Below are 42,219 nucleotides of genomic sequence, written 5' to 3' on the forward strand. Positions count from 1 at the left end.
CGCGCCGCGCTGGACGCCGGCAAGCCGCTGCCGCTGGCGCTGCGCGAGGCGCGCGTCTGGGGCGCCAAGGAGCGCCTCATCGAGCGCATCGCGCCGCGGCTGGATGCCGCACAGGCCGGCGCCCTCGTGCAGGCCGCGCAAATCTGCGACGGCCTCGTCAAAGGGCTGCGCCACCCGGACTGGCCTGCCGCCCCATGGGCCGGACTGCGGCGCCTGGCCCTCATGCTCAGCGAGGCGGCAAGCGGCAAAACCGGGGCAGTTCTCACGGTTCGCTGAGCGCGCTTCGGCTATCGTCGGGGCGGAAAAACCTGCCGCCATGCCGACGCCCCTTCACGCCCTCATTCCCACCGCTCTCGCGCTCGGCTCGCTTGCCGCGCAGGCGGTGCCGGTCACCGTGCAGCTGCGCGGCCCAAACGGCCAGCCGCTGGCGGGCGCTGCGGTCGCCATCGAAATCAAGGGTCGGGTCGGCAAGACCGGCACGGCCAAGGCCGAGGTCGGCCAGCGCGACCGCCAGTTCACGCCGCAGCTGCTCATCGTGCAGACCGGCACCGCCGTGAACTTTCCCAACTTCGACACCGTGCGGCATCACGTCTATTCGTTCTCGCCAATCAAGGTCATCGACATCAAGCTCTACACCGGCACGCCGACCGAGCCTGTCGTCTTCGACAAACCCGGCGTCGCGGCGCTCGGCTGCAATATCCACGACCGCATGACCGCGCACGTCGTCGTCGTCGACACGCCGGTCTTCGCGCGCACCGACGACAAGGGGCAGGCGACGTTTGACTTGCCGGCGGGCGAGCATGCCGTCAAGGCATGGCGCCCGGGCCAGAAGTCGCCCATGCTGCAAAGCCTCACGCTCGACGTCCCGGCGGCCGGCGGCACCCGCGTGCTGACGCTCGCGGACTGACCCGCCCATGCGCTGGCCAGCCTGGCTGAATCTGCGCCGCCTGGAGGGGCGCATCGTCGCGCTGTTCCTGGCGCTGCTGCTGGCCGTGCAGCTGATGAGCTTCTTTGCCATCCGCGCCAGCATCACGCACAACGCCGAGGCATCGCTGGCCGCCGAGCTGCAGACGGGCGAGCGCGTGCTGGGCCGGCTGCTGGCGCAGCGTGCCGGCAAGTTGCACGACGCGGCCGAGCTGCTGGCCAAGGACTACGGGTTCCGCAGCACCGTGGGCCTGTCATTGGCCGAGGCCGGCACGGTCGAGACCATCAAGGACGCCCTCGTCAACCAGGGCGAACGCGTCGGCGCCTCCGTCGTCGCCTACTTCGACGACCAGCAGCAGCTCATCGCCGCAACGCGTGATGGCGCGGCGGCCTTCGGCACGGCGCTGCGCGCTCTGATCCAGAGCAATGACGGCGCGGCGCTGGCCGTGCAGGGCGACCGGGTCTACCAGGTCGTCGCCGTGGAAGTGCGCATCCCCGCACCGGTGGGCTGGGTGCTGATGGGCTTTGCGCTGGACCGCGAAGTGCTGGACGACCTCAAGGCGCTGTCGGAGCTGCAGAGCGTCGTGCTGCTGCAGACGCCGGCCAGGCAGTGGCTCGGCGTCGTCGACAACCTCGACGACAACGCCGCCACGGCGCTGCGCGCCAGCCTGGGCCAGGCAGCGCCGGCGGACGGCAGCGTCGAGCTGGCCGGCGAACGCATGCGCGCCCGCTTCGTGCCGCTGATCGGTGGCGAACAGCCGCTGGGCGTGCTGCTGCTGCGCTCGCTGGATGCGGCGCTGGCGCCCTACCGGCAACTGCAGCTCATGCTGCTTGGCCTGACCCTGCTCGGCGTGGCGGTCTTCGCCCTTGTCAGCGTGCTGCTGGCGCGTGGCATCAGCGGGCCCATCACTGCGCTGTCGGCCTCGGCGCGGCGGCTGGAGCGCGGCGACTACGACACGCCGGTGCCGTCGACCTCGCGCCTGGACGAGGTGCACAAGCTGGCGCTCGCGCTGGAGAGCATGCGCGAGGGCATCCGCCGCCGCGACGCCCTGGTCAACAACCTGGCCTATGTCGACCCGCTGACCCTGCTGCCCAACCGGGCGCGCTTTGCCGAGTTCATGCAGCACCACCTGCTGCACAGTGACACACCGGGCGCCGTGTTGATGCTGGACCTGGACCGCTTCAAGCATGTCAACGACGTGCTGGGCCACGACGTGGGTGACCGCCTGCTGCAAAGCGTGGCCGAGCGCCTGCAGGCCTTGTGCGCACCGGCGCATTCGGTGCTTGCGCGGCTGTCGGGTGATGAGTTCGCCGTGCTGCTGGCCCACACGGAGGCCCATGCCGCCAGCGAGGCGGCGCTGGCCATCCTGAAGGATTTCGAACGCCCGCTGCAGCTCGACAACGAGACCGTCGACTTGAGCGCGGGCATCGGCATCGCCCTGTTCCCCGAGCATGGGGCGGATGTCAACCTGCTGCTGGGCCGCGCCGAGCTGGCCATGTACGCGGCCAAGGCCAAGCAGTGCGGCAGCCTGATCTACCACGCCCAGTTGGACGCCGGCAGCCAGGAGTCGCTGTCGCTGCTGTCCGAGCTGCGCCGCGCCGTCGAGAGCGACGAGCTGCGACTCTTCCTGCAGCCCAAGATCGACCTGCTGAGCGGTCGCGTCATCGGCGCCGAGGCGCTGGTGCGCTGGCAGCACCCGACACGGGGCCTGGTGCCGCCCATGCAGTTCATCCCATTCGCGGAGCAGACCGGCTTCATCCGCATGCTCAGCGCCTGGGTGCTGTCCGGCGCGGCCAAGTTCGCACGCGAAGCGCTGGACGCTGGGCTGTCGCTCCGGCTGTCGGTCAACCTGTCCACGCGCGACCTGATGGACCAGGACCTGCCCGCCAAGATCGAGGCGCTGATCACGCCGCGCAATGTGCCGCCCGCCTCGCTGTGCCTGGAGATCACCGAAAGCGCCATCATGGACGACCCCGAGCGGGCGCTGTCGACGCTGGAGCACCTGCACGCGATGGGCTTCAAGCTGTCCATCGACGACTTCGGGACCGGCTACTCGTCGCTGGCCTACCTGAAGCGCCTGCCGGTGGACGAACTCAAGATCGACAAGAGCTTCGTCATGGCGATGGAGCGTGACCTGGACGATGCGCGCATCGTGCGCTCGACCATCGAGCTGGCCCACAACCTGGGCCTGACCGTCGTCGCCGAAGGCGTGGAAACCCTCAAGGCCTGGGCCATGCTGTCGCGCCTGGGCTGTGACGAGGGCCAGGGCTACTACATCTGCAAGCCCATGCCGCAGGAGCAGTTCGTCGCCTGGGCCAAGAGCTGGCAGCCGCCCGAGACATCGGCGCTGAATGCGGAAAGCGTGCTGGCCAAGCTCGGCTAGCTGTCGCGATCTTCCAGCGCCTCGCACAGCGCCCTCAGCCCCGCTGTCACCGTCTGCGCGCGCACGGCCTGGCGGTCGCCGCTGAAGTGCTCGCGCCAGACCTGGGCCGGCCGGCCCGCGTGCACCAGGGCCAGCCAGACCGTGCCGACCGGCTTGGCCTCGCTGCCCCCCGTGGGGCCGGCGATGCCGGTGACGGACAACGCCCAGTCGATGGGTGCATGGGCCAGCATCCCGCGCGCCATGTGCTCGGCCACTTCGGCGCTGACGGCGCCGTGCAGCGCCACCAAGCCCTTCGGAACACCCAGCAACTCGGCTTTGGCCTCGTTGCTGTAGCTGACGACGCCGCGCTCGAACCATTGGCTGGAGCCGGCCAGGCTGGTGCAGGCCGCAGCGATGAGGCCGCCGGTGCAGCTCTCCGCCGTGCCGATGCGCTCGCGGCGCTGCATCAACGCCACGGCGATGCGGTCGATCAGCTCAATGTCGTGGGTCATGCCATCACCCCATGATGAAACGGTATAGCGCGATGACGGCGAGGGTACAGCCGGCAGCGACGAAATCGTCGAACAGGATGCCCCAGCCCTGGGCCCAACCGACGCGGCCGCCGCGCTCGCCCTTGAACAGCCGGTCGGCCCACCCCACCGGCCCCGGCTTGGCGGCGTCGAAGAAGCGGAACAGACCGAAAGCCATGAGCTGAGCCGTCATGCCCGCCGGGGCGATCAGCCACAGGATGAGCCAGAAGGCCAGCACCTCGTCCCAGACGATGGATGCCGGGTCGGGCGTGTTCATGTGCTGGGCGCAGCGTGTGCAGGCCCACCAGCCGACCAAGGTGCCACCACCGATCAGCAGCGCCCAGCGCAGGTCGTCCATCCAGGGCGCGATGACGGCGAAAGCCGCCCAGGCCCACAGCGTGCCGACGGTGCCGGGCGCCCTGGGCGCGAGGCCGCTGCCGAAGCCCAGAGCAATCCAGCGCGCCGGGTGGCGTGCCATGAAGGCCAGCGTCGGGCGGACAGGCGCGCCGCTGGTCATGACTTGAAGTGGTCGAAGCTGCGCAGGCCATGGTCGACGGCGGCGCCGTGCGCATCGACGACGCGCAGGCCGGGGTGGGCCTCGATGACGCCGATGCGCGTCAGCGCCACGCCGGTATCGGGCAGGCGCGCGCCGACGGGCGCGGTGAAGATGATCTCGTAGTCGTCGCCACCGGCGAGCAGGCATTCGCGCTGCACGACCGCCGGCTGCGCGGCCAGCACGGCACTGCGCGGCAGTGCGTCCACGTCCAGCCGCGCACCGACTCTCGACGCTTCGAGGATGTGGCCGAGGTCGCCCAGCACCCCGTCGGACACGTCGACGGCCGCCGTCGCGATGCCGCGCAGGGCCTGCCCCAGGGCCAGCCGTGGCATCGGGCATTCCATCGCGACGCGGGCACCGTCGAAAGCGGCGCCATCCAGCGCCACCGTGCCTCGGAACACCTCCAGCGCGAGCCGCGCATCGCCCAGTCGCCCCGACACCCAGATCTCGTCGCCCACGCGCGCGCCGCTGCGTAGCAAGGCCTGCCCGGGCGGTGCCTCACCAAAGACGGTGATGCAGATGTTGAGCGGCCCCTGCGTCGTGTCGCCACCGATCAGGGGGCAGGCACTGGCGTCGGCCAGGGCCCACAGGCCACGCGCAAAGCTGGCTAGCCAGGCTTCGTCAACCCGCGGCAGGGCCAGGGCCAATGTGAAGCCTCGCGGTGTGGCGCCACAGGCCGCCAGGTCACTGAGGTTGACCGCCAGCGCCTTGTGGCCCAGCCGCGCGGGATCGACCGTCGATAGAAAGTGCCGGCCCTCGACCAGCATGTCGCTGGAGACCAGCCAGCGTGCGCCCGGCGTGGGCACGAGCACGGCACAGTCGTCGCCGACGCCAACGTCCACGCCCGCAGTTGCCGGGCGCTGGAAGTAGCGCCGGATCAGATCAAATTCGCCCATGCCGGCGATTGTCTCCGTGTGGATAGCCGCAGCGCTGCAAGGCGGACTGAGATGGCATGATTCCAACCCCGCCGCCGGCCCTTGCTCGTCCTCGCCATGCCCAGCTCAGAAGAAAAACGCGCCCAGCTCCGCCAGGCCGCCCTCGAATATCACGAGTTCCCGACGCCGGGCAAGATCGCCATCGCAGCGACCAAATCGCTGGTCAACCAGCGCGACCTGGCGCTGGCCTATTCGCCCGGCGTGGCCGCTGCCTGCGAGGAGATCGTCGCCGACCCGGCCAATGCCTTCCGCTACACCTCGCGCGGCAACCTCGTCGCCGTGGTCTCCAACGGTACGGCGGTGCTGGGTTTGGGCAACATCGGGCCGCTGGCGTCCAAGCCGGTCATGGAGGGCAAGGCGGTTCTGTTCAAGAAATTCGCCGGCATCGACGTCTTCGACCTCGAAGTGGCCGAGAACGACCTCGACAAGCTGGTCGACTGCATCGCCGCGCTGGAGCCGACTTTTGGCGGCATCAACCTCGAGGACATCAAGGCGCCGGACTGCTTCTACGTCGAGCGCAAGTTGCGCGAGCGCATGAAGATTCCCGTCTTCCATGATGACCAGCACGGCACGGCCATCGTTGTCGGCGCTGCCTTCCTCAACGGGCTCAAGGTCGTCGGCAAGGACATCAAGCAGGTCAAGCTGGTCACTTCGGGGGCGGGTGCGGCCGCGCTCGCCTGCCTGGGCCTGCTCGTCAAGCTGGGCTTGCCGCGCGAGAACATCTGGGTGACCGACCTGGCCGGCGTCGTCTTTGAGGGCCGCACCGAACTGATGGACCCGGACAAGGCCGCGTTCGCGCAGCCAACGTCCCAGCGCAGCCTGCGCGAGGCAATTGCCGGCGCCGACGTCTTCCTGGGCCTGTCCGCCGGCGGCGTGCTGAAGGCCGACATGGTGGCCACCATGGCCGCGCAGCCACTGATCTTTGCCCTGGCCAACCCGACACCCGAGATCCTGCCGGAGGAAGTGCTGGCCGTGCGCAGCGACGCCATCATGGCCACCGGCCGCACGGACTACCCCAACCAGGTCAACAACGTCCTGTGCTTCCCCTACATCTTCCGCGGTGCGCTGGACTCCGGCGCGACGACGATCAATGTCGAGATGGAGATCGCCGCCGTCCACGCGATTGCCGACCTGGCGCAGGCCGAGCAGAGCGAGGTCGTCGCAGCCGCCTACGTGGGCGCGACGCTGAGCTTCGGCCCCGAGTACCTGATCCCCAAGCCTTTCGACCCGCGGCTGATGATGCGCATCGCGCCGGCCGTTGCCAAGGCCGCAGCGGAATCCGGCGTGGCCGCCCGCCCGATCACGGACTGGGACGCCTACCGCGAAAAGCTGCAGAGCTTCGTCTACGCCTCGGGCAACACGATGAAGCCCATCTTCAGCGCGGCCAAGCGCGCGCCCAACAAGCGCGTCGCCTATGCCGAGGGTGAGGAGGAGCGCGTGCTGCGCGCGGCCCAGGTCGTCGTCGACGAGAACCTGGCCCGCCCGACTCTGATCGGCCGGCCCGAAGTCATCGCCGAGCGCTGCGAACGCTTCGGCCTGCGCCTGCAGCAGGGGCGCGACTACGACATCGTCAACGTCGAGCACGACGACCGCTACCGTGACTACTGGCAGACCTATCTGCGCATGACGGAACGCAAGGGCGTGACCCAGCAACTCGCCAAGATCGAGATGCGCCGCCGCCTGACGCTGATCAGCGCCATGCTGCTGCACAAGGGCGAGGTCGACGGCATGCTCTGCGGCACCTGGGGCACGACGGCCACCCACCTGGCCTACATCGACCAGGTCATCGGCAAGCGCGCCGGCGTGAAGACGTACGCCTGCATGAACGGGCTGATCCTGCCGGGCCGCCAGGTCATGCTGGTCGACACCCACGTCAACTACGACCCCAACGCCGAGCAACTGGCGGAGATCACCATCCTGGCCGCACAGGAGATGTGCCGCTTCGGCCTGAGCCCGAAGGCCGCGCTGCTGTCGCACAGCAATTTCGGCACCAGCGACAAGCCCTCGGCGGTGAAGATGCGCGACACGCTGGCGCTGATCCAGCAACTGGCACCCTGGTTGGAGGTCGACGGCGAGATGCATGGCGACACGGCGCTGGACGCCGGCTACCGCAAGCAGCTGATGCCGCACAGCCCGCTGACCGGCGAGGCCAACCTGCTGGTCCTGCCCAATATCGACGCCGCCAACATCTCCTACAACCTCCTCAAGACGGCGGCCGGCGGCGGCATTGCCATCGGCCCGGTGCTGCTGGGTGCGGCCAAGCCCGTGCATATCCTGACGCCGTCCGCCACCGTGCGGCGCATCGTCAACATGACGGCCTTGACCGTCGCCGACGCCAACGCCGCCCGGGCATGAGTGCCGTCGCAGTACGGTGGGAAGACTGGTCGAACGAGCCGGACTCCCCCAATTGACATAAGTTTTTACGTCAGATTTGGCGTCATGAATTCGTCACAAGCCGAGAAGAAACACCAAGTAATCGATATGTAAGCGCAGGCTCACATACCCCCATTCAAGGCTTCACCACCATGAGCTGGCTTGAGCTTTTAGGGGCGCTTCGGTACCATGTTGGTTTTCAGAACAGGGTAAACCCGTGTTTTCGCTCTCTTGGCTGGCGCGCTCCGGCGCCTCGGCGGTCGCCACCGCCCTGCTGCTGACCGGCCTCGCCGGCGGCGCGCAAGCCAAGGAAGCCCCCAGCAATGGGATCTCCACCGCAATGCCTGCGCTGGCTGAAATTCAGCTGCGCGAGCTGCCCGTCCAGGCTCAGGAAACACACCGGCTCGTCCACGCTGGCGGCCCGTTTCCCTATAGCAAAGACGGCGCGGTGTTCGGCAATCGCGAGCGTCTGCTGCCCCGCAAGGCCCGCGGCTTCTATCGCGAATACACGGTCAAGACTCCTGGTGCGCGCAACCGGGGCGCTCGTCGCCTCGTTTGCGGCGGCATACCCCCGACCGCGCCAGAGGTTTGTTTTTACACCGACGATCACTATGCCAGCTTCAAGCGCATCCGCGCCCAAGCGGCCCGGTGAAGGTTGGTGGTCGGCAGTTTTGTGATTTGAAAGGAGGAACGCGACCATGCTTTTGCAGACCGTCCGTCCCAATATCGTGCAGGCCATCCGGGCCTACCGAGTCGAGGACTTGATGCAGGCCGCTCAAGAGGCGGGCCAGCATTTCTTGTATGCCAATCTGTCGGAGGCACAGTCCAAGCAGGATGTGCTCGATGGCATCGCGCAGGCGTTCCTGTTCCCAGCGCATTTCGGCAAGAACCTGGACGCCCTGCATGACTGCATGACCGACCTCGTTCACAAGGCAGGCAGCCAGCCGGGCTTTGTCGTGGTGCTGGAGCAGTTGCCTGACAACGTCCGCTTTGACCGCGAGGCGCGCGAGCAGTTGCTCGATGTCTTCCGAGACACGGCCGACTACTGGGCCGACCGAAAGATAGCCTTCCGATGCTTCTATTCTTTTCAGTAGCCCGCTCCCAAGAAAATGGGTCATGGGAGCGGGCTACTGAGGTGGCCCCGGTTATTGAGAAGCCCGCACCGAAAAGTGCGAAGGCGGCGATTGGCAACCCCAACTTCGGCATGAACATGCCGATGATGTGTAGCGCCTTCGACACGTCCATGTGGCTGAACGCAGCCTGAATCGGCTGTTCTCGATCGAGACGGGACCCTCGGGTCCCGTTTCTATTTTTAGGCCTTCACTTCGAGGGCCAGTGCGATGAACTCGGCGACCGGCACTTCCTCGGCGCGGCGCTGCAGGTCGAAGTGCCCCTGATAGCAGCGCTCGGCCAGCCAGCGACCCAGGCTGTGACGCAACAGCTTGCGGCGCTGCGAGAAAGCGCTGGTGACGAGGGCGCCGAGCAGCGCCGGGTCCAGCCCTGGAGGCGCCTGCAGCGGCAGCATGCGCACAATGGCGGAGTCGACGCGCGGCGGCGGGTCGAAGGACTCGGGCGGCACGTCCAGCACCGACTCGATGTCGTAGCGCCACTGCAGCATCACGCTCAGCCGCCCGTAGTCCTTGCCGCCCGGCGCGGCGGCCATGCGGTCAACGACCTCCTTCTGCAGCATGAAATGCTGGTCGACGACATCGTCCACCGCGTCGAGCAGATGAAAGAGGATGGGGGTCGAGATGTTGTAGGGCAGGTTGCCAACCACGCGCAGCTTGGCGCCCTTGGCGGCGGCCAGCGCGCGGAAGTCCACCTTCAGCACATCGCCTTCGATGACCTCGACGTCGTCGCGCGCGCGCAGCTTGGCGGCCAGGTCACGGTCGAGCTCGATGACCGTCAGCGGCTGGTGCCTGGCCAGCAGCGGCAGGGTCAATGCGCCCAGGCCGGGCCCGATCTCCACCAGCGTCTCGCCGGCCTGCGGGGCGATCAGGTCGACGATGGTCTCGACCAGCATGCGGTCGGTCAGAAAGTGCTGACCGAAGCGCTTGCGCGGGATGTGCTGGCCGCTCAGTCGAGCCATTCCCGCACTTCGACGAACGCCTTGGTGCGCAGATCCTTGACCCAGTCCTGATAGGCCGCGTCGTATTTCTGCTCGCGCAGCGCGGCACGCGCCTGGTCGCGCAGCGTCTTCATTTCGACCTCGACGCTGCGGCGCTCCAGCACCTGGATCAGGTGCACGCCGAAACGCGACACGACCGGGCCGGAGATGCCGCCTAGCGGCAACGCGTTCATCGCTTCCTCGAACTCCGGCACGAAGCCGCCGGCACCCATCCAGCCCAGTTCACCGCCAGCTTCGGCACTGCCGTCCTCGGAGTTGGCCCTGGCGACATCCTCGAACTTGGCCTGGCCGCTTTCGATCTGGCGCTTGAATTCGGCCAGGCGGCGGGCGGCAACCTCGGCGCTCAGCTGGGCCGAGGGTCGCAGCAGTACGTGGCGGGCGCGGGTCTGCCCGCTTTGAGTCAGCGAGGCATCGCCCTGGCGCTCGATGACCTTCAGGATATGGAAGCCGGCGCCGCTGCGCAGCAGCTCCGGCGCGACGGCGCCGCTCTTCAGGTCACGAACGGCGGCGACGAAGATGTCGGGCAGGCGGTCCGCCGCGCGCATGCCGATCTCACCCCCCTTGGCCTTGTTGCTGTCTTCGGAAACCTCGCGGGCGACCTTGGCAAAGTCCTCGCCGCCCTTGATGCGCGCCAACGCGCTTTCAGCGCGGGCGCGTCGTTCGGCAACCACGCTTTCGGGGGCGCCCTCGGGCACGGTCACCAGCACTTGAGCCAAGTTGATCTGGCCGCCGCGCGCCAGCTCGGCCCGCTTCTTTTCCAGATAGGCGTCGATCTCGGCGTCGGTGACGCGGATGCGGCCCTGCACCTCGCGCTCACGCACGCGCTCGGTCATCATCTGGTCGCGCAGGTTCTCGCGGAAGCTCTTGTAGTCGGTGCCATCGAGCCGCAGGCGCTCGCGCAGCTGCGCCATGGTGAGCTTGTTCTGCGCGGCGACATTGGCGACGACCCGGTCCAGCTCGGCCTCGTCGATACGCTGGCCGTTCTCACGCGCATAGGTGACGAGGACGCGGTCCTCGATCAGCGCCTCCAGCGCCTGCTTGCGCAGGCCGGCCGTCTCGGGCATGACCTCGCCGCGCTGGCGCGCCTCCTGGCGCAGCCGCTCGGTGCGCTGGACGACCTCGCTGGCTGCCACGACGTCCTGATTGACGACGGCGGCGATGTAGTCCCCGGGCTGCAGCGCGGGTGTCTGGGCCGAGGCATGGAGAGCGGCCAGGGCCAGAACAAGAGGAGCGAGGCGTTGCATCATGGTTGGGAATCTGAACTCGGTGAGCGATCGGAGCTCAGCCTTCGGTAACCGGGCACATTGTCCTTCAAGACATTGAGGGCGTTCGAACCGAGCTGTGACAGGCCGACAAGTTCGAGTTGCAGCATCAGCCGCGTGTTGGTCTCGGCACGGCCGGTGGACAGGCGCTCCACACCGACTCGCCATACCCAGCAGCCGGCGTCGTACTCGAAGCCGACCACCGAATCCGTCAGCCGCCGGTCGCGCAGCGAATACTGCACGCGCCCGGCGCTGTACCAGGCACCACCGCAGGCCTTGCTGTCGGCGCCGCGCGAGGTGACGGGCTGGCCGTAGATGGGCCATTGCCAGGCCAGCTCGACCTGCTCGCTCTGAGCCCGCGCCAGGCGGTAGGCGACGCTGACGGTCTTGAAGGGCCCGGGTGAGTAGCGCAGGCGCAGCACCGAACGCACCGAACGGCTGACATCCGAATTGAACTGCAACGTGCCGTCGGCCCACCAGCGCTCCTCCAACTGGGCCGCAGCCGCGAGCAGCAGGTCCGAGAAGCGCTGCGTGACCGGCTCGAGGTCAGGCGTGATGCGCTGGTCGCGGAACAGGAAGCGCTGCACCGCACCCAGGCGCAGGATCTCCTCGCCCTTGGACGCGCTGACCCAGCGGCTGGTGGCCCCGACGCTGACCGCATGCAGGTCGGACACCCGGTCGACGCCCGAGAACGGGTTCTCGGCGTAGATGGAATCGAAGTTGAAGTCCTTGGCCGCCGCGTCGAAGTTGGGCAGGTGGCTCTGGTCGCGGAAAGGCGTGTTCACGTAGAGCAGGCGCGGCTCCAGGCTCTGGCGCATCGGGCGGCCGAACAGTTTGGTGTCGCGCTCAAAAACCCAGCCGTGGTCGACGCTCAGCGTCGGGATGATGCGGCCCATGCGGCGGCGACCATCGGGACCGGGACGCTCGAGGTCGTAGGCCGCGGCGTTGAAAGCGGCGCGCGGAATCAACCACCATGCCTCACCGCCCATCGGCGCGCTCACGTGGCCCAGCGCGTGGACGCGCTGGCCACCGCGCGCCTGCCCGGGCAGCGCCGAGCTGGGCAGGTCGAAGCGGTTGTATTCCAGTTCCAGGCCACCTTCCAGCCGCGCCTTGCGGCCCCAGGGGCGAAAGCTGTCGAGCACCGCCTCGTCCGCCGCCGTCGTCACGCGAATGCCGAACTGGGGACTGCGCTGGTAGGGCGAGTCGAACTGTGTGAGCGCATCGCTGCCTTGCAGCGTCTGCCAGCGCTGGATGCGGGCATAGGTGTCGATGACGCCCCAGCTCAGCTCGCGCTGGCGGTTCAGCCTGAAGTCGCCGGCCAGTAGGCGCGGGGTCTGGCTCTCGACGCGGCGCGACATGTCCTTCCAGTAGTCGTCGTCGGACACGCGCTCGCTCTTGAGCCGGTAGTGCCAGCCGCCGAGGACGCCGTCGTTGTTGAACTTCAAACCCCAGCGCGAGCGGCCGAAGACCCGGTCGCCGGGCAACAGGTCGACGTTGATGCGACCCGCATGGCCGGGTTCCAGGTAGCGGAATTCACTGTCCAGGCCGACGCCACGCTTGGTCATGACGAAGGGCGAGAAAGTCGCATCGCGTTGCGGTGCGATGTTCCAGTAGTAGGGCACGCCGAGCTCAAGGCCGCCGCGGTTGTCCAGGAAGATGCTGGGCGGCAGCCAGCCCGACTTGCGCGCCGACGTGAGCGGGAAGCTCAGGGACGGCGCAGCCAGGATGGGCACGCCCAGGAAGCGCAGCACCGCGCCGTCGGCCTGGCCCTCGTTGGCAGCCAGGTCCATGCGCAGCTCCCTGGCCGTGATCTGCCAGTCCGGCTCCTGGTTCTCCACCGCCGGGCAGCTGCTGTAGCTGCCTTCAAGCGCGCTCATGTGCTCGCTGTCCTGGAACTTCAACACCTTGGCCTTGCCGCGACCGCCCGTGGCGGCGAGGAAGAAGCTCGGCGTCAGGAACTCACCCTGGAAGCGGTTGACGTAGAGCTGCAACAGCGGCCCGGTGAAGACATTGCCGTTGTGATCGATGCGCACATGGCCCTCGGCCCGGGCAAAGTCGTCGACGACGCGGTAGTTCAGCGTGTCGGTGTTCAGCACCAGTTCGCCATAACGCAGCTCGACGCCGTCCGTGCCCTCGGCCCGCTGGTCCGTCTGGGCTGTGAGCTTGGTGGCGGAGATGACCAACGCGGGCTTGGTGCCCGTCGCCTTGGACGGTGCGCCCAGCACGCGGCTGCCACGCAGCTGCAGGTTGTTGTCCGCTTCGGCCTGCTGTGCCGACGCCTCACCCCAGGCGCACAGGGCCAGGGCGATCAGGGTGGGCAGCAGGGCGGGGTGGGGTAGGCTGAGCGGGCGCGGCACGGACGGCACGGACGACAAGGAGGCTCGGAGTCGGTGAGGATGCCGGGGCCGGCGGTTCTTAGAATTTCATTATCCACGAGGGCTTTCCGATGACGCTGCCGACCTCCGCCCTGATGCAGACCCTGCAAGCCCACCCCGAAGACGCTGACCGTCTGATGCGCGCCGCCTGCGCGGAGTTACGCGCTCAACCGGTGTCGCCCGCGCCGCCGGACGCAACTGCACTGCGTGGCGGGCTGGCCTGTATCGCGGAGGCGGGCCTCGACGCTGTGCTGCAGCGCTTGCTCGACGACGCCCCCCGGGGCGCCGTGACCGACGGCATCGCCGCCTTGCTGCGCCCGGCGGAGCTGGCCTGGGACGAGGCCCAGGAAATTGACTGGGCGGCGCGCCATTGGGAGTCCTGCCGCGCCGACGGCCTGCTCGACGAGGAACTGGCGGCCGACTTCGGCGAATACTGGCGTCAGTTCGAGTGGAGCGCACTGCGCCAGCACCTCGTGCTGCTGGGCCAGGGGCACCCCGAGCAGCGTCGGCTGCTGGCCCAGATCGTCAAGACGGCGAGCCGCTATGTCGCCTTCGGCGCGCTGAAGCGCGCGCTGGAGGCACGCTTTCCGGAGTTTTTCGAACTCGGATTCAGCCTGCGCTGAGCCCAAGAAAAACGACCCCGGGGCCGAGGCCGCGGAGTCGCCGTGCTGAGCGGAGCCGGATCAGACCTTGCGGCGGCGCTTGGCCAGGCCAACGCCCGCCAGGGCTACTGCCACCAGGGCGTAGCTGGCCGGCTCCGGCAAGGCGCCAGCGTTGACGTTGAGCACGACCCGGGTGTTGCCGTTGAAGTTGAGGCCCGCCCAGTTGACGGCGATGGAATCGGCGTCGAACGTGATGCGGCTGGCATCGAAGCCGGCCATGTTGCTGCCCGCGTCCAGCGTGACGCTGGTGATGCTGGGCGCGCCCAGGAAGTTCAGCAGATTGCCGTTCTCGATGTAGAGGCTGCCGCTCGACCAGCCGGCTCCGGTGCTCCAGGTGGCGCTGCTGATGTAGTCGTAGATGACTTGGGTGTCCGTGACCTGGATGTCGAAGTAGCCGATCGAGCTGCCGCGGACGGTGCCGTCCACCGTGAAGGTCTGAACCCCGCTGTAGGCGGTGCCGTTGAAGTAGTACTGCGAGCCGGCGGTGGCGCCGATCAGGCCTGCGTAAGCGGGCAGACTGGCGGCGAGCAGGCTGGCCGTGGTGAGCGCGGCGGCCAGGAGCTTGGTGGCGAAGGTCATGGAGTTATGAATTAGGGGTTGACGACGAACGCATGTTGCATTGATCACCCCCGTCTGCCTCCCCCGCGCCTCCAGGGGGTCAGACCTTGCCGTGTGAACAATTGCGCAGGCTTGAGGCCCCGTCTCCCCCGCGGCTGCGGGAGTCAGGCTCAGGGGCAGGTCGCGCAGCCCGCCGCAACCAGCCAGGGGTCCTTGTCCTCGCCGCCGAAGATGTCGACCAGGAAGTCCAGGAAGGCGCGCGTGCGCGCCGGCACGTATTTGCGCGTCGGCATGCCGGCCCACAGCGTCGTGCTGAACAGCCGCCACTGCGGCATGACGCGCTCCAGCGCCTGCTCCAGCAGCGCGTCTTCGACCATGAAGCTGGGCAGACCGGCCACGCCCAGTCCGTGCAGGGCGGCGGCGTAGTTGGTGTCCATGTGCGTCGTCGACAGGGCCGCGCGCGAGGGCACGATGGGCAGGGTGATCTCCTCGCCGCCGTCGCCGCGCTGCAGCGTCAGGCCGCGCAGCAGCATGGCGGTGGGCGGCAATAGCGCGTCGTGTTCCTTGAGATCGCTCGGATGTTGCGGCCGGCCGCGCTGGTCCAGATAGTCCGGCGAGGCACACATGATGAATTCGCTGCGGGCCAGGCGCCGCGCGACGAACTCCCCGTCGAGCGCGTCCCGCGCCAGCAGGATGGTCAGGTCGTAGCTGTCGTCCACCGTGTCGACCGCGCCGGGCGACGTGATCTCCAGCGTCACGAGCGGATAGTCGCGGTGGAACTTGGGCAGGTGCTTGGCGAGCTGGTGCACCGCGATGGCGGGCGGGCACAGCACACGCAGCAGGCCGCGCACCTCTTGCGTTGCCGATGCGGCCAGCGCCGCCGCCTCATCGACATCGGCCAGGATGCGCCGCGCCCGTTCCAGGTAGGCCTCGCCGATCTCGGTCAGCGCCAGGCGCCGCGTCGTGCGGTTCAGCAGCCGCGTGCCGAGGTGGTCTTCCAGCTCGGCGATCAGGCGGGTGACGACGGCCGGGGCCAGGTCAAGCGCCCGCGCCGCGCCTGCAAAGCTCCCCTCGTCGATGACTCGGACGAAGACCTTGATGGCGCGGAGTTGATCCATCCGGCGGGATTCAAGGGTGAGCGGCCATGACCTGGGCCACCGCCGCCGTCAGCCGCTTGCCATAGGGCACATGCAGGAACTCGTTCGGCCCATGCGCATTGCTCTTGGGCCCGAGAACGCCGCAGACCATCATCTGCGCCTGCGGGAAGCCCTTCTGCAACATGCTCATCAGCGGGATGGTGCCGCCCTGGCCGATGTAGCCGACCGGCGCCTTGAAATGAGCCTGGCTGGCGTCGTTGAGCGCCTGGCTCAGCCACGGCGACAGCTCGGGCGTGTTCCAACCGGTGGCGCCGAGCGCGCCGGCACGGCCGTCGGGCGTGAAGGTGACCTTGGCGTTGTAGGGTGCGTTGTCCTGCAGCAAAGCCTGCAGACGCAGCGCGGCGGCATTGGCATCCACCAGGGGCGGCAGGCGCAGACTCAGCTTGAAGGCCGTGTAGGGCCGCAGCACATTGCCGGCGTTCTTCAGCTCCGGAAAGCCATCGGCACCAACCACCGACAGCGTCGGCCGCCAGGTGCGATTCAGCAGCACCTCGACCGGGTCGCTCGTCACCGGCAGCACGGGGCCGCCGTCCGCGCCGCAGGCCCAGGGCATGCGCTTGTAGACCTCGTCCTTCAGGATGGCCGCGGTGGCCTGCGCCTGCGCCAGGCGGGCGCCGGGGATCTCGCAGTGGAAGCTTTCGGGCAGCAGGCGCCCGGTCTTGCTGTCCTCCAGGCGGTCCAGCACCTGGCGCAGGATGCGAAAGGATGACGGCACGCAGCCCGAGGCGTCACCGCTGTGGATGCCCTCGGTCAGCACCTCCACCTTCAGCACACCGGAGACCATGCCGCGCAGCGAGGTCGTCAGCCACAGCTGGTCGTAGTTGCCGGCGCCCGAGTCCAGGCAGACGACCAGCGACACATTGCCCAGGCGCGGCTTGAGGATGTCGATGTAGGCCGGCAGGTCGAAGCTGCCGCTCTCCTCGCAGGTCTCGATGACGCCGACGCAGCGCGGGCGCGGGATGCCTTGGCTGTCCAGGGCCATGATGGCCGTCAGCGAGGCATAGACCGCATAACCGTCGTCGGCGCCGCCGCGGCCGTAGAGCAGGCCGTTCTCGTACTTGGGCGTCCAGGGCCCGAGGTCGCTGCGCCAGCCGTTGAACTCGGGCTGCTTGTCGAGGTGGCCGTAGAGCAGGATGGTGTCGGTCGAGGCGGCCTTGGTCGCAGGCACCTCGAAGAAGATCACCGGCGTGCGACCGGGGATGCGCACGATCTCGAGCTTCAGGCCGGCCACCTTCTTGCCCTCGACCCAGGCGGCCGCCTGCGTCAACACCCTCTCGATGTGGCCATTGGCCGCCCAGTCGGCGTCGAACATCGGGCTCTTGGCGGGAACAGCGATGTAGTCGGCCAGCGCTGGGACGATTTCCTCGTCCCAGACGCGTTCGGCAAAGGCGCCCAGCGCGGTCGCCTCTTCGGCTTGCAGGGGCAGGTGGGGATCTCGTGCGTTCATGGCAGGCTCCTTGCTCGCGCTTGTGGCGCGGCCTGCCAGTTTAGGCTTGCCGACGCCCGCGCTTCCTGCCCGCGCGCTGACGACCCGGCAGCCCGAAGTGCCTATTCGCGCTCGAACTTGAACACCGCCACGCTGGCCATCAGGTTGGGCCGCCTGCGCACCACGCGGCCATCCTGCAAACCGAAGCTGTCGAGGATCTTGAGCCGGTTCTTGCGCGCCAGCACGCCGAAGTCGGCAAAGGTGCCGACACGGATATTGGGCGTGTCGTACCACTCGAAGGGCAGCGCCTTGGTCACCGGCATGCGGCCGAACAGCACCTGCAGCCGGTTCGGCCAATGGGCGAAGTTGGGGAAGCTGACGATACCCATCTTGCCGACGCGGGCCGTCTCCTTGAGCATGGCCTCGGCATTGCGCAGGTTCTGCAGCGTCTCCAGCTGCAGCACGACGTCGAAGCTCTGCTCCTCGAAGATGGCCAGGCCTTCCTCCAGGTTGCGCTGGATGACGTTGACGCCGCGCTTCATGCAGGCCAGCAGGTTGGCGTCGTCCAGCTCCACGCCGTAGCCGCTGCAGCCCTTGTGCTTGATGAGGTGCTCCAGCAGCTCGCCGGTGCCGCAGCCGAGGTCGAGCACGCGTGAGCCGGGCGGCACGAGTGCCGCGATGGCAGGGTCGAAGCTCATGCAGTCACCCCCTTCCGCACGGGCCGGGCCGCCGGACAGAGCCCGCCGGCGATGCGCTCGAAATAGGCACCCAGCACGCCGTGGTAGCGCGGGTCGTCGAGCAGGAAGGCGTCGTGACCATGGGGCGCGTCAATCTCGGCGTAGCTGACCTCCAGCCGGTTGTCGAGCAGGGCCTTGACTATTTCTCGAGAGCGCGCCGGCGAAAAACGCCAGTCGGTCGTAAAGCTGGCAATCAGGAACTTGGCGCGCGCGCTGGCAAAGGCCCGTGTCAAGTCTCCACCATGCTCGGCGGCGGGGTCGAAGTAGTCCAGCGCGCGCGTGATCAGCAAATAGGTGTTGGCGTCGAAGTAGTCGCTGAACTTGTCACCCTGATAGCGGAGATAGCTCTCGATCTGGAACTCGATCTCCTGCGTCGAATAGCCGAGCACGCCGTTCTTCAGCTGCCGGCCGAACTTCTCGGCCATCACGTCGTCGCTGAGATAGGTGATGTGGCCGATCATGCGGGCCACGCGCAGGCCGCGCTGGGGCACCACGCCATGCTCGTAGAAGTGGCCGCCGTGGAAGTCGGGGTCGGTCACGATGGCGCGGCGCGCCACCTCGTTGAAGGCGATGTTCTGCGCCGACAGATTGGGCGCCGTCGCGATGGCGATGCAGTGCGCCACGCGCTCGGGATAGCGCAGCGCCCAGTCCAGCGCCTGCATGCCGCCCAGTGAACCGCCCAGCACCGCCGCCAGCTTGAGGATGCCAAAACGCTCGACGAGGCGGGCCTGCGCATCCACCCAGTCCTGCACCGTCACGACAGGGAAGTCCGCACCCCAGGCGCGCCCGGTGGCCGGGTTGACATGCATCGGCCCCGTCGAGCCGAAGCAGGAGCCTATGTTGTTGACGCCGATGACGAAGAACTTGTCGGTGTCCAGCGCCTTGCCCGGGCCGATCAGGTTGTCCCACCAGCCCTCGCTCTTGGGCTGGCCGGCATAGCTGCCGGCGACATGGTGGCTGGCGTTGAGGGCATGGCAGACCAGCACCGCATTGCTGCGCTCGGCATTGAGCCGGCCATAGGTCTCGACCATCAGGTCGTAGGCCGGCAGGCTGGCGCCGCTGCGCAGCGGCAGCGGCTCGTCGAAATGGAAACTCTGCGGCGACACGTCGCCAACGCTCAGGCCCGTCATGGCCTCACTCCAAAGATCAGACTTTTCGCGCCGTTCAGGCGCGATGAGTCAATAAAAAACCGGCGCCACTGTTGCGGACGCCGGTTTGATGTCGGAGTCCTGTTTAGCGGCATTTATTGAGCGCCCGCAATCCGGAACAAATCGGCGCTATGGAGCGGGATTCTAGTCACCCCTGGCCGTCGAGCCGGAACTGCGCCACCGCGCCCGTCAGCAGCTGCAGCTGCTGACGCAGGCTGTCCGCCGCGGCCGCCGACTCCTCCACCAACGCCGCGTTCTGCTGCGTCATGTGGTCAAGCTGGTTGACGGCGCCGTTGATCTGGCCGATCCGCGCGCTCTGGTCGGCAGCGCCTTCGGCCACCTCGCCGATCATGTCGCTGACCTTCTGCACATTGCTGACGATCTCCCGCATCGTCGTGCCAGCGTGCTGCACGAGGCGCGAACCGGCCTCGGTGCGCTCCAGGCTGGCGGCGATCAGCGACTTGATCTCGCGCGCGGCTTCGGCCGAGCGCTGGGCCAGCAGCCTCACCTCGCTGGCGACGACCGCAAAGCCGCGGCCCTGCTCGCCCGCGCGCGCCGCCTCGACGGCCGCGTTCAGCGCCAGGATGTTGGTCTGGAAGGCGATGCTGTCGATCAGCCCGAGGATGTCGCCGATGCGGCGCGAGCTGGTGTTGATCTGGTCCATCGTGGCGACCACCTCGGCCACCTCCTGGCCGCCGCGGCGCGCCACCTCGGCTGCACCTTCGGCGAGCTGGCGGGCCTTGCCGGCGGCGTCGGCGCCATGCCGCACGCCGCTGGTGAGGTCCTCCATCGAGCTGGTCGTCTGCTGCAGGCTGGACGCCGCCTGCTCGGTGCGCTGGCTCAGGTCCTGGTTGCCCGAAGCGACCTCGCTGCTGGCCGTCTCGATGCTCTGCGCCGAGGTTTTCACCTGTCGCACCAGGTCGCGCAGGCTGCTCTGCATCGCGTCCAGCGCGCGCAACAGGTCTGACGCCTCGTCGCGGCCGACGATGCGGATGTCGTTGTTCAGGTCGCCGCTGGCGATGGACTGGGCCACCGTGCCGGCATAGCGCATCGGGCTGGTGATGGTGGCCGAGTTGATCAGCGTCAACGGCACGACCAGCACCATGATGGCGATGAGCACGGCCGCCGAGCGCCAGCCGATGCCGCGCAGCTCGGCGCCGAACGCGGTCTCGCTGGCCTTGGCCTGCTGGTCGATGAGGCCGGCGATGCGCTCGACGCGCTGTTCGATCTCGCGCATCGCCGCCTTGGGCCGGTTCAGCATGCGGTCCGCCACCTTGGCGGTGTCGAAGCCCCCGGCCTCGATCTGGCTGAGCACCGGCTGGGCACCGGTGCGGTAGTCCTGCAGAAACTTCAACGCCTCCAGGCCGACGGCCTTGTTCTCCTCCTGCTTGCCCTGCTGCAGCCCCTGCAACGCCACCGTCAGCCGCTGCGCGGCGGCGTCCCAGCGCTGGCGGTACTGCTTGACCTGGTCCGGGTCTTCATAGGCGATGACCATCTGCTTCTCCTCCAGCCGCACATCGGCCAGCGCCTGGCGGATGGTGCTGACCTGCTGAAGATCATGCATCGCATGGGTGGTCACGTCGGCATTGAGCGCCATCAGCTGGCGGCCGCCGAGCAGGCCGGTCAGGCCCAGGGCGGCAAACATCAGCAGCACCATCGCGATGGCGCCCTGCATGCGGGTGCGGATGGTGAAGCTGCGCATCCAGGTGGCGAGGTCCATGGCGGTGTCTCCTTTTCTGGGTCCGCTCGGGGCGGATGGGGGGTCTGGCGATGCTAGTCAAGCCTCGGCTGCTGGCAAGCGACGTTTTGCCCGAACTTGCGGTTACTGAACACTTGACCAATAATTCGGCGCATGCCCCGCCCCAGCCAGGATCAGGATCAAGCCTTGCTCGCCGCCGGCGCCGTTCTCTACCCGCAGCTGGGCTGCGCCGGCCTGTCGGTGCGCCGTGTGGCCGAGGCGGCCGGCGTGAACCCGGCCATGGTGCACTACCACTTCGGCAGCAAGGACGGCTTCCTGCGCGCGCTGCTGCAGCGCCACTACGAGGAGATGTTCACGGCGCTGTCGCTGAACAGCCAGGGCGATGCGGACGTGATGGAACGGCTCGCTGCGGCGCTGCTGGGCGTGGCGCGCTTCGTGCGCGAGCACCGGCCGCTGATTGCGCGCGTCTGGGCCGACGCACAAGGCGGCCAGGCCGTTGCGCAGGACTTCCTGCGCGCCAACGCGCCGCGCCACCTGGGCGTGCTGCTGGCCATGCTGCAGGAGGCCGAAGCGCTGCAGCGGTTGCCGGTCCAGCCGCTGCTGACGCGCTTTTCATTTCTGATGGGTGCCGTCGTCGCGCCTCTCATCCTCGTCGGCGGCATGAAGTCCATCGAGGCGGTGCCAGCGGCCCTGCAGGCCATGGTGGACGACGACGTGATGTCCGACGCGGCCCTGCAGCGGCGCATCGAATGGGCGCTGCTCGGCCTGGCCAGTGGCGTCTGAGGAGTCACCATGAAGCGCATTCTCATGCTGCTGTTGCCGGCCCTGCTGGCCGCTTGCACCAACACGCCACCCGCCGGATGGACGGGTTATGCCGAGGCCGAGCTGGTCTACATCGCGTCACCGGTCGCGGGGCGGCTGACGGCACTGGCCGTGCGCTCCGGCGAGGCCGTCACTGCGGGCCAGGCGCTGTTCGAGCTGGATGCAACGCCCGAACTGGCCGCCGATGCCGAAGCGCAGGCGCGCGCGCAAAGCGCCCAGGCCCAAGCGGCCAACGCCGACAAGGGCCGGCGCGCGCCCGAGGTGGCCGTCACGCGGGCGCAGCTCGACCAGGCGCGCGCGGCCGAGCGCCTCGCCGACCTCGACCTGACGCGCCAGCGGCAATTGCTGGCGCAGGGCTTCGTCGCCATGTCGCGGGTGGACGGTGCAACGGCGGCACTGGCCCAGGCACAGGCCCGCGTCGCCGAACTGGAAGCCGCACTCGCCGTGTCCCGACTGCCTGCCCGCGCGGACGAACGCGCCGCTGCCCGCGCGCTGGCACACGCAGCCCAGAGCGGCCGCGCGCAGACGGCATGGCGCGTTGAGCAAAAGCGCCAGAGTGCGCCCATGCCAGCACGCGTGCAGGACGTCTTCATGCGCCCGGGCGAATGGGTGGCGGCAGGCCAGCCGGTGCTGGCGCTGCTGCCACCAGCCAACCGCAAGGCGCGCTTCTATGTGCCGCAGTCGGCGGTGGGGGCACTGAAGCTGGACGCGCCGGTGAATCTGCACTGCGACGGCTGCGGCGCCGCCATCCCCGCGCGCATCAGCTTCATCGCGGCCGGCCCCGAGTACACGCCGCCGGTCATCTATTCCAACCAGCAACGCGACAAGCTGGTCTTCCTCGTCGAGGCGCGGCCGGTCAAGGCCGGGGATGCCGAGCGGCTGCACCCGGGACAACCGCTGGATGTCACGCAATGAGCGATCTCGCCATCGACGTGAAGGGGCTGTCCAAGGCCTACGGCGGCCGCAAGGTCGTCGACGCCGTCGACATGCAGGTCGACGCCGGCCGCATCGTCGGTTTCCTCGGGCCCAACGGCAGCGGCAAGACGACATCGCTGCGCATGCTCTGCGGCCTGCTGACGCCCGACGCCGGCGAGGGCCGCGTGCTGGGGCTGGACTTCCGCCGCCAGGCCGCCGAGGTGAAGCGCCAGGTCGGCTACATGACGCAAAGGTTCGGCCTCTACGAAGACCTGTCGATCCGCGAGAACCTGGACTTCGTCGCGCGCCTGTTCTCGATGCCGAACCGGCGCACAGCCGTCGACGGTGCGCTGGAGCGGCTCGGGCTGGCGACACGCCAGAAGCAGCTCGCCGGCGCGCTGTCGGGCGGCTGGAAGCAGCGCCTTGCGCTGGCCGCCTGCTTGTTGCATCAGCCCCGCCTGCTGCTGCTGGACGAGCCGACGGCCGGCGTCGATCCCAGGGCAAGGCGCGAGTTCTGGGACCAGATCCACCAACTCGCCAGCGAAGGCATCACGGTGTTCGTGTCCACGCACTACATGGACGAGGCCGAGCGCTGCGACGAGCTGGTCTACATCGCCTATGGCCGCGTGCTGGCGCGCGGCGCGGCCGCTGCCATCGTGCAGGACGCCGGCGCGACCGACCTGGAGGATGCCTTCGTCAAGCTCGTCGCCCAGGCCACCGACAACTTCAGCGCAGCCGCCTGAAATGAAACTCAAAGGCAACCACAGAGGCACAGAGATACAGAGGAAATACAGAGGCTGCTTCTCCGTGCCTCTGTGCCTCTGTGGTTGCATTTCCGTACCCGTTTCATCCGTTACGGGCGGCACGCAGCACCATGGAAAACGGATATGAAAGCCCTGGCCCGCATGTTCGCCATCGCGCTCAAGGAAGTGCAGCAGATGCTGCGCGACAAACTCACCTTCGCGATGGCGGTGGGCGTGCCCATCCTGCAGCTGGTGCTGTTCGGCTATGCGATCAACACCGACCCCAAGGGCCTGCCAACGGCCATCGTGTCGCAGGACACCAGCCCGATGGCGCACAGCATCGTCGCGGCGTTGCAGACGAGTGGCTATTTCCGCGTTGTCGAAAGCGGCATTGCCGAGTCTCGCGGCGACGCTTTGCTGCAAAGCGGCGACATCCAGTTCCTCGTCATCGTGCCGGACGACTTCGGCGCCCGCGTCGTGCGCGGCGAGAGGCCAGCCCTGCTGGTCGCCGCAGACGCGACCGACCCGTCGGCCGGTGGCAATGCCATCGCCGCATTGAGCCAGCTCGGCGCCACCGCGCTGAATCGCGACCTGCGCGGCGCACTGGCCTCGCGGGCACAGCAGGCTCCGCCGTTCGAAGTGCGCGTCCAGCGCCGCTACAACCCCGAGGGCCTGTCGCGCTACAACATCGTGCCCGGCCTGGTGGGCACCATCCTGACGATGACGATGGTCATGCTGACGGCGCTGGCGATGACGCGCGAACGCGAGCGCGGCACGATGGAGAACCTGCTGGCAACGCCGGTGCGGCCCATCGAGGTCATGGCCGGCAAGATCCTGCCCTACGTCGTGCTCGGCTACGTTCAGCTCGGCGTCATCCTCGGCGCGGCCTTCCTGCTCTTTGACGTCCCGATGGTCGGCAGTGCCACGCTGCTGCTGGCCATGATCGGTGTCTTCATGCTGGCCAACCTCGGCGTCGGATTCACCTTCTCGACGTTGGCCAGGAACCAGCTGCAGGCCCTGCAGCTGACCTTCTTCTTTTTCCTGCCGTCCATGCTGCTGTCGGGCTTCATGTGCCCGTTTCGCGGCATGCCGCAGTGGGCGCAAACCCTGGGCGAGGTGCTGCCGCTGACGCACTTCCTGCGCATCGTGCGCGGCGTCATGCTCAAGGGCTCGGGCGCGGCGGAGTTGCTGCCCGAGGTCTGGCCGATGCTGGCATTCCTCGCCGCAGCGGGCGGCATCGCGTTGTTGCGCTACCGGCAGACGCTCGACTAGGGAGCGCTGCAGAGGCAGTGCGCGATGGCCGCCTTGTCCCACTGGCCGCGCGCCGCCACCTGGCTCAGTGCCTTCAACGCCGACAGCTCTTCCACGACCGGCGCCGGCAGCCCATCCAGGCCCAGGGCCTGCACAAGCGAGGGCGCCATCACATCGGCCAGTGAGGCCAGCAGCCGCTCGCTGCGGCTCAGGTCACGCTCGACATAGACGACGCGCGGCTTGCCGCCAGCCTTGACCTCCAGCTTGGCCAGCTGCACCGCCGTCTGCAGCGCATCGTCGAAGCTGCCGAGCCGGTCCACCAGGCCGCGCGCCTTGGCCTGGGCGCCGGTCCAGATGCGGCCCTGCGCCACGGCGTCGATCTTCTCCGGCGTGCTCTTGCGGGCGTCGGCGGCCAGGCCGGTGAAGCGCGCATAGGTGTGATCGATGCTGGCCTGCAAGGCCGCCTGCAGCCGAGGGTCCAGCGGCCGGCGGGCGTCATAGCCACCCGCCAGCCAGGTCGTCGTGATGCCGCCAGTGTGCAACGACAGCTTGTCCATCAGGCCTTCGGCCGTGGGCAGCATGCCGTAGACGCCGATGCTGCCGGTGATGGTGCCGGCATCGGCGATGACGGCATCGCTGGCCATGGCAATCCAGTAGCCGCCCGAGGCCGCCACATCGCCCATCGACACGACGACGGGCTTGCCGGCGGCACGCGTCAGCTCCAGCTCGCGGCGCACGATCTCGGAGGCGAAGGCGCTGCCGCCGGGCGAGTTCACGCGCAGCACGATGGCCTTGATGGCGTCGTCCTCGCGCGCCTTGCGGATCAGGCGGGCGGTCGAGTCGCCGCCGATACGGCCCGCACCGGCCTCGCCGTCACTGATCTCGCCCTCGGCGACGACGACGCCGATGCCCGGCTGCAGCTTTGTCGGCGTGCCGGCATCCTTCACATAGGCCATGTACTGGCCCATCGACACCTGGCGGAAGCTCTTGCCCTCTTCGTCCTTGGCACCCTTGGCGACCAGCAGGTCGCGCATCTGGTCGCGCGTCTTCAGGCCGTCGACGAGCTTGTCCTGCAGCGCCAGCCTGGCGGTGTCGCCCTGGACGGCGACCAGGCGCTGCGGGAGTTCCTCGATACCCTTGACGAGGCTGCCGGCCGGCAGCTTGCGCGCCGCCTCGATGGTGGCGGTGAAGCCGCTCCACAGCTCGCCATAGACCAGGCCGACGGACTCCCGCGTGGCCGGGCTGGGACCGTTCTCGGTATAGGTCTCGGCCGCGCCCTTGTAGGTGCCGGCCTTGACGACATGCGCCGTCACGCCGAGGCGGTCCAGCGCGTCCTTGTAATAGGTGCGGTAGCGGCCGAAGCCTTCCAGTCCCACCATGCCCATGGGGTGCAGATAGACCTCGCCGGCCTGGGCGGCCAGGAAATAGCCGCGCTGGCTGTAGCTGTCGGCGTAGGCCATGACGGGCTTGCCGCTCTTCTTGAAGCGCTGCAGCGCGCCGGCGACTTCGTGCAGACCGGCGAAACCGGCGCCCTGCAGCGCCTCGACATCCAGCAACAACGCGCCGATCTTGTCGTCGGTGGCGGCATGGTCCAGCACGGCCAGCACATCGCGCAGCCGCGTCTGGCGCGGCGTGCTGCGGCCCTGCGCCTGGGCCATCACCTGCTCGCGCGGGCTGCCAGAGAACTGCTCGACGAGGTTGCCGTCGAGCTTGAGAACGAGCGTGGTCTTGTCGGCCAGCGGCTTGGGGCCGCGCGTCAACAGCGCCGTGACGATGACGACGATGAGCAGCAGCACGAAGAGATTCATCAGCGCCCGGCGCGTGCCGTCGAGCAGCCACCAGGCCTTGGAAAAAAACCAGCCGATCGCGGAGAACACGGACTTCATCGACAAAGCCTTGAGGGTTGATGCGGTCCATTGTGGCGGCCGGCGGCCCTTAAGCTCCGTTCGTCACGTTTTGTGAGGAAACCACATGCTTGCCTGGCCCGGCTGGACGAGACGCATCAACGATCACTTCCCGCTGCGCTACCTGACCTGGATGCTGTGCGGGCTGCTCGCGCTGTTCTTCGCCGTCAGCTGGACGGCCGGCCTGACCGGCGGGGTGCTCGTCGTCATCTTCCTGGCACTGGCCTTGCTGGGCCTGCGCGACGCGCGGCAGCAGCGCCACTCCATCCTGCGCAACTATCCCGTGATCGGCCATCTGCGCTTCCTGCTGGAGTTCATCCGACCCGAGATCCGCCAGTACTTCCTGGAGGGCGACAACGACGCCGCGCCCTTCTCGCGCGCGCAGCGTTCCATCGTCTACCAGCGCGCCAAGGGCGCGGCCGACCAGCGCCCCTTCGGCACCCAGCTCGACACCAGCGCGCGCGGCTACGAGTGGATCAACCATTCGCTGGCGCCGACTCATCTCACCAGCCACGACTTCCGCATCACCATCGGCGCCGAGCGTGCCCAGCCCTATTCGTGCAGCGTCTTCAACATCTCGGCGATGAGCTTCGGCGCGCTCAGCGCCAACGCCATCCTGGCGCTGAACAAGGGCGCCAAGATCGGCGGCTTTGCCCATGACACCGGCGAGGGCTCGATCAGCGTGCATCACCGGCAGCATGGTGGCGACCTGATCTGGGAGATCGGCTCGGGTTATTTCGGCTGCCGCAACGACGATGGCAGCTTCAGCGCCGAGCGCTTCGCGGCCAATGCGCGCGACCCGCAGGTCAAGATGATCGAGCTCAAGCTCAGCCAGGGCGCCAAGCCAGGCCACGGCGGCGTGCTGCCTGGCCCCAAGGTCAGCGAGGAGATCGCCGCCGCGCGCGGCGTGCCGGTGGGCGTCGACTGCATCTCGCCCGCCCGCCACAGCGCCTTCTCCACGCCGGTCGAAATGATGCGGTTCATCGAGCAGCTGCGCGAGCTGTCGGGCGGCAAGCCCACCGGCTTCAAGCTCTGCATCGGCCACCCCTGGGAATGGTTCGCCCTCTGCAAGGCCATGCTGGAGACCGGCATCACGCCCGACTTCATCGTCGTCGACGGCGCCGAGGGCGGCACGGGCGCGGCGCCGCTGGAGTTCACCAACCACGTCGGTGCCCCGGTGCAGGAAGGGCTGCTGCTGGTGCACAACGCCCTGGTCGGCCTGAACCTGCGCGACAAGATCAAGCTCGGCTGCGCCGGCAAGGTGACTTCGGCCTTCGACATCGTGCGCCTGATGGCCCTCGGCGCCGACTGGTGCAACGCGGGGCGCGGCTTCATGTTCGCCCTGGGCTGCATCCAGGCCCAGGCTTGCCACACCGGCCATTGCCCGACCGGCGTGACCACGCAGGACGCCCTGCGCCAGCGCGCCATCAACGTGCCCGACAAGGCGCAGCGCGTCGCCAACTTCCACCAGAACACCCTCAAGGCGCTGAAGGAACTCGTCGAAGCCGCCGGCCTGTGCCATCCGCAGGAGATCACGGCCCAGCACATCGTGCACCGCCTGGACAAGCACGAGGTGAGGCTGCTGGCCAACCTGCTGCCTTTCGTCGAGCCCGGCTGCGTGCTGCGTGGCGAGATGCCGCACAACACCTTCAAGATCTACTGGCCGCTGGCCAGCGCCCACAGTTTTGCGCCTCAAGGCGCCATTGCGCGTATGCAGTGATCTGCATCAACCCCTGAACCGGGGGCATGAATCAGGCTCGCGCCTACCGCCTGGACGCGGGGGAGGACGGTTCCAAGTTAGGGGGAGGACGCCTGAAACGCGCACAATGCGGAACGTTGTCACACCACCCCATGCCTACCGTTTTTCTCCTCCGTCTCAGCGACACCACGTTGCAACGCACCCGGTCGCTGCTGCTGCAGGCGCGGGGCGTGGAACTGGCGGGCAGCGCGAGTCATCTGAACGATGCGCTGCAGGAGATCGCGGCGCTGGCGCCCGACATCGTCGCCAGCGACCTGCGGCTGATGGACAGTCATGCGATGCGCGTGGCCCACGAACTCGGCCGCCTGCCCGTGCGACCGCAGCTCCTGCTGCTGACGCCGACGGCCGACGACCTGCAGCTGTTCGCCGCCCTGAGTGCGGGCGCCAACGCCTATCACGTGGACGATGGCAGCGGGACCGGCCTGGTCGCCGCGTTGACGCGCCTGCATGAGCGCCGCGCCATGCTGAATCCGCAGCTTGCCCGCCAGGCGCTGGCGGCCTTCGGCATCGAGCGCAGTCCCATCGTCACGGCCCGCCAGCCTTCAGCCCCGCTGGATGCGACACCGGCGGGGCGCCAGATCGAACAGGCCAGCCGCCACCTGCTGACGCTGCTGGCGCAAGGCCTGCTGCTGGCCGAGATTGCGACGCTGTGGAAGCTGGAAGTCGCCGAGATCGAACGCCGCATCTGGCGCCTGGTGCGCCTGCTGCACGTCCGCTCGCGCGAGCTGCTGATTGCCTAGACCGGCACGGTGTCCGCAAAGCTCTGGCGCTGCGAGAGCTTGTCCATGTGGCGCGCCAGATTGGGATAGTCCTCACGCCAGTTGATTTCCGGGAAGCGGAACTCCAGCCAGCCCAGCGCGCAGCCGAGCGAGATGTCGGCCAGCGAGAAATGGCTGCCCGAGCACCAGGGCTTCTCGCCCAGGCCCTGGCTCATGGCTGCCAGTGCGGCATTGACCTTGCCCAGATGGCGTGCGATCCAGGCGGGGCTGCGCTGTTCCGGCGTGCGCTGCGCCCAGGTGCGCTCCAGGCGCACGAGGATGGCGGCGTCGACGATGCCGTCGGCGAGTGCCTCCCACGTGCGTACCTCGCAGCGCTCGCGGCCGCGCTCGGGGATGAGCTTGCCGACGGGCGACAACGTGTCCACGTACTCGACGATGACGCGCGAGTCGAAGACGGCGCCGGTGATGGAGTCTTGCCCTTCCATCACCAGGCAGGGCACCTTGCCCAGCGGATTCATCTTCAGGATGGCGTCGCTGCCCCAGACATCTTCCAGCACCAGCTGGTAATCGAGCTTCTTCTCGGCCATCACGATGCGCACCTTGCGCACATAAGGGCTGGTGAGAGATCCGATCAGCTTCATGGTCATAGGACAACAAGGGGGTCACAGGTCGAAACGATTCTAGCGAGCGCCCCTTGCGCCTCCGGCGGTGAAAAAGTCCTGTCGGATGGGGCCGACAGCCACCTCAGGCGGGGGTTGCCAGCAGCGCAGGGCGCGTCCAAAGTGTCCGCCGGCCCTCGACGGCGCGGGCTCGGCCGATGCCAGCCACTTCGCGCCATGCGGCCGGCCGGGACCGCCGAGCTGTAGCGGCGCGCGCCGCGCTGTCCTCCAAATCCGCTTCACGGTCCGCAGCGGCAGCAACGCGCAGCCGCGAAGGCCATGCGCCGCGGGCACTTCTAGAATTGCGGGTTTTCCACGACCTGCCGGCCCGCCATGACGCCCTCCGACTACTCCGCCATCAGCGCCCTGTCGCCGCTGGACGGCCGCTATGCCGCCAAGGTCGCCGCGCTGCGCCCGCTGCTGTCCGAGTACGGGCTGATGCATCGCCGAGTGCAGGTCGAGGTGGAGTGGTTCATCGCGCTGTCGGACGCCGGCTTCAAGGAGTTCAAGCCGCTCTCAAGCGCCGCGCGCTCGCGCCTGCGCCGCTTGGTGAAGAAGTTCAGCGAGGCCGATGCCGAGGAGATCAAGTCCATCGAGCGCACGACCAACCACGACGTCAAGGCGGTCGAGTACTGGATCAAGCGCAGCTTCGAGGGCGATACATCCGTGCACAGCGAGTTGCTGGCGGCAGCCGAGTTCGTGCACTTCGCCTGCACCAGCGAGGACATCAACAACACCAGCCATGCGCTGATGCTGAAGGCCGCGCGCGACGAGGTCATGCTGCCGGCGCTCGACGGCATCGTCGCCACGCTGCGCAAGATGGCCCACCAGTTCGCGGCCGTGCCGATGCTCTCGCGCACACACGGCCAGACGGCCAGCCCGACGACGGTGGGCAAGGAGATCGCCAACGTCGTGGCGCGCCTGGTGACGGCGCGGGCACGCATCGCAGCGGTCAAGCCGCTGGCCAAGATGAACGGCGCGGTGGGCAACTTCAACGCCCACCTGTCGGCCTGGCCCAGGCACGACTGGGAAGCGTTCAGCAAGACGGTCATCGAGAAGCAGCTCAAGCTCACGTTCAACCCGTACACCATCCAGATCGAGCCGCACGATTACATGGCCGAGCTGTTTGACGCCTTCACCCGCGCCAACACCATCCTGATCGACTGGTCGCGCGACGTCTGGGGCTACATCTCCTTGGGCTACTTCAAGCAGCGCACCAAGGCGGGCGAGATCGGCAGCTCGACGATGCCGCACAAGGTCAACCCGATCGACTTCGAGAACGCGGAAGGCAATTTCGGCCTGGCCAGCGCGGTGTTGACGCACCTGTCGCAGAAGCTGCCGGTGAGCCGTTGGCAGCGCGACCTGACCGACTCCACCGTGCTGCGCAACATGGGCGTGGGCCTGGGCTATGCGCTGTTGGGCTATGACTCGCTCGCCAAGGGCCTGGGCAAGCTAGAGGTCAACGAAGCCGCGCTGGCCGACGACCTCGACGCCGCCTGGGAAGTACTGGCCGAGCCCATCCAGACGGTCATGCGCCGCTACGGCCTGCCCAACCCCTATGAGCAGCTCAAGGAGCTGACCCGCGGCAAGGCCATCACGCGCGAGTCGATCCAGGCCTTCATCGAAGGGCTGGACCTGCCCAAGGCCGAGAAGGCACGCCTGCTGAAGATGAGCCCGGGCAGCTACACCGGGCTGGCGCAAGACCTGGCACGGCGCGTCTGACGCATCAGAGCTGCAGCTTGAACACTCTCGAGGGCTCGCTGTAGCCCTCGATCTGTTGCTGCGGCTGCTCGACAAATCCCAGCCTGGCGAGCAGGGACACGCTCGACGCGTTGTCCAGTGCCGTGATGGCCATCAGCACCGGCCAGCCCATCACGTCTCGCGCATGCGCGACACAGGCCCGCGCCGCTTCCAGCGCATAGCCGCGGCCCTCGTGCTCCGCCAGCAGCGCATAGCCCAGGTCGGGCTCGGGCAGGGTCGGGCGCTTGAACAGGCCGCACATGCCGACAAGTTCGCCATCCTCGCGCCGCTCGACGCCCCAGAAGCCATGGCCGAGCTCGCGATAGGCCTTGAAGAGCCTCCCCTCGGCCCAGCTCAGCGCCGCTTCGACGCTGCGCACGCCCGGGTCGTTGATGTTGCGGATCCAGCCCGGCTCGTTGACGAGGCGAAGCAGGAAGGGCGCGTCTTGCGGTGTGAATTCACGCAGCGCCAGGCGTTCGGTGTCGAGGATGTGCATGCAGCCAGACAATAACCGGTCATGCTCCGGTCCCTTGCCCGCCTAACCGATCACAGACGCCGCACAGACGCTTCATGAGCCTCGCGCCCGACTCCAGCGACAACCCCGCGCTCAGCCAGGCTTTGCGTGAACTGGACGTCATCCTGGCCAATGCCGGCGTCGGCATCGTCTTCGTGAAAGCGCGCACCCTCGTGCGCTGCAACCAGCGCTATGCCGAGATCTACGGCTTCGACGGCGTGGAAGGCGCCATCGGCCGCAGCAGCGTCGAACTCTACGAGACCGAACAGGATGCCCGCGGCCTCGGCGCCCGCGCCTACCCGGTGCTTTCGGCCGGCGAGACCTTCCGCAGCGAGCAGCTGATGCGGCGCCAGAACGGCGAGCTGTTCTGGGCCCACCTGACCGGCCGCCTCATCAACGCCGAGCAGCCGGCCGATGGCTCGATCTGGATCGTCGACGACATCCACGAGCGCAAGCTGGCCGACGCCGCGCTGGCCGACCTGCATGCCGAGCAACAGCTCATCCTCGACCACGCCATGGTCGGCATCGTCTTCCTGCGCGGCCGCCGCGTGACCCGCTGCAACCGCGCCTTCGAGCAATTGTTCGGCTACGGGCCCGGCGAGCTCGACGGCCAGCTGTCGCGCGCCTGGTACCTCAGCGACGAGGACTGGAAGACCGCCGGCGACCTCTGCTACGAGCCCTTGTCGCGCGGCGACTCCTTCCACGCCGAGATGCTGCTGGCCCGCAAGGACGGCAGCGCCCTCTACTGCGAGGTGCGCAGCAAGGCCATCGACCCCAGCGATCTGTCGCGTGGCTCCATCTGGATCACGCAGGACATCACCGCCCGCAAGCAGGCCGAGCTGGAACTGGTGCAGGCCAAGTCCCAGCTCGAGGCCCTGGTGCAGCAGCGCACCGAGCAGCTCAGCCAGACGGTGGCGGCACTGGAGCTCAAGGTCGCCGAGCAGCAGGCTGCCGAAGCGCGCGCCGAGCGCCTGGCGCTGTTCGACGGCCTGACTGGCCTGCCCAATCGCCATCTGCTCGCCGACCGCGCGAGCCAGGCCATCGACATCGCGCGCCGCGGCGACGAGCCGCTGGCCGTGCTCTTCCTGGACCTGGACCACTTCAAGAACGTCAACGACTCCCTTGGCCACCGTGTCGGCGACAGCCTGCTGGCCCAGCTCGCGGCCCGCCTGCGCGGCGCGGTGCGCGAGCAGGACACCGTGGCCCGCATGGGCGGCGACGAGTTCGTGCTGGTGCTGCCGCTGACGGACGTCGCCGGCGCGGCCCACCTGGCTACCAAGCTGATGGCGCTGGCGAGCGCGCCCTTCCAGGTCGAGCAGCAGGAGCTGACCGTCACGCCGTCGATGGGCATCGCGATGTTCCCGACCGACGGCGACGACTTCGACACACTGTGCAAATGCGCCGACGCGGCGATGTACCGCGCCAAGCGCGATGGCCGCAATGCCTACCGCTTTTTCACCAGCGAGATGCAGGCGCAGTCGGCCCGCGCACTGCAGCTGGAAAACGCGCTGCGCCGCGCGCTGGAGCGCAAGCAGCTCAGCCTGCACTACCAGCCGCAGTTCGCGCTGGATGACGGTGACGAAACCCGCATCGTCGGTGCCGAGGCCCTGCTGCGCTGGCACCACCCCGAGCTGGGCAGCGTGTCACCCGCGGAGTTCATCCCGGTGGCCGAGGCATCCGGCCTGATCCTGCCCATTGGCGAGTGGGTGCTGCGCGAGGCCTTGAGCCAGCTCGGCCGCTGGGACGCCGCTGGCCTGACCGAGCTGACGATGGCGGTCAACCTGTCGGCCGTGCAATTCCGCCATGACGACCTGCCTGAACTGGTCGGGCGCGTGCTCGAGGACGTCGGCATGGCGGCCGAGCGCCTGGAGCTGGAGCTGACCGAGGGCGCCGCCATGGACAACCCGGCCGTGGCCATCACCGTCATGAACGAGCTGCACGCGCGCGGCGTTCGCCTGTCCATCGACGACTTCGGCACCGGCTATTCGTCGCTGAGCTATCTGAAGAAGTTCCGCGTCAGCAAGCTCAAGATCGACCAGTCCTTCATTCGTGACCTGACCGACGACGCCGAGGACCGCGCCATTGTCGACGCCGTCATCCGCATGGCGGGTGCGTTAGGCCTGCAGACCCTGGCCGAGGGCGTCGAGACCGAAGGCCAGCTGGCCTTCCTGCGCCGCCAGGGCTGCCAGGCCGTGCAGGGCTATCTGTTCAGCCGGCCGCTGCCGGCCCAGGCCTTCGAGGCCTTCGTCCAAAGCCGCGTGCTGGCCAGCGTGCTCTGAGCGGGTGCGAGCCAATCTGCACGCCACCCTGGACAATCCCGCGCATGAACTTCCTTGCCCAACTTCAAGCCCTGACCCCGCATTCGCGCCTGTGCGTCGGCCTCGACCCCGAGCCGGGCAGGCTGCCGGGCGCCTGGGCGGGCGATGCCTCCAGGATCTACGACTTCTGCAGATCAATAGTCGATGCGACGCATGACCTCGTCTGCGCGTTCAAGCCGCAGATCGCCTACTTCGCGGCCCACGGCGCAGAGGCCCAGCTCGAACGGCTCATCGCGCACATCCACGACGTCGCCCCGGGCGTGCCCGTCATCCTCGACGCCAAGCGCGGCGACATCGGCTCGACCGCCGAGCAGTACGCCCGCGAGGCCTTTCAGCGCTACCGGGCCGACGCGGTGACCCTGTCGCCCTTCATGGGCTTCGACAGCATCGAGCCCTACCTGGCCTACGAGGGCAAGGGCGCCATCGTGCTGTGCCGCACCTCCAACAAGGGCGGCGACGACTGGCAGATGCAGCGGCTGGCCGACGTGCCCGGCCAGCCGCGCCTGTTCGAACACCTCGCGCACCTGGCCGAGTCGCAGTGGAACCGCAACGACCAGCTCGGCCTCGTCGTCGGCGCCACCTACCCGGCCGAGATCGCCCGCGTGCGCGAGCTGGCGCCGACGCTGCCGCTGCTGGTGCCCGGCGTGGGGGCGCAAGGCGGTGATGCCGCCGCCGTCGTGCAGGCCGCGGGCCGCCAGGCGCCGCTGGTTGTCAACTCCTCGCGCGCCATCCTCTATGCCGGCAGCGGCGCCGACTTTGCCGAGCGCGCTCGCGCCGTGGCCGAGGCCACCCGCACCAGCCTGCGCTGAACATGGGCCGCGCCGACGAAGACCTCAGCAGCCTCGTCGGGCACGCCGCCCCGCCGGAGGAGCAACGCGAGCGCCTGCACCGCAGCATGCGCTGGCAGGCCAGCCGGGTCTTCCTGATCAGCAGCGGGCCGATCTTCCTGACCGCGGCCGTGCTGCTGTGGGCAACGCGCCAGGCGGGCGAGTGGCTGGACGGCTGGGCGCCGCCGGCACTGTCGCTGGTGATCGCCGTACTGGCAATCACGCGCCTGGCGATGTTGCAGCGCGCGCCGCGCAAGGAGGAGCACCCGGCGGTGACCTGTGTGCTGCTGGCGCTGGTGTTGCTGCTCCCGGTGGCGGCGGCCATTTCGCGCGATCTGGGCCTGTGGTCCGTCAGCCTGCCACTGATGAGCCTGATCATCGCCTTCGCCACCGGCCTGCTGGGCTTGCGTGCGGGGCTGCTGCTGACGGCCCTGGGCTTGGCGTCGCTGTGCGGGCTGGGCGTGGCCGAGCACCTGGGCTGGGCCACCCGTCCGTCCGCGCCTTCGGATCTGGGCCTGCGCGTCGGCGTGCAGGCCGGGCTGCTGCTCTCGGGGCTGGTTGCGGGCCTGGGGTTGCTGAAGATGGTCGAGCGCTCGCTGGCCGAGGCGGAGGAGCGCACCGCACGCTTTCGCGGCCTGCTCGGCATGGCGGTCGACTGGTACTGGGAGATGGACCGCGAGTTCCGCTTCACCCACGTCGCCGAGGAGCGGTCCGGCAGCTCCGGCCTCGACCTTCAATGCCGGCTGGGCAAGACGCCGTGGGATGTCGACGGCCTGGGCCTGTCCGACGACGAACTCGACGCCCACCGCGCCGATCTTGAATCCCACCGCCCCTTCCACGGCATGGTGGCGCGCCGCACCGGCCTGGACGGCAGTACGCGCTGGGTGTCCATCAGCGGCGAGCCGCGCTTCGATGCCCAGGGCAGCTTCCGCGGCTACTGGGGCGTCGGCCGCGACGTCACCCACGAGGTCGCCGCCGAGCAAACCGTGCAGGCGACCGAAACGCGCTACCGCGAGTTGTTTCGCCGCTCGCCCAGCCCGCTGGTGCTGCACCGCTGGGGCCGCGTCGTTGACGCCAACCCGGCGGCCATGGCCATGTTCGGCTATGCCCAGCGCTCCAGCATGATCGGGCAGGACCTGTTCAGCCACTACGAGCCCGGCGATGACGAGACCGCCCGCCAGCAGGCCGCACGCATGGAAGGCCTGGCGCCCGGCGCGATGCAGCCCATGGCCGAGTACCGGCTGCGCACCCTGTCGCGCCGGCGCCGCCTGGTGCAGGCCACCAGCGTGCGCGTCGAGACCGCCTCGGGGCCGGCCACCCTGACCTTCTTCACCGACCAGACCGAGCAGAGCCGCGCCCAGGACGCACTGCGGCGCAGCGAGGGCCTGCTGTCGCACCTGGTGGCTACCAGCCCCGACGTCATCACGCTGACCGAGGCGGAGAGCGGCCGCTACGCGATGGTGAACAAGGCCTTCGAAGGCCTCGCCGGCTGGAGCAGCACCGAGGTGCTGGGCCGCACCGCCGACGAGATCGGCATCTGGCACAACCCTGCCGACCGCACGGCCATCCGCGAAGCGATCCGCCGCGACGGCATCGCCAACAACGTGCCGGTCAGCTTCCGGCGCAAGGACGGCAGCACGATCGCAATGCTGGTGTCGGTGGCGCCCTTCGAAATGGACGGCCAGAACTACCTGGTGCTGTACGCGCGCGACGTGTCCGAGAGCGAGCGCACCCGTCTCGTGCACGGCGCCATCCTCGAAAACGCCTCCATCGGCATCGCGCTGACGCGCGAGCAGCAGTTCGTATTGGCCAACCCCCGCGTCGAAGCCATGTTCGGCTGGGAGCGCGGCGCGTTGCTCGGCCAGCATGGCAGCGTCGTGTGGCCCAGCGTCGAGGACTGGCAGGCCGTCGGCCGCGACCTCGGCCCCCGCCTGGCCAGCGGTGAGCAGGTCGAGGCAGAGCGCACCATGCGCCGCCGCGACGGCTCCAACTTTCTGGCCCGCCTGCTGGCCCAGGTCGTCGACCCGGCCCACCCCAGCCGCGGCGGCACCATCTGGATCATCGAGGACGTCACCGAGCGCCGCCGCGTCGAGGACCAGCTCGCCCACGCCAAGGACGAGGCCCAGGCCGCCAGTCGCGCCAAGAGCGCCTTCCTGGCCAATACCAGCCACGAGATCCGCACGCCCCTCAACGGCCTGCTCGGCCTGGGGCGGCTGGCCCAGCAGCCCGACATCTCCGAGGTCCAGCGGCGCGACTACCTCAACCAGATGATGGACAGCGCCGAAAGCCTGTCGGGCCTGATCTCCGACATCCTCGACCTGTCCAAGATCGAAGCGGGCCGCCTGACGCTGGAGACGCAGCCCTTCTCGCTGCGCGAGCTGCTCGCCTCCATCCGCCTGGCCTATCTGACGCTGGCGCAGGCGCGCGGCCTGACCTTCGCCATCCAGATCGATCCGGCCCTGCCCGGCTGGGTGTTCGGCGACCCGCTGCGCACCCGCCAGATCCTGTCCAACTACCTGACCAATGCGTTGAAGTTCACGTCCGAAGGCGGCATCACCGTCAGCGTGCGCGCCCTGCCCGTCAACGCCCGCGGCAGCGCCGGGGAGTGGGTGCACATCGAGGTACGCGACACCGGCCCGGGCATCGCGCCCGAGCAGCAGGGCCGCCTCTTCCAGCCCTTCACGCAGGCCGACGAATCAACCACGCGGCGCTTCGGCGGCACCGGCCTGGGCCTGTCCATCTGCCGCGAGCTGGCCACGCTGATGGGCGGCGATGTCGGCATGGACAGCAGGCCCGGCGACGGCTCGGCCTTCTGGGCCGAACTGCCCCTGCCGGCCGCGCCGGCGCCGATGACCCATCAGCCCCGCGAGACGCGCGCGCACGGCGCCGGCCACGAGGCCCTGCACGGCCGCCGCGTGCTGATCGCCGAGGACCACCCGGTCAACATGCTGATCGCGGTGGCGCAGCTGGAGCAATGGGGCATGGAGGTCGCCCAGGCCAGCGACGGCCGCCAGGCCATCGAGGCCGTGCTGGCCGCGGCCAGCGTCGGCAAGCCCTTCGACATCGTGCTGATGGATGTACAGATGCCCGTCATGGGCGGGCATGACGCGACGCGCGAGCTGCGCAAGCATTTCGCCGTCGACGAGCTGCCCATCGTCGCGCTGACCGCGGCCGCCCTGGTCTCGGAGCGCGACGATGCCTTCGCGGCAGGCATGAACGACTTCCTGACCAAGCCCATCGACACGCCCAAGCTGCACCAGACCCTGCTTAGGCTGACCCACCCCCTACCGGCTTCGCCGGCTCCCTCAAGGGGGCGCTCCCAGCAGCCCGGCGAAGCCGGCTCTGCGGGAGCCGCTGGAGGGGCGGGCACGCTGCGCGGCCCTTTCAATACGGACTGAGGACGGCCCATGAACACGCTCGCGCCCCGCAGCTTCAAGTACTACGACTTGATCATGGCGGCCTTCGTCTCCGTGCTGCTGTGCTCCAACCTCATCGGCGCAGCCAAGCAGGCGCAACTGACACTGCCCTTCTTCGGCACCGTCACCTATGGAGCCGACCTGTTCTTCTTCCCGATCAGCTACATCTTCGGCGACATACTGACCGAGGTCTACGGCTACAAGTACGACCGCCGCGTCGTCTGGGCCGGCTTCGGCGCCCTGCTGTTCTCGGCCTTCATGGCCTACGTCGTCGTGCACCAGCCGCCGGCCGATACGCCCTTCATGGCCGTCTATCAGCCTCAGCTGGAAGCCGTGTTCGGCAACACCTGGCGCATCGTCGCCGGCTCGATGATCGCCTTCGCCTGCGGCAGCTTCGTCAACAGCTACGTGCTGGCCAAGATGAAGATCGCCACCCGCGGCCGCTGGCTGTGGGCGCGCGTCGTCGGCTCCACCGTCGTCGGCCAGGCCGTCGACACCGGCGTGTTCTTCTTCATCGCCTTCTACGGCGTCTGGGCCACCGAACAGCTGCTGGCCGTCATCGTCGCGCAGTACCTGTTCAAAACCATCTGGGAGGCCGTCATGTACCCCGTCACGGCGAGCGTCGTTCGCTTCCTCAAGCGCGCGGAGGGCGTGGACCACTTTGACCGCAGTACCAGCTTCAACCCCTTCTCAATCAAGGTTTGACGCTGTGGCGGTGACCCTGCTGTCGGCCTCGGCCGCCGCCTTTGCTGCCCGGTCCCTGCTGCGGCGGCCTGGCCTGCTGCCTGCAAACCAGGCCTGACGAGCCGGCGCCTGCTGAGCGAGCGCTGGCTTTTTCGTTCAGGCGCTCAACGGCAAGCGGCGTTTGCGCTCACCCGTCAGCGCGAACCACGCGTTGGCCAGCGCCGGTGCGACCGGCGGCGTGGCCGGCTCGCCGACGCCCGTCGGCGGGCCCTCGCTGGGCAGCAGATGCGTCTCGATGGCGGGGCACTGGGCCAGCGTCAGCAGCGGCTGGTCCGGGAAATTCTTTTGCTGCACCTCGCTGCCGACGATGTCGATGCGGCCCCAGAGCGCCGCTGTCAGGCCGAAGACGATGCCACTCTCGACCTGGCGCACGACGATGCCGGGGTTGACGACGGTACCGCAGTCCATCGCGCAGACGACGCGGCGCAGGCGCGGCTGGCCGCGCTCCCTCACCACCTCCACCACCTGGGCCACGATGCTGCCGTAGCTCTCGTGCAAGGCCACGCCACGCGCCACGCCGGCCGCAGGCGGCCGACCCCAGCCGGCGGCGTCGGCCGCGCGCTGCAGCACGGCCTGGTGGCGCGGCAAACCGTCCAGCAGCGCCAGGCGGAACGCCACCGGGTCGGCGTTGGCGGCATGCGCCAGCTCGTCGATGAAACCTTCCTTGAAGAAGGCGTGATGGGAATGACCGACCGAGCGCCACATGCCGATGGGCACACCGCTGCGCGTGGGCTGGTGCGCGATGCGCATGTGCGGGATCGCATAACCGAGGTCGAACAGCCCCTCCGACGCCGTCTTGTCCGGCGCGTCGCCGCGCATGGACAGGGCCGCCATCGCACGCCCATCGGGGAAGGCATTGCGGTTCAGCACGTCCAGCGCCGGCGCCAGCCCCGGCATCACGCGCTCGGCCCAGCGCGGCAGCACGGCGTCCGCCGCGTTGGTGATGGCCAGCGCCACCGGCCGGCCCGCCGCGTCCAGCCCGCCCTGCAGCACGGCCACCTCGGCGGGGCGGTAGAAGTCGTGCGTCATGTCCTCCTCGCGCGACCAGACGAGCTGCACTGGCAGGCCGCCCATCTCGACTGCGACGCGCACCGCCTGGCCGATGAAGTCCACGTCCAGCCGCCGGCCGAAGCCGCCGCCGAGATAGGTCACACGCACCGTCACCTCCGCGCGCGCCACGCCGGCCGCGCGCGCGGCGACATCGCGGGCAAGACCTGGCACCTGGGTCGGCGCCCAGACGGTGACATGCCCCTCGCGCACCTGGGCCGTGCAGTTCATCGGCTCCAGCACTGCGTGGGCCAGATAGGGCGCGCTGTAGACCGCCTCCAGCCGCGATGCGGCGCCCGCCAGAGCGGCCTTGGGGTCACCCTGCGCCAGGAAGGCGAAGCCTTCTTCCGCCTCGTGGGCACGGCGCGCCTGACTCTCCAACGCCGCGAGGATGGCCCTGGAATCGACTCGCCCACCCGGGGGCGCCTGCCAGGCCACCTCCAGCGCCTTGGCCGCCTCGCTCGCATGCCAGGTGGTGCGCGCGACGACCGCATAGGCCGCCGTCGAGCCCGCAATGGGCCCTAACGCCACCACACGCAGCACACCGGGCCGTGCACGCACCGCGTCGACATTGGCCGGGCCCAGGCCGCCGCCCAGCATCGGGCAGTGGCGGATGGCCGCGAAGACCTGGCCCGGCTCGCGCACGTCCAGGCCGTAACGCGCGCTGCCATCGACCTTGGCGGCGAGGTCGATGCGCGGCAGGGGCTGGCCGATCTGCGTCCACCGCGCGCGAGCCTTCAGCACGACGTCGCCCGGCGGCGTCAGCGCGGCCTGAGCGGCCAGGCTGCCGTAGTGGTCGAGCGCCCCGCTGGCGTGGTGGATGACGCCGTCCTCGACCGTCAGCTCGGCCACCGGCAGCTTGTGCTTGAGCCCCGCGGCGCCGAGCAGTTGCGCACGCGCCGTCGCGGCCGCCAGGCGCAGCGGGCCCCAGGCATCGGCCGTCGTCGAGGAGCCACCGGTCAGGTTCAGGCCCAGCTCGCGCGCCAGCTTGGCCGTGACCCAGGCCGACAGCTTGAAGGCGCCCCGTTCGTGGTCGCGCGGGCCGAAGGGCAGGCTGCCCGTGAATGCCGCGACATTGCCGTAGATGGCGTCATGCCCGGCTGCCGTCAGGCGCACGGTGGCCAGCGGCACGTCCAGCTCCTCGGCGACGAGCTGGGCCAGCGCCGTGTGCACGCCCTGGCCCATCTCGCTGCGCGGCATGGCCAGCAGCACGCGGCCGTCGGCGGCGATCTTGATCCAGCCGTTCAGGCCCACCTCGCCGTCGACCGGCGCCAGCGTGCGCGCATCGCCCAGCCGCGAGCGCGGTGGCAGCAGGCCCCAGCCGACGATCAGTGCGCCGGCCGCGCCAAGCCCGCTGAGCAGCACGGTGCGCCGCTTCATTGCTTCTTCATCGCGGCGGCGGTCCTGATGGCCGCTCGAACCCGCGGGTAGGTGCCACAGCGGCAGAGATTGGTCATGGCCGCGTCGATGTCGGCATCGCTGGGCTTGCCGATGCGCGCCAGCAGCGCTGCGGCCGCCATCAGCATGCCGCTCTGGCAATAGCCGCATTGCGGCACCTGCTCGGCCAGCCAGGCCAGTTGCACCGCATGCGGCCGACCCGGCGCGGCCAGCCCTTCAATGGTCGTGACGGCCTTGCCGGCGACGGCGCTCAGCGGCGTCACGCAGGCCCGCACCGCCTGACCATCCACATGCACCGTGCAGGCGCCGCAGGCCGCAATGCCGCAGCCGAACTTGGTGCCGGTCAGGTCGAGGCCGTCCCGCAGCACCCACAGCAGCGGCATGGCCGGGTCGCGCGCCAGCTCGGGCAAGGTCATGACCTGGCCGTTTACTTTCAGATCCATCGCGAGCGGTCGGGGTCGGGGAAACAGCGCACCAGAATAGCCGTCACGGTCGACAATCCGGGCATGAGCCAGCCCCTAGTTGCAACAACACCTGACCTGCTGTTTCTGCTGCTGCCGGACAGCGGCCTTGCCCCCGACGGACCCGACACGATGGCGCCCCTGGCGGC

The 42,219-nt window shown here is 68.8% G+C and carries 33 protein-coding genes, 2 pseudogenes and 1 riboswitch; of the genes and pseudogenes, 18 read left to right on the forward strand and 17 right to left on the reverse strand.

The window, feature by feature from the left end:
- The 3 genes and pseudogenes from ACT6S0_RS10335 to ACT6S0_RS10345 all read left to right on the forward strand — a co-directional run.
- Positions 1-276, forward strand: a pseudogene (locus tag ACT6S0_RS10335) (DNA polymerase III subunit delta); the annotation flags it as partial.
- Positions 277-316: 40 nt separating this feature from the next.
- Positions 317-907, forward strand: coding sequence for a methylamine utilization protein (locus tag ACT6S0_RS10340; RefSeq protein ID WP_444692096.1), 591 nt, complete (start codon positions 317-319; stop codon positions 905-907).
- A 7-nt stretch (positions 908-914) separates the two neighbouring features.
- Positions 915-3,308, forward strand: coding sequence for a putative bifunctional diguanylate cyclase/phosphodiesterase (locus ACT6S0_RS10345; RefSeq protein ID WP_444692095.1), 2,394 nt, complete (start codon positions 915-917; stop codon positions 3,306-3,308).
- On the opposite strand, the gene ACT6S0_RS10350 is transcribed toward ACT6S0_RS10345, so the two are convergent.
- The 3 genes from ACT6S0_RS10350 to thiL are packed head-to-tail and all read right to left on the reverse strand — an operon-like array spanning position 3,305 to position 5,269.
- Positions 3,305-3,799 (reverse strand): CinA family protein, encoded by a 495-nt coding sequence (locus tag ACT6S0_RS10350; RefSeq protein WP_444692094.1) that lies wholly within the window; start codon positions 3,797-3,799, stop codon positions 3,305-3,307. The genes ACT6S0_RS10345 and ACT6S0_RS10350 overlap by 4 nt on opposite strands.
- A gap of 4 nt (positions 3,800-3,803) precedes the next feature.
- Positions 3,804-4,334 (reverse strand): phosphatidylglycerophosphatase A family protein, encoded by a 531-nt coding sequence (locus tag ACT6S0_RS10355; RefSeq protein ID WP_444692093.1) that lies wholly within the window; start codon positions 4,332-4,334, stop codon positions 3,804-3,806.
- Positions 4,331-5,269, reverse strand: a complete 939-nt coding sequence (gene thiL, locus ACT6S0_RS10360) for a thiamine-phosphate kinase (RefSeq protein ID WP_444692092.1) — start codon at positions 5,267-5,269, stop codon at positions 4,331-4,333. Before thiL ends, ACT6S0_RS10355 begins: the two co-directional genes overlap by 4 nt.
- A gap of 96 nt (positions 5,270-5,365) precedes the next feature.
- On the opposite strand from thiL, the gene ACT6S0_RS10365 reads away from it, so the two are divergent.
- The 3 genes from ACT6S0_RS10365 to ACT6S0_RS10375 all read left to right on the forward strand — a co-directional run bounded on the left by ACT6S0_RS10365 (position 5,366) and on the right by ACT6S0_RS10375 (position 8,775).
- The gene (locus ACT6S0_RS10365) at positions 5,366-7,663 is read left to right on the forward strand and encodes an NADP-dependent malic enzyme (RefSeq protein WP_444763821.1); all 2,298 of its coding nucleotides are present in this window, start codon (positions 5,366-5,368) and stop codon (positions 7,661-7,663) included.
- Between the two features lie 358 nt (positions 7,664-8,021).
- Positions 8,022-8,333 carry a ribonuclease domain-containing protein gene (locus ACT6S0_RS10370; protein WP_444763833.1) on the forward strand — a complete coding sequence of 104 codons (312 nt, stop codon included), beginning with the start codon at positions 8,022-8,024 and terminating at the stop codon, positions 8,331-8,333.
- Positions 8,334-8,379: 46 nt separating this feature from the next.
- A complete protein-coding gene (locus tag ACT6S0_RS10375) occupies positions 8,380-8,775 on the forward strand; it encodes a barstar family protein (RefSeq protein ID WP_056268781.1) in 396 nt (131 codons plus the stop codon).
- Positions 8,776-8,993: 218 nt separating this feature from the next.
- Here ACT6S0_RS10375 and rsmA read toward each other — a convergent pair whose 3' ends face one another.
- Genes rsmA through ACT6S0_RS10390 form a run of 3 tightly spaced genes read right to left on the reverse strand, consistent with a single transcriptional unit; the run spans position 8,994 to position 13,428 of the window.
- Complete coding sequence (rsmA, locus tag ACT6S0_RS10380) at positions 8,994-9,770, reverse strand: 16S rRNA (adenine(1518)-N(6)/adenine(1519)-N(6))-dimethyltransferase RsmA (protein WP_444763822.1); 777 nt, start codon at positions 9,768-9,770, stop codon at positions 8,994-8,996.
- On the reverse strand, positions 9,758-11,056 hold the full coding sequence (locus tag ACT6S0_RS10385) for a peptidylprolyl isomerase (protein WP_444763823.1): 1,299 nt from the start codon (positions 11,054-11,056) through the stop codon (positions 9,758-9,760). The genes rsmA and ACT6S0_RS10385 overlap by 13 nt, the downstream gene beginning before the upstream one ends.
- Complete coding sequence (locus ACT6S0_RS10390; RefSeq protein ID WP_444763824.1) at positions 11,053-13,428, reverse strand: LPS-assembly protein LptD; 2,376 nt, start codon at positions 13,426-13,428, stop codon at positions 11,053-11,055. Before ACT6S0_RS10390 ends, ACT6S0_RS10385 begins: the two co-directional genes overlap by 4 nt.
- 89 nt (positions 13,429-13,517) lie before the next feature.
- Between ACT6S0_RS10390 and ACT6S0_RS10395 the strand changes: the two genes are divergently transcribed.
- Positions 13,518-14,069, forward strand: coding sequence for a hypothetical protein (locus tag ACT6S0_RS10395; RefSeq protein ID WP_444763825.1), 552 nt, complete (start codon positions 13,518-13,520; stop codon positions 14,067-14,069).
- 60 nt (positions 14,070-14,129) lie between these two features.
- Here ACT6S0_RS10395 and ACT6S0_RS10400 read toward each other — a convergent pair whose 3' ends face one another.
- The 6 genes from ACT6S0_RS10400 to ACT6S0_RS10425 form a co-directional block, all read right to left on the reverse strand.
- Entirely contained in the window at positions 14,130-14,687 is a 558-nt protein-coding gene (locus ACT6S0_RS10400; RefSeq protein WP_444763826.1) for a PEP-CTERM sorting domain-containing protein, read from the reverse strand.
- Positions 14,688-14,836: 149 nt separating this feature from the next.
- Positions 14,837-15,784 carry a LysR family transcriptional regulator gene (locus tag ACT6S0_RS10405; protein WP_444763827.1) on the reverse strand — a complete coding sequence of 316 codons (948 nt, stop codon included), beginning with the start codon at positions 15,782-15,784 and terminating at the stop codon, positions 14,837-14,839.
- A gap of 10 nt (positions 15,785-15,794) precedes the next feature.
- The gene (locus ACT6S0_RS10410) at positions 15,795-17,270 is read right to left on the reverse strand and encodes a M20 family metallopeptidase (protein WP_444763828.1); all 1,476 of its coding nucleotides are present in this window, start codon (positions 17,268-17,270) and stop codon (positions 15,795-15,797) included.
- A 101-nt stretch (positions 17,271-17,371) separates the two neighbouring features.
- Positions 17,372-17,947, reverse strand: a complete 576-nt coding sequence (metW, locus tag ACT6S0_RS10415; RefSeq protein ID WP_444763829.1) for a methionine biosynthesis protein MetW — start codon at positions 17,945-17,947, stop codon at positions 17,372-17,374.
- On the reverse strand, positions 17,944-19,116 hold the full coding sequence (gene metX / locus ACT6S0_RS10420; RefSeq protein ID WP_444763830.1) for a homoserine O-succinyltransferase MetX: 1,173 nt from the start codon (positions 19,114-19,116) through the stop codon (positions 17,944-17,946). The genes metW and metX overlap by 4 nt, the downstream gene beginning before the upstream one ends.
- An 82-nt stretch (positions 19,117-19,198) precedes the next feature.
- A riboswitch (SAM riboswitch) is annotated at positions 19,199-19,274 on the reverse strand.
- A gap of 8 nt (positions 19,275-19,282) precedes the next feature.
- Positions 19,283-20,854: a methyl-accepting chemotaxis protein gene (locus ACT6S0_RS10425; RefSeq protein WP_444763831.1), complete on the reverse strand. Its 1,572-nt coding sequence runs from the start codon at positions 20,852-20,854 to the stop codon at positions 19,283-19,285.
- Between the two features lie 132 nt (positions 20,855-20,986).
- Between ACT6S0_RS10425 and ACT6S0_RS10430 the strand changes: the two genes are divergently transcribed.
- The 4 genes and pseudogenes from ACT6S0_RS10430 to ACT6S0_RS10445 all read left to right on the forward strand — a co-directional run bounded on the left by ACT6S0_RS10430 (position 20,987) and on the right by ACT6S0_RS10445 (position 24,585).
- Positions 20,987-21,616 carry a TetR family transcriptional regulator gene (locus ACT6S0_RS10430; RefSeq protein WP_444691958.1) on the forward strand — a complete coding sequence of 210 codons (630 nt, stop codon included), beginning with the start codon at positions 20,987-20,989 and terminating at the stop codon, positions 21,614-21,616.
- Positions 21,617-21,625: 9 nt separating this feature from the next.
- Complete coding sequence (locus ACT6S0_RS10435) at positions 21,626-22,570, forward strand: HlyD family secretion protein (RefSeq protein WP_444691959.1); 945 nt, start codon at positions 21,626-21,628, stop codon at positions 22,568-22,570.
- Positions 22,567-23,241, forward strand: a pseudogene (gene ccmA / locus ACT6S0_RS10440) (heme ABC exporter ATP-binding protein CcmA); the annotation flags it as partial. The gene ACT6S0_RS10435 and the pseudogene ccmA, both read left to right, overlap by 4 nt.
- Before the next feature lie 216 nt (positions 23,242-23,457).
- Positions 23,458-24,585, forward strand: coding sequence for an ABC transporter permease (locus ACT6S0_RS10445; protein ID WP_444763832.1), 1,128 nt, complete (start codon positions 23,458-23,460; stop codon positions 24,583-24,585).
- On the opposite strand, the gene sppA is transcribed toward ACT6S0_RS10445, so the two are convergent.
- Positions 24,582-26,450, reverse strand: a complete 1,869-nt coding sequence (gene sppA, locus ACT6S0_RS10450; RefSeq protein ID WP_444691961.1) for a signal peptide peptidase SppA — start codon at positions 26,448-26,450, stop codon at positions 24,582-24,584. The genes ACT6S0_RS10445 and sppA overlap by 4 nt on opposite strands.
- A gap of 85 nt (positions 26,451-26,535) precedes the next feature.
- Here sppA and ACT6S0_RS10455 point away from each other — a divergent pair, with 85 nt between their 5' ends.
- Together ACT6S0_RS10455 and ACT6S0_RS10460 are read left to right on the forward strand one after the other, a co-directional pair.
- Positions 26,536-28,188 carry an FMN-binding glutamate synthase family protein gene (locus tag ACT6S0_RS10455; protein ID WP_444691962.1) on the forward strand — a complete coding sequence of 551 codons (1,653 nt, stop codon included), beginning with the start codon at positions 26,536-26,538 and terminating at the stop codon, positions 28,186-28,188.
- A gap of 131 nt (positions 28,189-28,319) precedes the next feature.
- Positions 28,320-28,967 carry a hypothetical protein gene (locus ACT6S0_RS10460; RefSeq protein ID WP_444691963.1) on the forward strand — a complete coding sequence of 216 codons (648 nt, stop codon included), beginning with the start codon at positions 28,320-28,322 and terminating at the stop codon, positions 28,965-28,967.
- Here the strand turns inward: ACT6S0_RS10460 and ACT6S0_RS10465 are convergent.
- Positions 28,964-29,587, reverse strand: a complete 624-nt coding sequence (locus ACT6S0_RS10465) for a glutathione S-transferase family protein (RefSeq protein WP_444691992.1) — start codon at positions 29,585-29,587, stop codon at positions 28,964-28,966. The two genes, ACT6S0_RS10460 and ACT6S0_RS10465, sit on opposite strands and share 4 nt — an antisense overlap.
- Before the next feature lie 351 nt (positions 29,588-29,938).
- Here ACT6S0_RS10465 and purB point away from each other — a divergent pair, with 351 nt between their 5' ends.
- Positions 29,939-31,327 carry an adenylosuccinate lyase gene (purB, locus tag ACT6S0_RS10470; protein ID WP_444691964.1) on the forward strand — a complete coding sequence of 463 codons (1,389 nt, stop codon included), beginning with the start codon at positions 29,939-29,941 and terminating at the stop codon, positions 31,325-31,327.
- Between the two features lie 4 nt (positions 31,328-31,331).
- On the opposite strand, the gene ACT6S0_RS10475 is transcribed toward purB, so the two are convergent.
- A complete protein-coding gene (locus tag ACT6S0_RS10475) occupies positions 31,332-31,841 on the reverse strand; it encodes a GNAT family N-acetyltransferase (protein ID WP_444691965.1) in 510 nt (169 codons plus the stop codon).
- A 74-nt stretch (positions 31,842-31,915) separates the two neighbouring features.
- On the opposite strand from ACT6S0_RS10475, the gene ACT6S0_RS10480 reads away from it, so the two are divergent.
- The 4 genes from ACT6S0_RS10480 to ACT6S0_RS10495 are packed head-to-tail and all read left to right on the forward strand — an operon-like array spanning position 31,916 to position 39,125.
- Positions 31,916-34,138 (forward strand): putative bifunctional diguanylate cyclase/phosphodiesterase, encoded by a 2,223-nt coding sequence (locus ACT6S0_RS10480; protein WP_444691966.1) that lies wholly within the window; start codon positions 31,916-31,918, stop codon positions 34,136-34,138.
- Positions 34,139-34,182: 44 nt separating this feature from the next.
- Positions 34,183-34,986, forward strand: a complete 804-nt coding sequence (gene pyrF / locus ACT6S0_RS10485) for an orotidine-5'-phosphate decarboxylase (RefSeq protein WP_444691967.1) — start codon at positions 34,183-34,185, stop codon at positions 34,984-34,986.
- A gap of 2 nt (positions 34,987-34,988) precedes the next feature.
- Positions 34,989-38,402, forward strand: coding sequence for a PAS domain S-box protein (locus tag ACT6S0_RS10490; protein WP_444691968.1), 3,414 nt, complete (start codon positions 34,989-34,991; stop codon positions 38,400-38,402).
- A 9-nt stretch (positions 38,403-38,411) separates the two neighbouring features.
- Positions 38,412-39,125, forward strand: a complete 714-nt coding sequence (locus ACT6S0_RS10495; RefSeq protein WP_444691969.1) for a queuosine precursor transporter — start codon at positions 38,412-38,414, stop codon at positions 39,123-39,125.
- Positions 39,126-39,260: 135 nt separating this feature from the next.
- Here the strand turns inward: ACT6S0_RS10495 and ACT6S0_RS10500 are convergent, their stop codons facing one another.
- Both ACT6S0_RS10500 and ACT6S0_RS10505 read right to left on the reverse strand, forming a co-directional pair.
- Positions 39,261-41,591 (reverse strand): molybdopterin cofactor-binding domain-containing protein, encoded by a 2,331-nt coding sequence (locus ACT6S0_RS10500; protein ID WP_444691970.1) that lies wholly within the window; start codon positions 41,589-41,591, stop codon positions 39,261-39,263.
- A complete protein-coding gene (locus ACT6S0_RS10505) occupies positions 41,588-42,052 on the reverse strand; it encodes a (2Fe-2S)-binding protein (protein WP_444691971.1) in 465 nt (154 codons plus the stop codon). The genes ACT6S0_RS10500 and ACT6S0_RS10505 overlap by 4 nt, the downstream gene beginning before the upstream one ends.
- Between the last annotated feature and the right edge of the window lie 167 nt (positions 42,053-42,219).

The sequence above is a fragment of the Roseateles sp. genome, from assembly GCF_052436255.1.
In the GTDB taxonomy this organism is placed as follows: domain Bacteria; phylum Pseudomonadota; class Gammaproteobacteria; order Burkholderiales; family Burkholderiaceae_C; genus Pelomonas.

Coding starts and splice junctions, on each gene's coding strand:
- ACT6S0_RS10495 (WP_444691969.1), top strand. CDS start 38,412: ATGAACACGCTCGCGCCCCGCAGCTTCAAGTACTACGACTTGATCATG.
- ACT6S0_RS10435 (WP_444691959.1), top strand. CDS start 21,626: ATGAAGCGCATTCTCATGCTGCTGTTGCCGGCCCTGCTGGCCGCTTGC.
- metW (WP_444763829.1), bottom strand. CDS start 17,947: ATGAGCTTCGACCCTGCCATCGCGGCACTCGTGCCGCCCGGCTCACGC.
- ACT6S0_RS10410 (WP_444763828.1), bottom strand. CDS start 17,270: ATGAACGCACGAGATCCCCACCTGCCCCTGCAAGCCGAAGAGGCGACC.
- pyrF (WP_444691967.1), top strand. CDS start 34,183: ATGAACTTCCTTGCCCAACTTCAAGCCCTGACCCCGCATTCGCGCCTG.
- ACT6S0_RS10355 (WP_444692093.1), bottom strand. CDS start 4,334: ATGACCAGCGGCGCGCCTGTCCGCCCGACGCTGGCCTTCATGGCACGC.
- ACT6S0_RS10505 (WP_444691971.1), bottom strand. CDS start 42,052: ATGGATCTGAAAGTAAACGGCCAGGTCATGACCTTGCCCGAGCTGGCG.
- ACT6S0_RS10430 (WP_444691958.1), top strand. CDS start 20,987: ATGCCCCGCCCCAGCCAGGATCAGGATCAAGCCTTGCTCGCCGCCGGC.
- ACT6S0_RS10370 (WP_444763833.1), top strand. CDS start 8,022: ATGCCTGCGCTGGCTGAAATTCAGCTGCGCGAGCTGCCCGTCCAGGCT.
- ACT6S0_RS10405 (WP_444763827.1), bottom strand. CDS start 15,784: ATGGATCAACTCCGCGCCATCAAGGTCTTCGTCCGAGTCATCGACGAG.
- purB (WP_444691964.1), top strand. CDS start 29,939: ATGACGCCCTCCGACTACTCCGCCATCAGCGCCCTGTCGCCGCTGGAC.
- ACT6S0_RS10400 (WP_444763826.1), bottom strand. CDS start 14,687: ATGACCTTCGCCACCAAGCTCCTGGCCGCCGCGCTCACCACGGCCAGC.
- ACT6S0_RS10395 (WP_444763825.1), top strand. CDS start 13,518: ATGACGCTGCCGACCTCCGCCCTGATGCAGACCCTGCAAGCCCACCCC.
- ACT6S0_RS10445 (WP_444763832.1), top strand. CDS start 23,458: ATGAAAGCCCTGGCCCGCATGTTCGCCATCGCGCTCAAGGAAGTGCAG.
- ACT6S0_RS10345 (WP_444692095.1), top strand. CDS start 915: ATGCGCTGGCCAGCCTGGCTGAATCTGCGCCGCCTGGAGGGGCGCATC.
- ACT6S0_RS10350 (WP_444692094.1), bottom strand. CDS start 3,799: ATGACCCACGACATTGAGCTGATCGACCGCATCGCCGTGGCGTTGATG.
- ACT6S0_RS10465 (WP_444691992.1), bottom strand. CDS start 29,587: ATGAAGCTGATCGGATCTCTCACCAGCCCTTATGTGCGCAAGGTGCGC.
- thiL (WP_444692092.1), bottom strand. CDS start 5,269: ATGGGCGAATTTGATCTGATCCGGCGCTACTTCCAGCGCCCGGCAACT.
- ACT6S0_RS10490 (WP_444691968.1), top strand. CDS start 34,989: ATGGGCCGCGCCGACGAAGACCTCAGCAGCCTCGTCGGGCACGCCGCC.
- ACT6S0_RS10455 (WP_444691962.1), top strand. CDS start 26,536: ATGCTTGCCTGGCCCGGCTGGACGAGACGCATCAACGATCACTTCCCG.
- ACT6S0_RS10425 (WP_444763831.1), bottom strand. CDS start 20,854: ATGGACCTCGCCACCTGGATGCGCAGCTTCACCATCCGCACCCGCATG.
- ACT6S0_RS10385 (WP_444763823.1), bottom strand. CDS start 11,056: ATGATGCAACGCCTCGCTCCTCTTGTTCTGGCCCTGGCCGCTCTCCAT.
- ACT6S0_RS10500 (WP_444691970.1), bottom strand. CDS start 41,591: ATGAAGCGGCGCACCGTGCTGCTCAGCGGGCTTGGCGCGGCCGGCGCA.
- ACT6S0_RS10460 (WP_444691963.1), top strand. CDS start 28,320: ATGCCTACCGTTTTTCTCCTCCGTCTCAGCGACACCACGTTGCAACGC.
- ACT6S0_RS10375 (WP_056268781.1), top strand. CDS start 8,380: ATGCTTTTGCAGACCGTCCGTCCCAATATCGTGCAGGCCATCCGGGCC.
- ACT6S0_RS10365 (WP_444763821.1), top strand. CDS start 5,366: ATGCCCAGCTCAGAAGAAAAACGCGCCCAGCTCCGCCAGGCCGCCCTC.
- sppA (WP_444691961.1), bottom strand. CDS start 26,450: ATGAAGTCCGTGTTCTCCGCGATCGGCTGGTTTTTTTCCAAGGCCTGG.
- ACT6S0_RS10480 (WP_444691966.1), top strand. CDS start 31,916: ATGAGCCTCGCGCCCGACTCCAGCGACAACCCCGCGCTCAGCCAGGCT.
- metX (WP_444763830.1), bottom strand. CDS start 19,116: ATGACGGGCCTGAGCGTTGGCGACGTGTCGCCGCAGAGTTTCCATTTC.
- ACT6S0_RS10475 (WP_444691965.1), bottom strand. CDS start 31,841: ATGCACATCCTCGACACCGAACGCCTGGCGCTGCGTGAATTCACACCG.
- rsmA (WP_444763822.1), bottom strand. CDS start 9,770: ATGGCTCGACTGAGCGGCCAGCACATCCCGCGCAAGCGCTTCGGTCAG.
- ACT6S0_RS10340 (WP_444692096.1), top strand. CDS start 317: ATGCCGACGCCCCTTCACGCCCTCATTCCCACCGCTCTCGCGCTCGGC.